This window comes from Pseudoalteromonas sp. GB56, from assembly GCF_054923835.1.
Map to the genome: position 1 here is coordinate 585,687 of NZ_JBPCHK010000001.1, position 57,671 is coordinate 643,357.

The following is a 57,671-nucleotide window of genomic DNA, read 5'->3' on the forward strand; positions in this document are numbered from 1 at the left end:
ACAGAACACAGAAAACCCTGACGAAATATGTGAGAGCTTATTTTATAACCTGAACAAAACAATAGAGCTTATACAAAATTTAACTGTTTCTCCTAACAAACTGATAAATGAGGCTCTACTTTGGGCAATATTCATACTTCTTGAAGAGGAAGTGGATATTTCCCCCCTATACACTTCTACAGGCATTAGCCAAATAAATGACTATTTGACAAATCACCAAGATGACTTCCTCTCAGAAAATAGTCACCACTATAAATCAATTATTGGGAGGCATAAGTCAATCAGTAAAATGATTTCGACACTGTTGCCTTTTGACTTTTCTATATTTATTAAGAATGATGATTTCAAAAACTCTGTCAAAAAAATGAGGCAGAGTGAAAAGGAAGCCAAACTAAAATTAGATGAGTTAGCGTCATTACGCGTGCAAAAACCAGAACCTTCCTTAATTCCAATAGAAGAAATTGTAGAGGAATTAAATGGAAACAAATACTTAATTAGACCTAGCTATCAAAGGCTTGAAAAGATTAATGTATTTAAAGCTTCAGCAATCATTGAAAGTATTCTTCTTGGGATTAACCTGCCCCCTTTATTCATCTATAAAAACCGAAATGGTGTTAAAGAGGTTATAGATGGCCAACAACGATTACTTTCAGTTTTGGGTTTTTTAGGAAAAAGTTATCAGGACGAAAATGGAACTACAACATATCCTAAGTGCTGCAACTTTAAATTATCAAGGCTTAAAATACTGCATGAGTTAAACGGTTCTAGGTTTGAAGATTTAGACTTTAACCTTCAAGATAAAATTTATGACTTCATGCTTAGTGTTATTGAGATAGATTCATATTTAAATAACAATTTTGATCCTGTTGACCTCTTTATAAGGCTTAATAATAAGCCTTATCCTATAAAAGAAAATTCCTTCGAAATGTGGAACTCATTCATGGATAGGGATGTTATTAGGTATATAAGAGAAATAACCGATAACAATATTGAGTGGTTTTATATAAAGCAAAGAAATGGGAATAATTCTTCAGATAGAATGTTGAATGAGGAGCTCATAACTCTACTAGCCTATAACTTGTACAACTCAAAGTATAGACCTGAATATACTAGTTTAGGTTTTTACTTAAGGGACAGTAAAATTAATTGCAGAATAACTGAAAAGAAAGATGTCTCAGCCCTTCTAGAGAAAATATTAACTGATATGGAACTTAAAAATAAATTTCTAGAATCAATCGAAAATATTGAAAAAATAATTTCGATTCTGAAGTCTAAATTATCACCTAGTAATCTTAAAAACTCGCTAAATGAAGTTTTCTATAAAGAAGGTGGAAAGCGGTATTTAGTCGATTTTTATCTTTTATTTCAGATAATGCAAAGGCTTGATGACAACCGAAAAGAGTCCATAACTTTTAATGAGTTACAAGATAAGATGGCGTTAGTTAAAAATAAGCTTAAAAACCCTGAGCAAGGTGTTCATCAGCAAGAATATTTCGAAGATCTCCTTGATGACATAAGCGTATAACAACCATTTAATGAATGGGTAAGAGTTCAGGCTTTACTTGCCCTCACAACAACCCCAAACAAGCAGTCGTGCGAAACGCTATAAGTGTGAGCATTCCCCGTTATGATTCGCGCTGTAGAAATCGGCTTTTGTTGTGGAGCGTGATTGAAACAACGGAGCATGGATGCGGAGTTAGGTTTATCGAGTCAGGATGACGAGTTAAACCGGGTTGAAAGCTAAGCGGAGCGTTTAACAAACACCTGAGTTCGGAGGCATTTGCGAATCACGGGCGCCTTAGGAGTTGTTAGAGGAAATGGGCGCGCATTTCCTCTGATCCGAAGTCGGCGGCCCGACAAAATCTATCAATTACCACCTTTGTCGGCGCAGAGCACCGACCTACAAACCGCCATAGTCGGCGGCCCGACGACTCACAAAGGCTTACGCGCCTTATCGCGTGGCCGCCACTGTATCACTAATCGACTGCCAAATACGTGCTGGCAGCAACTGATGCAAATCCTCATTAACAATATGCAGTGCCTCGCTGTGCACTAGCGAGTTGTCATCACATTTCTTTATCAGTTTCTCTTCGCGTAGGTTGGCGATAAACGCGGCGAGTACTTTTTTGTCGAAAAACTCTGGGCTCTTAATGCCATGCAAGGTGCCTAATCGCTGCGCCACGGCGGTACTTTCTTTTTCCAGCTCTGACGGGCTGAGCTTCTTGTCTTCACTCAGCAAGCCAATGACAAGTGCGTAACGTAGCAAGGTGTGGTGCACTACTTTACCCAACATTTCGAGGGTAGCTTGGTTGTCGCCTTCTTTGAGCACCTCAAGTTGTTCGCCGTCGGCGCGGATCAGGCCTTGAGCGGCAAAGCTAGCAAGAATATTGTCGATGTAGTCATCGCTTAATTCCAGCAAGAACCACTCTTTGGCAAACAGTGGGTAAAGGCGTTTGATCTGTGCCTTACACTCGCTGCGTGTGATGCGGTGGTTTTTGAACAGCTGCTGCGCAATGACGCTTGGCACCGCAAACAGGTGCAGCACGTTATTGCGATAATAGTTGAATAAGGTGCGCTCTTTTTCGGCGATGGCGATGATGTCGCCGAACTGGTCGTTCATCACATCGAACTTGTTCAGTGTTAGCGCATGCTCAAGCAGTTCTTCTGCACTTTGCTCTGGCAAAGTCACGTGTTCACTTAATGGCGCATCTTCTAGCATGCGCAAATAAAAGCGCATTTGTTCAAGCAGCTGCACTTTACTGAGCGCAAACTGATCATTGGTCAGTAAGATAGTCGCTAATAGGTTAACCGAGTTAACCGCGGCGGCGCTGTTAATATTGACCATGATTTCGTCAGCCAACTTGTTCACTTGTGAGCCTAGCCACGCTGGCTTTTGCGCGTCGGTTGGGTGAATGGCATCACGCCAATCAGGCTGATGCTCGTTGAGGAACTGGTTAACATTAATAGGCGTGCCGAAGTTGAGGTTACCACGGCCGTAGTTCTTCAAGTTCTTAATGGCCTTGAATACACCGAATACCGATTCGTTCTTTTTATTATTGCCCGCCAGTTCTTTAAGATAGGTGTTAATTTCCATCACATGCTCATACCCAATGTACACAGGGACGATGGAAATAGGGCGGTCGATACCACGGAGCATGGCTTGTAAAGTCATCGCCAGCATACCGGTTTTCGGTGGCAGCAAGTGTCCTGTACGGCTGCGGCCGCCTTCAGTGTAAAACTTCACTGAATAGCCTTTGATGAACAATTGGCTTAAGTACTCTTTGAATACGGCTGAATACAGTTTGTTGCCGCTGAAAGAACGGCGAATAAAGAAGGCGCCGCTGCGACGGAAAATCGGTCCAGCAGGGAAGAAGTCGAGGTTAATACCCGCAGCAATGTGGGGCGGCACTAATCCTTGATGGTAAATCACATAGGTGAGTAATAAGTAGTCCATGTGGCTGCGGTGACACGGCACATAAATGATCTCATGGCCTTTGTCGGTAAGCTCGCGTACTTGGTCGGCGTAGCGTACATCAATGCCGTTATACAACTTGTTCCACAGCCATGTAAGAATTCGGTCAGCAACGCGCACCATGGCATCGGAGTAGTTCGCGGCGATTTCATCCAGCAGGTCGAGCGCATTTTGGCGCGCCTCTTCGTGGCTTAATCCCTTCGACTTTGCTTCATCCGCAATGGCTTTTTTAATGGTTGGCGACGCCAATAGAGAATTGAACAACGCTTCGCGTGATGGCAATTTCGGGCCTGTTGCCGCAAGTTTTTGACGACGGAAGTGCACGCGGGCAACACGTACCAGCTTATGCGGGAGTTCTTCTTTATCTGTGCGTCCTTCAACCAGCTTGGCTAAATCCAACGGCTGGCTAAAGCGAATGAGGTTATCGCGCCCAGAAAACAGGACCACGAAAATCTTGCGGAACCAGCTTGGCGTGAGTGAATGAGAAATAAGCGTGCTCAAACCCGGCTTTTCTTTACCTGGATTACGCCCCCACAAGATGGTCACCGGCACCACTTGGATTTTTTGCTCCGGGGCGCGCTCTAGTGAGTCAAAGATCTCCTTACCTTGGCGCAGCGCACAACTTGGGCGGCTTTTGTTGCCAAAAGAGGAGGCGGATTTTGAATACCGATAAAGCGAGGTAGTTCAGCGCCATTTAGCTCTTGCTCCTGTGTTGGGTCTGGTAAGCCCAGTTTTCTGCACACTTTCGCCAGCGCTGCGATATCCGTGCGAGAATTTAAACGGCCAATATAAAAGGTAGGCACGGTGACATCGAGCTCGAAGTCAGCAACAGGATGTTGTGGAAGTACCTTGGTTTTGACACAAATGGCGTTTAAGCAGCGAGCTAAAAAGTCGATGCCGCGATTTACTATTCTCATTCAGAATCACTCACTTAAGCACATTACCTAGGTGCATAAACCACATTGGTAATGGATAAGAAAACACAAAAAGGGGTGCGAATGATACCAACTTATAACTGGACTGACCATTGGCTCGTTATTTACCAAGCCAACTCAACTTTAAAAAGTCTCATCTAGAACCCGTGCTTCGGGGGTTAAAATTTAAGCGCTCATAAAGTAACCTACCTTTAAGCCTCGTGTCAGTTGTGTGTCGGGATAATTACGAACATAGACTGTCACAACAGCACCGAGCTCGGTATTTAGTCGTATCCCTGGGACTAGGCACCCTGCTGCAGTGGACAAGGGTGGTGAGTAAATAGGACTTACACTGTTGATGCATCTCCCTTGTCCGTTGTACCTCGTTTACTAAACCCCTTAGGTTTCTAAGCCTTTCGTAAAAAACTGTTGCATTTATCACCAATCTCTCTATAATACGCAGACTTTCTTTGCCTTAGGTGTCTCACCAAGGACTCAGAAAGATAGATATAGCTTGGATTTCAAGCATAAACAGGAACTCCGATTTGGAGTTCAATGGTAGAAAATGAAAGGACAACCGACTTCTTAGTAGTAAGTAAGTTTCGGGTGTTTTTTTATGCTCTTTTTAAATGCTCTTTTTATTGAGGTTTTAGAATGTCAAATCAACGCATTCGCATTCGCCTAAAAGCTTTTGACCACCGTTTGATTGACCAATCAACGGCGGAAATTGTGGAAACAGCGAAACGCACAGGTGCTCAGGTTCGTGGTCCAATCCCACTACCTACACGCAAAGAACGTTTCACAGTATTGATTTCTCCGCACGTTAACAAAGACGCGCGTGATCAGTACGAGATCCGCACCCACAAACGTCTGATCGACATCGTAGAACCAACAGACAAGACTGTAGACGCTCTAATGCGCCTAGACCTTGCTGCTGGTGTTGATGTTCAAATCAGCCTGGGTTAATCGGAAGATTAGAGAGGTTTTAGGAAAATGGCATTAGGTCTAGTCGGTCGTAAAGTGGGTATGACTCGCATCTTCACTGAAGATGGCGTATCTATCCCTGTGACAGTTATCGAAGCGACTCCTAACCGTGTTACGCAGATCAAATCTGACGCAACAGACGGTTATAACGCGCTTCAAGTAACCGCAGGCGAGAAAAAAGCTAGCCGTGTAAACAAACCAGCAGCGGGTCACTTCGCTAAAGCTGGCGTTGAAGCGGGTCGCGGTCTGTGGGAATTCCGTCTAAATGGCGGTGAAGGCGACTTCGAAGTTGGTAACGAAATCACTGTTGAAGTTTTCAACGAAGTGAGCAAAGTTGACGTTACTGGTACTTCTAAAGGTAAAGGTTTCCAAGGTGGTGTTAAGCGCTGGAATTTCAGCATGCAAGACGCGACTCACGGTAACTCATTGTCTCACCGTGCTCCTGGTTCAATCGGTCAAAACCAATCACCTGGTAAGGTGTTTAAAGGTAAGAAAATGGCCGGTCACATGGGTGCTGAGCGTGTAACTACTCAGAACCTTGAACTAGTTCGTGTTGACGCTGAGCGTAACCTGCTTCTAGTTAAAGGTGCAGTACCTGGCGCTATCGGCGGTGACGTTATCGTTAAACCAGCTGTTAAAGCATAAGTCCTGGAGATTTAGTGATGGAATTAGCAATTAAAGACGCTTCAGGCGCTCTTGAAGTTTCCGAAGCTACTTTTGGACGTGAGTTTAACGAAGCATTAGTACACCAAGTAGTTGTTGCTTACGCAGCAGGTGCTCGTCAAGGTACTAAAGCTCAGAAGACACGTTCTGAAGTAAGCGGTGGCGGTAAGAAGCCATGGCGTCAAAAAGGTACTGGCCGTGCACGTGCTGGTACAATCCGTAGCCCAATCTGGCGCAGCGGTGGTGTGACTTTTGCAGCTAAGCCGCAAGATCACAGCCAAAAAGTTAACCGTAAGATGTATCGCGGTGCGATCAAGAGCATCTTATCTGAGCTTGTTCGTCAAGAGCGTTTAGTTGTAGTTGAGAACTTCGGTATCGAAGCTCCTAAGACTAAAGCACTTGTAGCTAAGCTTAAAGAGCTTGAGCTTAAAGACGTACTAATCGTGACAGAAGAAGTAGAAGAGAATCTATTCCTTGCTGCTCGCAACCTATACAAGGTTGACGTACGTGACGTAGCTGGCATCGACCCAGTAAGCCTAATCGCTTTCGATAAGGTTGTTATGACTAAGGGTGCTGTAAAGCAACTTGAGGAGGCGCTAGCATAATCCGTGAAGAACGTCTTTTAAAAGTAATCCTTGCTCCACACATCTCTGAGAAGAGCACTGTATCTGCTGAAGATAACAACACGATTGTTTTCAAAGTACTTAAAGATGCAACTAAAGCTGACGTTAAAGCAGCTGTAGAAAAGCTTTTCGAAGTAGAAGTAACTGGTGTTCGCACACTAAATGTTAAGGGTAAAACAAAGCGTACTGGTATGCGTTTCGGTCGTCGTAGCGACTGGAAGAAAGCCTACGTTACTCTTAAAGAAGGTAGCGAGCTAGACTTTGTCGGCGGCGCCGAGTAATAAGGGGAGTTAGAATTATGGCACTTCAAAAGTGTAAACCAACTTCTGCGGGTCGTCGTCACGTCGTTAAAGTGGTTAACCCTGATCTACACAAGGGTAAGCCATACGCTCCGCTTCTAGAGAAGAACTCTAAAACCGGTGGTCGTAACAACAAAGGTCGTATCACGGTTCGTCATATCGGTGGTGGTCACAAGCATCATTACCGTGTAATTGACTTTAAACGCACTAAAGATGGCATTCCAGCTAAAGTAGAGCGTCTAGAGTATGATCCAAACCGTAGCGCGAACATCGCGTTGGTTTGTTATGCAGACGGTGAGCGTCGTTACATCATCGCTCCAAAGGGTCTTAAAGCAGGTGATCAAATCCAGTCTGGTGTTGATGCACCAATCAAAGCTGGTAACACCTTACCTATGCGCAATATGCCTGTAGGTTCGACTGTACACAACGTAGAGCTTAAGCCTGGCAAAGGTGCACAGATTGCACGTTCTGCAGGCGCTTACGTACAAATCCTAGCACGTGATGGTCAATACGTGACTCTACGTCTTCGTTCAGGCGAAGTTCGTAAAGTACTAGCTGACTGCCGCGCAACACTAGGTGAAGTAGGTAATGCTGAGCACATGCTACGTTCACTAGGTAAAGCTGGTGCAAACCGCTGGCGTGGTATCCGTCCGACAGTTCGTGGTGTTGCCATGAACCCGGTAGATCACCCGCACGGTGGTGGTGAAGGTCGTACTTCTGGTGGTCGTCACCCTGTATCTCCATGGGGCGTACCTACCAAAGGTTACAAGACTCGTAAGAACAAGCGTACTGATAAGTTCATCGTACGTCGTCGTACTAAATAATAGTTGAGGAATAGCCATGCCACGTTCTCTCAAGAAAGGTCCTTTTATTGACCTGCACTTGCTGAAGAAGGTAGAGAAAGCGTTGGAAAGCGGTGACAAGAAGCCAATTAAAACTTGGAGCCGTCGTTCAATGATCATACCTAACATGATCGGATTGACCATCGCTGTCCATAATGGTCGTCAGCACGTTCCTGTGTTTGTCACAGACGAAATGATCGGTCACAAACTGGGTGAATTCGCACCTACACGTACTTATCGCGGCCACGCTGCTGATAAGAAAGCTAAGAAACGTTAATCGGAGGTTATGATGGAAGCATTAGCTAAACACAAATTCGCCTCTGGTTCGGCGCAAAAAGCACGTCTAGTTGCAGACCAAATCCGTGGACTACCGGTAGATCGCGCCCTAGAAATCCTGGCGTACAGCCCAAAGAAAGCGGCTGCATTAGTTAAGAAAGTACTTGAGTCTGCTATCGCTAACGCGGAGCACAACGAAGGTGCTGACATTGATGAGCTTGTAGTAGCGAAAGTATTTGTAGACGAAGGTCCTACAATGAAACGCATCATGCCTCGTGCTAAAGGACGCGCAGACCGCATCCTTAAGCGTACAAGCCACATCACTGTTGTGGTTTCGGATAACTAGGAGATATAAGTAATGGGACAAAAAGTTCATCCTACTGGTATTCGCCTAGGTATCTCTAAACCTTGGGTTTCTACCTGGTACGCGAATACAAAAGATTACTCTGAGCAGCTTTTTGGCGATCACAAAGTACGTTCTTACCTTACTAAGGAACTTAAGAACGCTTCTGTAGCTAAAATCGTTATCGAGCGCCCAGCTAAATCTATCCGTGTAACAATTCACACAGCTCGTCCTGGTGTTGTTATCGGTAAAAAAGGCGAAGACGTTGAAAAGCTACGTCAAGCTGTAACAAAAATCGCTGGTGTACCTGCGCAAATCAACATTGCGGAAGTACGTAAGCCAGAGCTTGATGCACAACTAGTAGCTGACGGTATTGCGTCACAGCTAGAGCGTCGTGTTATGTTCCGTCGCGCTATGAAGCGTTCGGTACAAAACGCTATGCGCATTGGTGCAAAGGGTATCAAAGTTGAAGTAAGCGGTCGTCTAGGCGGCGCAGAAATCGCACGTTCTGAGTGGTACCGTGAAGGTCGTGTACCTCTACACACTCTTCGTGCTGATATCGATTACGCAACTTCTGAAGCTGCAACCACTTACGGCATCATCGGTGTTAAAGTATGGATCTTCAAAGGCGAAGTTATTGGTGGTCTTCCACTAGTTCAAGAGCAAGAGAAGCCTGCTAAACGTGGCCCGAAGAAAGCCAAGAAAAGTGCTAAGTAGGAGTAGCGAGTAATGTTACAGCCAAAACGTACAAAATTCCGTAAGATGCACAAAGGCCGCAACCGTGGTCTTGCGCAAAACGGTAACAAAGTAAGCTTCGGTGCTTTCGGTCTTAAGGCTACTGGCCGTGGCCGTATGACAGCTCGTCAAATCGAAGCAGCTCGTCGTGCTATGACACGTCACATCAAGCGTCAAGGTAAAATCTGGATTCGTGTATTCCCAGACAAGCCAATCACTAACAAGCCGCTTGAAGTTCGTATGGGTAAAGGTAAAGGTTCTGTTGAATACTGGGTTGCTGAAATTCAGCCTGGTAAAGTACTTTACGAAATGGAAGGTGTTTCAGAAGAGCTTGCTCGTGAAGCATTCAACCTAGCGTCTCGTAAATTACCATTCAAAACCACTTTTGTAACTCGGACGGTGATGTAATGAAAGCTAGCGAACTTAAAGATAAAAGCGTAGAAGAGCTTAACGCTGAACTTATTGAGCTTCTTCGTGAGCAGTTTAACCTGCGCATGCAAGCAAGCACTGGTCAGCTAGCTCAATCTCATTTGCTACGTAAAGTACGTCGCGATATCGCGCGTGTTAAAACGGTTATTAACCAGAAGGCAGGTGCATAATGAGCGATAAGATCCGTACTCTACAAGGCCGTGTAATCAGCGACAAGATGGACAAGTCTTTCACTGTTGCTGTGGCACGTTACGTGAAGCACCCGGTATACGGTAAATTCATGAAGCGTACTACTAAGTTGCACGTACATGATGAAAACAACACTGCTTTAGAAGGCGACACAGTTACTATTCGTGAGTGTGCTCCTATCTCTAAGACTAAGTCTTGGACTTTAGTAGACGTTGTTGAGCGTCCAAAGAAAGCTTAATTTTTAATTAAGTCTATTCGGACCTAAAAAGCCCCGGCATTTGCTGGGGCTTTTTGTCATCTGCTTTTCATAAACACCACCTAACATTGGCACTATGTCCGTGTTCTCGTACCTTTCTACATGCACCATACTTCACCGAGTGTTTTGATCATTGGCAATGGGCCCATTGATGAAGAACTTGCTGACCAAGTCGACAAATTCGACCGTGTTGTGCGATTTAATAACTGCGCAGGCATGCCTTCACACCTTGGTACCAAGTGCACTGATTTGTGGTTAACTGGGCGAGGGAAGCAGGCGCAGCGCTTAGCGGCTTTACCTGCTATTGTCGCGCCACATCACTTAACTAAAGTAATGATCAGTGACCCAAAGCCAAATCGCTTTGGCCAATGGTTCTATCAAACAATTAAGCGAAAAGGCAACATCAATCACGGTGAGGCATTGTTGGCAAAGTATGCACAAGCGCAAGAACAGGGGCGCGTAACTCAGCGCTGTAGAATGCAGCTTCTCAATTATCTCTTAGGCTTAGGCAAGCCGGAGCATACACCACGCTGGCCTAGCTCGGGTGTGCTTGCAATTAACCACTTCGTATCCTTGGGTTATCACGTTTATATTGTCGGATTTGGCTTTCAAGGCTGGAAACGCCACCCTTGGGCTTTGGAGAGACGGTATGTTGAGCAACTATCGCAACAAGGTCGCTTAAGTTACCTGCAAGAACGAGAATTTTGACGTCATTGGCTATCCTTGTGTTTACTCTCTACACTTAGTGTTAATGAAGTAGCGACAAAACTGTCTATGAAGCTTGTTTTTTTATTCCTGTTCACTTTCAGCGCCTTTGCTTGTCAGGCACAAAGCGTGCGCTATGTTGCTCCCTTTTTTGGCAATGAAGACTCTGAAAATAGCTATTACCTTCAGGTCTTTAAACGCTCTTTGGCTTTGTCTGAATCTGAATTCGGGGCCATTGAATTAGAAGCGATTGATGTGCCCATGCTACAAGGAAGGCAATTTCGGTCGCTTGAGAGAATGATCAAATAGATGTGATGTGGTCGATGACTTCGCGAGAGCGAGAAAACCGAGCGCGAGCCGTGCGTGTTCCTTTGACTATGGGCTTAATCGGCTATCGGATTCTTGTGATCAAAGAATCGGATAAGGCCAAGTTTGCCAACATAAAGACAGCAGAAGAGCTAAAAAAGCAGACAGCCTTACTTGGTCATGACTGGCCAGATAGTGCAATTATGCAAGCCAATGGGTTTGCAGTTGAAGCGGTGAGCTGGCATGACAGTATGTATGCTCTTTTAGGTGGGAATCAGTTTGACTACTTTCCCCGAGGTATATTGGAAATTGGCCAAGAACTGTCGTTTTTTAATCAAGGTGCTCATTTTACAATCGAAGACAGGTGGTTACTTCACTATCCTGCAGCGATGTACTTTTTTGTCCACCGTGACAATGAAGAGCTTGCACAGCGTCTGGAATATGGCTTACAAAAAATGATTGATTCTGGAGAATTGAAAAGCTTATTTGATCAACCACCCTTTCCACAATCAGGGATTGCAAATTCTCAATCTCCAAAAGCGCAATATCATTAATCTTGATAACCCATTGTTACCTGATCAAACTCCTACCTTGAACCCGCAATTCTGGCTGTCACACGAACAATTATACCAATTGATTTATTAACGCTAAGAGCCTAGGACGTGACGGTTCGGGTCAATGAACATGAAGTGTCTTTGCTAAAGGCAGCTCGTAATTCGTTATTTTTATTAAACAAGTACCTTATTACATTGAGTGGTCGTACAGTCGTCGAATTGCACAATCCCTTATTGCCAGAGAAGACGCCACTTGAAACCTCTCAATATTGGCTCACTTACGAAGAGTTAATCCAGCGTGAAAAGTCGCGCGACGTGAAATAAAAAAAAGCCACCCGATAGGTGGCTTCTTTATGTTGTGGCTTCTTTAATTAATCATCTGACGAAGCACATATTGTAAAATGCCACCGTGCTTATAGTAGTCCCACTCTTTTGGAGTATCGATGCGAACATCGACTTTGAATGTAGTTTTAGCACCTTCTTCATTAGTGGCAACTACTTCAAGTTCCGATGCTTTATCGACTAACCCATTAATATCAAATGTTTCCTTACCGGAGAGTCCTAACTCTTCGTGACCTTCACCTTCTTTAAACTGCAATGGCAATACGCCCATACCAATGAGGTTTGAGCGGTGAATACGCTCATAGCTCTTGGCAACGACCGCCTTAATACCAAGCAGTAATGAGCCTTTAGCTGCCCAGTCTCGCGATGATCCTGTGCCGTATTCAGCGCCCGCCAACACAACCAGTGGCGTGCTGTTTTGCTGATATTGCATAGCCGCGTCGTAGATGCTGGCAAGTTCATCTTGTGGTTGTGTACGAGTTATTCCGCCCTCTGTACCAGGTGCGAGCTGATTGCGTAAGCGCACGTTGGCAAAGGTACCACGCATCATTACTTCATGGTTACCACGTCGAGAGCCGTAGGAGTTAAATTCGCCTTTGGGCACACCGTGTGACAATAAATATTCACCCGCTGGGGCATCGACTTTAATCGATCCTGCTGGGGAAATATGGTCAGTGGTTACTGAATCGCCTAGTTTCGCTAAACAACGAGCTCCAGAAATAGTTGGGATACCGGGCGGCTCCTTGTTCATATCGTCAAAGAATGGCGCTTTGCGAATATAGGTGGAGGCGTCGTTCCATTCATAGCGCTTGGCTTGCGGAATGGCGATACCACGCCAGCGTTCGTCACCCTTGTAAACATCCGCATAACTCTTGGCGAACATGTCCTTGGTTACAGTTGATTTCACGAGTTCCGCGACTTCACTTACGCTCGGCCATATGTCTTTTAGGAAAACATCTTGGCCATTTTTATCTTGAGTGAGTGGTTCATTGTATACGTCAATGTCAGTTCGACCTGCGAGTGCATAGGCTACCACCAGAGGCGGAGACGCTAGAAAGTTCATTTTCACATCTTGGTGAATTCGACCTTCGAAATTACGATTCCCTGAGAGAATTGAGCTGACAATCAGCTTATGATCGGTGATGGCTTTTTGAATCTCATCTGGCAGTGGGCCGGAGTTACCGATGCAAGTAGTACAGCCATACCCCACCAAATTAAAACCAAGGGCTTCCAGATCATCCATCAGCGCTGCTTTTTGCAAATAATCAGTAACCACTTGCGAGCCCGGTGCTAACGATGTTTTCACCCAAGGTTTAACATTGAGGCCCAGTTCGTTCGCTTTCTTCGCCACTAACCCCGCTGCGAGAATAACGCTCGGGTTTGACGTATTGGTACAGCTGGTGATTGCAGCAATAACGCAGGCACCATCATTGAGCTCAAAATCTTGGCCTTTAAAATTGACTTTAGCGACCCCGGTTACTTGAGGCTCATTGGTTGAAGGTTCGGCTTGACCGCCCTCTGAAACAATGCGTGACTCTTGTTGTGAAGCAGCTTCTTTTTGCTTGGCTCGCTCGTCTTGGAACTGCGCTAAATGGCCGCTGATCACCGTACCCGCTGTATCGAGCGCAATGCGATCTTGCGGTCGTTTAGGGCCAGCGAGACTCGGGACTACCTGACTTAAATCGAGCTCAAGGGTATCCGTGTACATCGGCTCGTCACCTTGCTCACGCCACATGCCTTGATGCTTCGCGTACATCTCGATTAATTTGATTTGTTCGTCACTGCGGTTTGTGAGCTTCAAATATTCAAGCGTTTCTTGATCAATTGGGAAGATGCCACAGGTCGCGCCATATTCCGGTGCCATATTGGCAATGGTGGCACGATCGGCTAGAGGAAGGTCGGCAAGACCATCGCCGTAGAATTCAGACGAACTTACCCACGACACCTTTTTCGCGCAGCATCTGGGTGACGGTTAACACTAGGTCCGTCGCAGTTGTACCTTCTGGCAATGCGCCTTTGAGTTTGAAGCCGATAACTTGTGGAATGAGCAGACTAATAGGCTGACCCAGCATCGCTGCTTCGGCTTCAATTCCTCCGACTCCCCATCCAAGTATGCCTAGACCGTTGATCATCGTGGTGTGTGAATCGGTGCCGACTAGGCTGTCTGGGTAGGCGAAAGTGTGACCATTGTCGTCCTTTTCAAAAATAACACGGGCGAGGTATTCCAAATTTACTTGGTGCACAATCCCCGTTGCAGGTGGCACTACTTTCAAATTATCAAACGCGGTTTGTCCCCAGCGTAAGAATTCGTAGCGTTCTTTATTGCGCTCATATTCGAGTTTGGCATTGAGGTCAAAAGCGCCGTCTTGACCATAGCTATCCACTTGCACTGAGTGGTCGATTACCAATTCAGCAGGTGACAATGGATTTATCTTGCTGGGATCGCCTCCGAGTTTCTCCATGGCATCGCGCATGGCTGCTAAATCGACGATGGCAGGCACGCCAGTGAAATCTTGCATCACCACACGCGCGGGCGTAAAAGCGACTTCTTGGCTTGGTTTGGCCTTTGGATCCCAGTCGAGCAAGGCCTGAATATCATCAACGGTGATGTTTTCCCCGTCTTCATGGCGAAGTAAGTTTTCTAATAAAATTTTCAGAGAGAAAGGCAGCCGTTTGGCTTTGTCGCCTAGGCTGGCTAATGAGTGAATGTGATATTGCTTGGCGTTGACTGTCAGTTGTTCTAGCGTATTAAAGCTGTTATTCATTCAAAACCCCTTTGTTTATCTGCGCCTACCAAAAATCATTAACAGTGACCTTAGCAAACACATAAATCCTAGGGCGTGTTGATCTTTGAGGTATGAATTTTGTTCAAATCAAAGGCGTCCAATGCTAGGAATGGGTTATGTTGCATAGCGAGCTATGCTAATAACCCATGACACCGCAGTGTGCGCCTATGGTTGAATCCTCTGGGCAGTGCCATTGGGGTATTTTTTCTGCGTTATCACCTGACTGACATCGAATGACTATGCGACGCAGGCACTGCCTTGCCAAAACACCTCAATGGCTGCTGCAAAAACACACAGCAAAGGTCAACACGCCCTAGTAGTTAACCTTTAACCACTAGTAAGAGCTTGGGGGGAACTGAGCTTTTTTCAACCTGTAGTGCGGATAAATTTTATTCAGTGTGTCTACTTATTTGCAAAAGTAACCATTAGAAATTTTAAGAATTACCCGAATGAGATGGGTTTTCGACCGGTGTTTTCATCACGTGTTGGCGTTTTCTTTTTCGGTTTTTTGACCGGGGCTGAAGAGGTTTTCTCAGGTCTGGTGTGTTGTTTACGCGCCGGCTTTGGTGCCATTGACTTGCCGCTGTGTGGTTTAGGTGCTTTGCGTTGTTCACGCTGCACCATGTTTTCAGCGGCACTGAGTAAGAACGTTTCACCATCAATATGTACTGTGTCACCAGCATAGAGCTTTTTGCGTTTTTGAGTACACAATTCACCATTTACACCGATATAGCCGTCAGCGATAAGCAGCTTCGCGTGCCCCCCCCCTTCAGCAAGGTCGAGCACTTTTAACAGCTTGCATAGCTCAATCGGCTCTTCTTCTAATTGAACTTCAATAAAATCGTCATGCATGGTGTGTATGCTCTCATCGGTAATGGCGCGCTATTATACACCCAAACTAAACAAACATGCATCGCGTGGATTGGGGTTGCACTAAAATGTGTCATTTTGCGCCAATGTAATGCAAACTTTTTTGTCTGTTGGTAGTCTAAAACAGACAATAACAAGTATAACAAGCAATACAGCGCCATAGGTTGTTTGGCGTGGAAATTGCTAATCAAAGCTAAATAAAGTAGTTCTAATCTTTAGCGAGGGGAATTGTATGGGTGCGAGACAAGCAGTATTCGAAGAGTTTCTAAGCCATAAATATGCAGACCACTGTAGTGCGGAGCAAGTGCGAGTGGCAATCGCTGAAGCGATTAAAAAATACCAAGAGAACACAGATGCCTACTTCGAGTTACTCTCTCGGTTTAACGACAATCATAGCCGTATCCTCTATCACAACCGCAGTGCAGAACCCGGGCTGAGTTACTGTCAGCATAAGTTATTCAAGGAAGTGACTTATGAAAAGCAAAGCGTTATGGACTGGGCAAAAAGCCGAGGCATCGCACTCACAATTTAAAACCTAAGTGATTAAAACAAAAAAGCAGCCCAGGCTGCTTTTTTGTTTGTGTGCGTTATGAACTTAGCGCACTGACGATAAAGAATGGATTGAGGTAGCTTTCTTTTTGGTTGTACTTTAACGGCTCACCATCAATGTTGGTGACCTTTGCGCCGGCAATTGCCGCAACAGCATGGCCAGCACCTGTATCCCATTCACTCGTAGGGCCCAAACGCGGATAAATATCTGCAGTACCTTCAGCGACCAAGCATAGCTTTAATGAGCTGCCCTTAGGCACCATGTCAACTTCTTCAAACTGCTCAAGGAAGCTAGCAAGTTGTTCAGAAGGGTGAGAGCGGCTGCCTACAACGCGGATAAGACCTTTGTTCTCTTTTTCTGTCACTTTGAGCTCAATACGCGCTTCGCCTTCTTGTTTGAAAGCGCCGATGTCTTTTGCAGCTAAATAGCTTACGCCCAATGCTGGCGCATCAACCACGCCTAAAACTGGTTCACCATTGTCAATGAGTGCAATGTTAATAGTGAACTCACCATTTTTCTTGATGAACTCTTTCGTGCCATCGATTGGATCCACTAACCAGTACTTTTGCCAGTTTTGACGCTCTTCCCAGCTAATGGATGCGCTCTCTTCACTCAGAATAGGTAGGTCTGGTGTTAACTCCTTTAAACCTGCAACGATGACTTTATGAGCAGCTAAGTCAGCGTCGGTAACAGGACTTTTATCGTCCTTGTACTCGATACCAAAGTCCTTGTTGTAGATGGTCATAGCTGCTTGCCCTGCATCGCGAGAGAGGGTCAACACGTGTTCTAATAATTCAATTGATGTCATGAGTTAGCCTATGATTTCTTTTTCTTTTAGGTAATCAAGTAGTTGAGCTACACATGCTTCGATACTCAATTCACCTGTATTAATGATGATTTCTGGGTTTACAGGTACTTCGTAGTCAGAATCGATACCTGTGAAGTGGGCAATTTCCCCGGCACGAGCTTTCTTATACAAGCCTTTTGGGTCTCGTTGCTCACACGTGGCCAGTGGGGTGTCTAGATACACTTCAACAAACTCACCGTCTTCCACCAGGTTGCGAACCATAGAACGCTCTGCTTGGAAAGGGGAAATAAAAGCGGTAAGTACCAATAATCCTGCATCGACCATTAGCTTTGAAGCCTCGCCCACTCGGCGAATATTTTCTTTACGATCTTCGTCTGAGAAACCCAAGTCACCACACAAGCCATGACGTACATTGTCACCGTCTAGCAAGTATGTTTTGTGTCCAAGTTCATGCAGCTTATTTTCGAGTGCGCCTGCGACAGTACTTTTGCCAGAGCCAGAAAACCCCGTGAACCATAAAATACAACTCTTGTGGCCATTTGCTGTTTGTCTTTTTTGCTTATTAACACCGTGTTGGTGCCAAACAATATTTTCGTCCATTACAGAAGCCCTGATTAAAATGGGAAAACATACGTGATTAAACCAATAACCACACATGCATATACGGCTGACATCAGCACACCTACGCGTGCGAAGTCGGAAAATCGATATTGACCAGCGTTCATTACGATCATGTTGGTTTGATAGCTAAAAGGGCTGATGAATGCAGCGCTTGCACCATATGCAACAGCCATTGCAAAAGGCATTAGATCAACATTGAGCGAGTTGGACAGGCCATACGCAAGCGGAAACATGAGTGCTGCCGCCGCGTTATTGGTAATTAATTCAGTCATGATCACAGTGAATATATACACTATGATGAGCGCGGTTAACGGGGTTAATGCACTTTGTCCCGCGAGCCAAGTTTGCAATTGCATTTCTGCACCAGACCCCGCAAAAGCATTTGCGAGACCCAAAGCTGAAGCGATGATAATAACGAGCTCAAATGGAAAGCGTCTTTTTAATTCCTGGCCATCAAGCAGGTTAGTCGCTAATAACAAGGCAATAAAAATCAAAAGGCCTTGTACCAAGGGGATAACATTAGCTGCAGCTAAAGCTATAACACTGGCGAAACCCGAAATTAGCGCAAGCTCATTGCGAAAGTTATATGCCTTGTCTACTTGATGCTCACTGACGAAATAAAAGTTTTTATCTAGATTGCTGCGGTTATTAAAGTCGTGACCGACAGCAAGCATAAAGCGATCGCCTGGACGAATGGTGACTTCTCCGAGCTTGCCCGAGAGGCGTTCACCATTGCGATGGATCGCAACGACCGCGGCATCAAATTTAGCACGAAAGCCGGTACTTTTCAGTGTTCGTCCAACAAGTGTCGACGTATGAGTCACGATAACTTCTTGTAAGTTGGAACTGAGAAGTCCATTGCTGTCAGCAAATAGTGTGAGCCCGGGAATCCGCTGCAGCGCAGTGACGCTTTGTACATTGCCGGTGAAAATAAGCTTGTCGCCTGCGCGAATTTTGTTTTCTGGGCGAACCGGTGTAATTAAGCGCTTATCACGAACGATTTCAACAAGAAACAAGTCATCCAGATCACGCAGGCCATTTTTCTCAATCGTTTTACCAATCAGTGGAGAATTGTCGTTTACTTTTGCTTCTAGTAGGTACTGTTTATGTTCACTCGCAGAGCGTGAGTAGTTTGGCAGTAGTTTATTGCTGAGAATTAACACAACAATACCAGCGAGTGTTACCGCAATGCCTATTGGCAAGAAGCTAAACATGGATAAGCTCAAGTCAGCAGCTTCTTGAGTAAAACTGTTTACGATTAAATTTGTTGATGTGCCTACGAGTGTCGTCGTACCGCCTAAAATCGCCGCATAAGACAGTGGAATAAGCAGCTTGGAAGGGGTGTGGTATTTATTGCGAGTGAGCGGGCCAACTAACGCCGCAACAACGGCGGTGTTGTTCAAAAAAGCAGAGGCCGCAGCAGTAACGGTACTTACTCTGATAATACTTTTTGTGAGTGAAGGACTGACTATACTTTTAGCCAACCTTTGCAATATCGATGTTCTTTCTAATGCGAGTGACACCAGCATTAGGAGCACTAGAGCAACGAGTCCAGTGTTTGTGAAATTGTGTAATAGCTCTGGAGTATCAAGATACCCCAGAACATAACACACTAATAATGCAGTAAAAAATAGCGTTGCTGGACGTATGTGTGTAAACACAAGACCAGCAAACAACGCTACTATGATTGCTGCATATAATGCGACATCCATGTACTTATTTTAACTTACTAATATCAATCGCCTGCCAGTGTGGGAAATGCTTACGCACGAGTGCATTAAACTCAACCTCGAAGTCACTGAACTGGCTATGTTGTTGATTTTCTCGTTGCGCCAATACTTCTTCAACCATACCCGCACCAACTGTCAGGTTGGATAGGCGGTCAATCAAAATAAATGCACCGGTTTCCTTGTTATCGCGATACACATCAGCGAGCATTGGCTCTGTGGAATCAACAGTAACAATAGCAATTTCGTTGAGCTGTAGATTGTCTGCTTGACCTTGCTCAAGTGTATTCACATCAATTGTGTGATCGATGCGTGATACGACTGCTGCTGTTTTCTTCGCGCCTAGTTTCAAATTATAGGTCTTACCTACAATTAATGGCTCTTCGTGCATCCAAACCAATTTTGCTTGTAATTGATTTGTTGATACTGACTTCGAGTTGCTTGGCACAATGACATCACCACGACTGATATCAATTTCATCGTTTAATGTCATGGTGATTGCTTGGCCCGCTTCAGCGGTATCTAGATTACCGTCAAAAGTAACCAACTCTTTGATACTCGAAGTCTTACCTGAAGGTAGGACTTTCACTGCATCACCCACTTTAAATTCACCTGAAGTGATGGTGCCCTGGAAACCACGGAAATCTAAGTTTGGACGCACCACATATTGCACCGGCAGACGAGGTTCAAAACCATTGTTCGTTGCCGCTGCTGGTGAGTCTTCAAGTAGCTCTAGAAGTGGTTTGTCAGTGTAATAGGGGGTGTGCTCTGAGCGAGACACTACGTTGTCGCCTTTAAGCGCAGACATAGGTACGAATTTGATATTTTGTACATTAAGTTGTTCAGCAAACTTCAGATAGTCAGCTTTGATCTTCTCGTACACAGATTCATCAAAATCGACGATGTCCATTTTGTTGATAGCAACAACAAATTGTTCAATACCTAACGAATCACAAATGAAACTGTGGCGTTTAGTTTGTGTTTGCACACCGTAACGAGCATCAACCAGTATGATAGCTAAATCGCTCGTTGAAGCACCGGTCACCATGTTACGAGTGTATTGCTCGTGTCCAGGGGTGTCTGCGATGATAAATTTACGTTTCGCTGTAGAGAAATAACGATAGGCTACATCAATAGTGATGCCTTGCTCTCGTTCAGCCTGTAAGCCATCAACGAGTAGGGCTAAGTCAAGCTCTTCGCCTGCATTACCTACTTTTTCGTTGTCTTTATGTAAAGCTGCAAGCTGATCTTCATAAATCTGATGACTGTCATGTAACAAACGACCGATTAGGGTCGACTTACCGTCATCAACACTACCGCAGGTTAATAAACGCAGAAGGCTCTTGTCTTGTTGGCGCGATAGATAGGCTTCAATACCTAACTCTTTAACTTCATTCGCTGTAGCTGACATTTAGAAATACCCCTCACGTTTTTTCTTTTCCATAGACCCTGATGAGTCATGGTCAATCACTCGACCTTCACGCTCTGATGATGTTGACAGCAGCATCTCTTCAATAATACCGGTTAGGGTATCAGCGGTAGATTCAACTGCGCCTGTTAGTGGGTAACAACCTAATGTACGGAAGCGCACTGACTTCATTTGTGGTTGCTCGCCTTCGTTCAAAGGCATACGCTCATCGTCTACCATGATTAAGGTACCATCACGCTCTACAACAGGACGCTTCTCTGCTAAATACAAAGGAACGATCTCAATATTCTCTTGATAGATGTATTGCCAAATATCAAGTTCCGTCCAGTTTGAAAGAGGGAACACACGGATGCTCTCACCCTGGTTTACTTCACTGTTGTAAGTATTCCAAAGTTCAGGGCGCTGGTTTTTTGGATCCCATCTGTGGTGCTTGTCGCGGAATGAGTAAACACGTTCTTTTGCGCGTGATTTCTCTTCATCACGACGAGCGCCACCGAACGCAGCATCAAAGCCATACTGGTTAAGCGCTTGTTTCAAGCCCTGTGTTTTCATGATATCAGTGTGCTTTGATGAACCGTGTACAAACGGACTGATATCCATTGCTAACCCCTCAGGGTTTTTGTGTACGATTAAGTCGAAACCATACTCTTTCGCTAAGCGATCACGAAATTCGATCATTTCGCGGAATTTCCAGTTGGTATCAACGTGCAGCAAAGGGAAAGGTATCTTTGCTGGGAAAAACGCTTTTCGCGCTAAATGAAGTAATACTGATGAATCTTTACCAATGGAGTAAAGCATCACGGGATTGTCAAACTCAGCCGCTACTTCGCGGATGATTTTGATGCTTTCAGCCTCAAGTTGCTGAAGATGGGTTAAAGCCATTGCTTTGTTCCTGCCTAAACTCTTAATTTATAAATTCCGTAGGGCACTACGCAACATCGGTGATTGGTTGTGCAAAACTACTAACTTGGCGTCGAGTACCGAACCAAGCCAATTCTTGATGCAGAGATGCCACTTCACCGACGATTAACAACGCAGGTGATTGCACTTTGTGTTGGTGGATCAAGTCATCAAGGTGTTGCAACGTTCCAGTAAATACACGTTGTTCCTTACGTGTACCATTTTCGATAATGGCTACTGGCGTCGATGTCGCGCGACCATGTTTTATTAGCTGCGCTTTTATATCAGGTGACTTTACCACACCCATATAAATAGCCAAAGTCTGATTAGGTTTTGCTAAAGATTGCCAATCAAGTTCTTGGCCATCTTTCTTACAGTGACCCGTTACAAACTGAATACTTTGTGCGTAATCTCTGTGTGTTAAAGGTATACCTGCGTATGCGCTGCATCCTGCAGCAGCCGTTATACCAGGCACAATCTGGTATTTTACGCCATGCTCTGCGAGCACCTGTACTTCCTCGCCACCACGTCCATAAATAAATGGATCGCCACCTTTGATACGGCACACTTTCTTACCTTGTTGGGCAAGTTCTACCAAAATTTCATTGGTGCGCTCTTGCGCCACGCTGTGATCCCCTGCGCGCTTGCCTACGCAAATGAGGTCAGCATCGCGGCGCACCAATTCCATAATTTCATCAGAGACCAGGTAGTCGTACACCACAACGTCTGCTTGTTGCATCAACTGCAATGCCTTTAACGTTAATAGTTCTGGGTCTCCTGGGCCTGCGCCCACCACGTACACTTCTCCTTGAGGTGCTGGTGTGTCAGAGAGCATCTGTTGCAATTGCTGGTAAGCCTCATCATCGTTACCTTTTTGCACTTCACTGACTACGTTGGAGTCAAACACGCGCTCCCAAAATTGGCGGCGGTCAGCAAAGTGCGCAAAACGAGATTTTACTTGGCTGCGAAAACGGCCAACTAGATTTGCGAGTGGACCAATGTGGTGGGGGATAAGGGTTTCCAATTTCTCGCGCAATCGGCGCGCAAGAACTGGCGCTGTTCCCGCGCTGGATATCGCAATGGTTACCGGGTTACGGTCAACAATTGACGGAAAGATGAAGCTGCACTTTGGCTGGTCATCGACCACATTCACAAAAATATTGCGTTGTTCTGCTGCGAGATGAACGTGCGCATTGACCTCATCGTTGTCGGTCGCAGCAATAACGAGCATAAAGCCCTCAACATGGTTGTCGATGAACAGTGCTTCAACTAAAGTCACTTTGCCCTCTTTTTGCAAATTCTTCAGTTGTTCACAAAATGAAGGGGCCACAAGTGTCAGGTTAGCGCGTGCTTTTAGCACTGCGGTTGCTTTACGAAACGCAATATCGCCGCCACCGACAATTAATACCGGTTTGTTATCGAGTTTTGTGAATATGGGTAAATATTGCACCTGTCACCACCTGTCGCGCCTTATTGAGGCAAAAAAACTATCACTACGTTATGAGCCTGTAAGAATAATGTGCAAAATAGCGGTTAAAAAATAATTTGTTCCAAGCTTATATAGCTAAAAGTTATATGCCGACCTTTGAAATGGCTTAAGCCAATAAAAATAAAGTCTTAAGCGCGAAATTTATAATTAACTATCAAACCAGAGGATAAAAAAAGCCTATAAAGGCTAACTTGATCCAAATCCTATTTAACGGGGCGATGACGATGTTAGTATAGTTTTACCACTGTAAAGGAGAGTGATTAATGAGTGTGTCACATGATGCCCAATTAGCGTTGGCTTGTTTAGATTTTACCCGTTTAAATGAGCAAGATAGTGAACAAGACATCCAAGCCTTTTTAGCACAGATCTCTGCCTCGCAACCGCGACCTGCTGCCGTTTGTGTGTATCCGCAGTGGCTGAAATACGTAAAATGTTACCTAGATGCACATTTTAACTGGCCCATTGCATTGGCAACAGTAACTAACTTCCCCGGCGGTGATCAGCCTTTATCAGAGGTCCTCAACCAAACACAAGATGCACTATTATCTGGTGCGAATGAAATTGATTTGGTATTGCCATACAAAGCGCTGCTTAATGGGAATGCGGCATTGGCACTGAGTTATGTGCAAGAAAGCAAAGCGCTGTGCGTAGGTAGAGCAAAGCTGAAAGTGATAATTGAAAGTGGTGAGTTACCGTTAGATATCGTCGCGAAAGCCGCACGCATCGCTATCGAAGGGGGGGCAGACTTTGTTAAAACAAGCACTGGGAAAGTGCCAATTAATGCGACGCTAGAAGCGGTTGATGTCATTCTGGAAGAAATAAAGAGCAGTGGTAAAGCGGTGGGGGTAAAAGTTTCGGGTGGGGTGAAGACCCTTGAACAGGCACAGCAATATTTACACCTTAGTGTTGATAAAATGGGCGGTTCTTGGGTGACCCCAATCAACTTCCGTTTTGGCGCCTCATCGTTACTTGATGAATTGTATGCTGCGATATGAGTGAAAGCGAACTCGAAAAGTTAAAGTTGGAACACGAAGCTGCGCGTTTGTTCTTGCGCGCTTACGAGCGTGAATACCATATCCCGATGTGGCACATCTGGCACAATCAACCGGCAAAACCCGATGTAAGTTGTTACATGAATGACGAACGCTTAGATATCGAAATAGCGCATCTTTATGCCAATGAACATGAAGCTATGGCGGTGTTAGGCAGACCTTTGAATTTGGATATCCAACGCCAATTAGCGCAATTAGCTCTCAATCCAAGTTGCGATCAACTGCATTATGCGCTGTCCCGTTTGCTCAGTGCCAAAGCAAAGAAAAAATACGACAGCAAACGTGTATGGTTGCTGATTCGAAATGCCAGCACTTTGTGGCAACACAACGATTTTGTGCATTTAGCTGCGCACTTGCAGGTGCCTAATGGACATGAATTCGAGCAAATTTGGTTGCTCAGTGATTGGCTTGGGCAAGAAGCGCCCATTCAGCTTTGGTCCTCACAAGGGTGAAATGGCCTAATTAATTTTGTTTGTGCCTAGCTTTTGCTCTTGTTTTAGCGCGTTTGGTCAGTATAATGGGCATCCACTTTGCAGGGGCGTAGTTCCAATTGGTAGAACAGCGGTCTCCAAAACCGACGGTTGGGAGTTCGAATCTCTCCGCCCCTGCCACTTTTCATTTAGTAAGTCTAAGTCTAAAAATCTGTTTTAAAAGCACGTTTTTAAGGTTAGATTTGGATAGATTTACCCTGTCGAGTGACGGGGTTGTTGTGTCTGTATTTAGGGTGTCAGGAATTATGAGTGCAAATGTAGAAAACTCGTCAAGCTCGATGGATATGGTTAAGTGGATCTTTGCCATTGCGTTACTAGCAGCAGCAGTTGTGGGTAACACCATGTACGGTGACCAGTCGGTATTAATCCGAGCAATCGGCGTAGTTGCGGCAGTCGCAATCGCTTTAGGTGTACTAGCGACAACGGAAAAAGGTCGTACTTTTATCACGTTTGCTAAAGAAGCACGTATCGAAGTTCGTAAAGTTGTTTGGCCAACGCGTCAAGAAACAACGCACACTACGTTCATCGTAATGATTGCTACAGTTATTATGGCGCTGATCCTTTGGGGATTAGACGGAATTTTATTCCGAGTAGTAGGCTTTTTAACTGGATTGGAGATCTAGTCCCATGACGGAAGAGAACAAAGAAAAGAAATTACGTTGGTATGTGATTCAAGCATTCTCAGGTTTTGAGAAGCGTGTAGCACAAACCATCAAAGAGCACATTCAAATCCAAGGTCTTGAAGACAGCTTTGGTGAAGTGCTGGTGCCTACAGAAGAAGTAGTGGAAATGCGCGCAGGTCAAAAGCGTAAATCAGAGCGTAAATTCTTCCCTGGTTACGTACTCGTGCAGATGGACATGAACGATGCGAGTTGGCACTTAGTAAACAGTACGCCTCGTGTAATGGGCTTCATCGGCGGTACATCTGACCGTCCAGCACCTATCAGCAAAAAAGAAGCTGACCGTATTCTTAACCGTCTTGAAGAAAATGCTGAAGCACCTAAGCCAGCGACCTTGTTTGAGCCAGGTGAAGTGGTGCGTGTTATTGATGGTCCATTTGCAGACTTCAACGGTGTTGTTGAAGAAGTGGATTACGAGAAAAGCCGCGTAAAAGTTTCTGTTCTTATCTTCGGTCGTTCAACGCCAGTTGAGCTAGAGTTTGGCCAAGTAGAACAAGATAAATAATTTGTCTATTTAAACGACAAACTATATTGAAAAAGGCCGCTGATTAACTTATAATCAGCGGCCTTTTTGCATTCGGCGTAGTGTCAACACTATGCATTGAGAGCGAAAAGAGTACTAAATTTTTAATTGGGAAGCCGCTTGAGTACGCGTCCTCGCGCGCACGAGGCTAAGACCCACCTAACGAGGTATAATCATGGCTAAAAAAGTTGAAGCTTTAATCAAGCTACAAGTTGCTGCTGGTATGGCTAACCCTAGTCCACCAGTAGGTCCTGCTCTAGGTCAACACGGTGTTAACATCATGGAATTCTGTAAAGCGTTCAACGCACGTACAGAATCTCTAGAGAAAGGTGCACCTGTTCCTGTAATCATCTCTGTTTATAGCGATCGTTCATTCACGTTTGAAATGAAGACTCCACCTGCTGCATATCTTCTTAAGAAAGCTGCAGGCATCAAGTCTGGTTCAGGCCGTCCAAACACTGAGAAAGTAGGTACTGTTACTCGTGCTCAACTAGAAGAAATCGTTGAGATGAAAAAACCAGACCTTACAGCAGCTGACATGGACGCTGCGGTACGCACAATCGCAGGTTCTGCGCGTGCAATGGGCTTGAACGTAGAGGACTAAGATAATGGCAAAATTAACTAAACGTATGCGTACTATCCGCGAGAAAGTGGATGTAACCAAAGATTACGAAATCAACGAAGCTGTTGCACTTCTTAAAGAGCTAGCAACTGCTAAGTTCGTTGAAAGTGTTGACGTTGCTGTTAACCTTGGTATCGATGCACGTAAATCAGACCAAAACGTACGTGGCGCAACTGTTCTTCCTCACGGTACTGGCCGTGACGTTCGCGTAGCTGTATTCACAGCTGGTGCAAATGCAGACGCAGCGAAAGAAGCGGGTGCTGACATCGTAGGTATGGAAGATCTTGCTGAGCTAGTTAAGAAAGGCGAAATGAACTTTGACGTTGTTGTTGCTTCTCCAGATGCAATGCGCGTTGTTGGTCAACTAGGTCAAATCCTAGGTCCACGTGGTCTTATGCCTAACCCTAAAACTGGTACTGTAACTCCTAACGTTGCAGAAGCAGTTAAAAATGCAAAAGCTGGCCAGGTTCGTTACCGTAACGACAAGAACGGCATCATCCACACTACTATCGGTAAAGTGGACTTCACAGCTGAGCAACTACAACAGAACCTTGAGTCTCTAATCGTAGCGCTTAAGAAAGCTAAGCCTTCTCAAGCAAAAGGTACTTACATCAAGAAAGTAAGCATCTCTACTACTATGGGCGCGGGTGTTGCTGTAGACCAAAACTCTCTAAGTACGCAAGTATCTTAATTTAAGAGTTTACGTGGCGCGATTTTTGTACTATAATTTCGCGCCATTTTGTTGAGAAATTATCTCAACAATACAACAAATTCGGGTTGAAGCTAAATTTTCGAATTTGGCTTCCGTCCAAGACCGTAGGTGCAGTGATTCACAGCTTAATTTCCTACGTAGACGGTGTGAATCCCAGCTAGATTTTCCTAATCTTCTGGCTCTCGCCGTAACAAGCAACTCCACTTAATGATGAGTGGGGTAGAGTAAAACTGAGGTTCGTAAGTTCCTCATAACCAGGAGTAACACCCATGGCTTTAAATCTTCAAGACAAAAAAGCAATTGTTGCTGAAGTCAACGAAGCTGCCAAAGGTGCTCTATCTGCAGTTGTTGCAGATTCTCGTGGTGTAACTGTAGACGCTATCACAGCCCTTCGTAAAGAAGCTCGTGAAGCTGGTGTATGGATGAAAGTTGTTCGTAACACCCTAGCTAAACGTGCTGTTGAAGGTACTGATTACGAGTGTCTTACTGAGTCACTAGTTGGCCCAAGCCTTATCGCTTTCTCTTCTGAGCACCCAGGTGCTGCAGCGCGTATCTTTAAAGATTTCGCGAAGAAGCACGAAGCATTTGAGCTTAAAACGGCTGCTTTTGATGGCTCGCTAGTTGATGTAGACATGCTTGCTAAGCTACCTACATACGACGAAGCAGTTGCACGTCTAATGAGCGCTATGAAAGAAGCTTCTGCGGGCAAGCTGGCAAAAACTCTTGCTGCAGTTCGCGACCAGAAACAAGAACAAGCTGCTTAATTTATATTTATAAGCTATTGTTCTTTATCGGTGTATTGAATTTAATGAACCTTAGGGTTCGAAATTATTAGGAAATTTACAATGTCTGTAACTAAAGACCAAATCCTTGACGCTATTGCTGAAATGTCAGTAATGGAAGTTGTTGAACTAGTTGAAGCAATGGAAGAAAAGTTCGGCGTAACTGCAGCTGCTGCTGTTGTTGCTGCTGGTCCAGCTGAAGCTGCTGAAGAAAAGACTGAGTTCGACGTAATCCTAGCTGCTGCTGGCGGTAACAAAGTTGCTGCAATCAAAGCTGTACGTGGCGCAACTGGTCTTGGCCTTAAAGAAGCTAAGGCTCTTGTTGAGTCAGCTCCTGCACCTATCAAAGAAGGTGTATCTAAGGAAGAAGCTGAAGCACTTAAGAAAAATCTTGAAGAAGCTGGTGCTGAAGTTGGAATCAAGTAATCTAGCATACGCTAGGTTCGCTGCCTGAGAAATCAGGCAAGGGCTGGTGATTATTTAATCACCGGCCCTTTTGCGCTATAGAGAGAAAATTCACTTTAGTGCACTCTATTTCTAAATTTCACTATTATTATCAATGAGTTATAGATTTATTATTGGCAATAGCAGTGACATTTAGGCACAACTCTAAATGTTGTATAAATTGGCATTAGTGTCAATCTAAGTCCTGTTCTCATTAGATCAGGTAGGGTCAAAATTAGCAAGCTGAGGAACCCCATGGCTTACTCTTATTCTGAAAAGAAACGTATCCGTAAGGATTTTGGTAAACGTCCACAGGTTTTGGATGTGCCTTTCTTACTGCAAATGCAGTTAGAATCGTTTAAAAAATTCTTAACGCCGGACGCTGACGGTGATTTCGGTTTGGAAGCTGCTTTCCGTTCCGTTTTCCCGATTAAAAGCTACTCGGGCAATTCTGAGCTTCAATACGTAAGTTATCGTATTGGTGAGCCAGTATTCGACGTTAAAGAATGTCAAATTCGCGGCGTGACATATTCTGCTCCACTTCGCGTGAAACTTCGTCTAGTGCTTATGGACAAAGAAGCACCTGGCACTGTTAAAGACATCAAAGAGCAAGAAGTTTACATGGGCGAAATTCCGCTCATGACAGACACCGGTACTTTTGTTATCAATGGTACTGAGCGTGTTATTGTTTCTCAGCTACACCGTTCACCTGGTGTATTCTTTGATAACGACCGTGGTAAAACCCACTCATCGGGTAAAGTGCTTTATAATGCACGTGTTATCCCTTACCGTGGTTCTTGGCTCGACTTTGAGTTCGACGCTAAAGATAACCTTTATGTACGTATCGACCGTCGTCGTAAACTTCCTGCGTCGATCATTCTACGTGCACTTGATTTCTCTACTGAAGAAATCCTAAACCTATTCTTTGAAACCACTACGTTTGAAGTGGCTGATGGTAAAGTTCTTATGGAGCTTGTACCTTCACGTCTACGTGGTGAAACAGCCGTTTTTGATATCAAAGGCGAAGACGGTGAAGTGATCGTTGAAAAAGGCCGCCGTGTTACTGCGCGTCACATCAAGACTATCGAAAAACAAGGTATCGACCAATTAGAAGTACCACACGAGTACATCATTGGCCGCGTACTAGCGAAGAACTATTTCGATGAGTCGACAGGTGAAGTGATCGCAAACGCGAATGATGAGCTTTCACTAGAGCTTATGGCTGAGCTTGTAAAAGCGGGTCACACACAAATTGCTACTTTGTACATCAATGATGTAGATAGCGGTGCGTACATGTCAGACACAGTACGTATCGACTCAACTTCTAACCGCTTAGAAGCGTTAGTTGAAATCTACCGCATGATGCGCCCTGGTGAGCCACCAACGAAAGAAGCTGCAGAAGCTTTATTCGATAACCTATTCTTCAGCGAAGAGCGTTATGACTTATCAACTGTAGGTCGTATGAAGTTCAACAGCCGTGTAGGTTACGACTCTGACGAAGGTCCAGGTACGCTTTCTAAAGAAGACATCGTGTCTGTAATGAAAGTCCTTATCGACATCCGTAACGGTAAAGGCGATGTAGATGACATCGACCACCTAGGTAACCGTCGTATTCGTTCTGTTGGTGAAATGGCTGAAAACCAATTCCGCGTTGGTCTAGTACGTGTTGAACGTGCTGTACGTGAGCGTTTAAGCTTAGGTGACCTTGACGCGATCATGCCGCAAGACCTTATCAACGCGAAGCCTATCTCGGCAGCGGTGAAAGAGTTCTTTGGCTCATCACAGCTTTCTCAGTTCATGGACCAAAACAACCCGCTTTCAGAAGTAACGCACAAGCGTCGTATTTCTGCATTAGGTCCGGGTGGTCTTACACGTGAGCGTGCAGGCTTCGAAGTACGTGACGTACACGTAACGCACTACGGTCGCGTATGTCCAATCGAAACGCCTGAAGGTCCAAACATCGGTCTAATCAACTCATTGTCTACGTACGCACGTACCAATGACTTCGGTTTCCTAGAAACACCTTACCGTAAAGTGGTAGATGGTTCTGTAACTGATGACGTTGATTACCTATCTGCTATCGAAGAAGGTCAATTCGTAATCGCTCAGGCAAACGTTGACTTGAACGATAACAACGAATTTATTGAAGAACTTGTTACGTGTCGTCACAGAGGTGAATCAACCTTGATGCCGCGCGAAGACATCCAATATATGGACGTATCGCCACAACAGGTAATTTCAGTTGCTGCTGCACTTATCCCATTCCTAGAGCACGATGATGCGAACCGTGCATTGATGGGATCGAACATGCAACGTCAGGCTGTTCCAACACTACGTGCTGATAAGCCGCTAGTAGGTACAGGTATCGAGCTTACACTTGCGAAAGACTCAGGTGTAACTATCGTTGCTAAGCGTGGTGGTGTGGTTGATTACGCTGATGCGAGCCGTATCGTTATCAACGTAAATGAAGATGAGCGTGTACCTGGTGAAGCGGGTATCGACATCTATAACCTGACTAAGTACACACGTTCTAACCAGAACACCTGTATTAACCAAAAGCCAACATGTATGGTTGGTGAGCCAATTGTGCGTGGTGACGTACTTGCTGACGGTCCTTCAACAGACCTTGGTGACTTGGCATTGGGTCAAAACTTACGCGTGGCATTCATGCCTTGGAACGGTTACAACTTCGAGGATTCAATCCTACTTTCAGAGAACGTTGTAAAAGAAGATCGTCTAACGACTATCCACATCCAAGAGCTTCAGTGTATTGCTCGTGATACTAAGCTTGGGCCTGAAGAAATCACAGCTGACATCCCGAACGTGGGTGAGTCTGCACTTGGCAAGCTAGATGAATCTGGCGTTGTGTACATCGGTGCAGAAGTAAAAGGCGGTGATATCCTTGTTGGTAAAGTAACGCCTAAAGGTGAAACGCAGCTTACACCAGAAGAAAAGCTACTACGTGCTATCTTCGGTGAGAAAGCGTCTGACGTTAAAGACAGCTCACTGCGTGTACCAAACTCAGTATCAGGTACTGTTATCGACGTACAAGTCTTCACTCGCGATGGCGTAGAGAAAGACAAGCGTGCACTTGAAATCGAAGAAATGCAGCTTCGTGAAGCGAAGAAAGACTTCAACGAAGAGTTCAAGATCCTTGAAGAAGGTGTATTGAGCCGTGCACGTAAGCTACTGACGGATTCAGGTGTAGATGCAGCAACATTAGTAGGTCTGTCTGCTGACAAGATCCTAACGCAAAGCCTAGCTGAAGAAGACAAGCAAGCTGAACTAGAGCAACTAGCTGCTCAGTACGACGAACTGAAGACTGAATACGATAAGAAGTTCGAAACGAAACGTCGCAAGATCACTCAAGGTGATGACTTAGCGCCAGGCGTATTGAAGATTGTGAAGGTTTACCTAGCGGTTAAACGTCGCATCCAGCCAGGTGATAAGATGGCGGGTCGTCACGGTAACAAGGGTGTTATCTCGACTATCGTTCCAGTAGAAGACATGCCTTACGATGACAAGGGCCGTACAGTAGACATCGTGTTGAACCCACTGGGTGTACCATCACGTATGAACATCGGTCAGATCCTTGAAACACACATGGGCCTTGCGGCACGTGGTATCGGTGAGCGTATCGAAGAAATGATGAAAGAGCAGCGTGAGCTTCACGAACTGCGTGAATTCATCAAGAAAGCATACGAGCTAGGCGAATGTCGTCAGAAAGTAGACATCGACAGCTTCTCAGATGACGAAATCCGTCGTCTTGCAGAAAACCTAAAAGGCGGTCTACCAATCGCAACTCCAGCATTCGATGGCGCGAAAGAAAGCGAAATCAAAGAAATGCTAGAGCTAGGTGGCTACCCGTCAAGCGGTCAGGTAACGCTGTATGATGGTCGTACTGGTGACCAGTTTGAGCGTCAAGTAACTGTTGGTTACATGTACATGCTGAAACTGAACCACCTTGTTGACGACAAGATGCACGCGCGTTCAACTGGTTCATACAGTCTTGTTACGCAACAGCCGCTGGGTGGTAAAGCTCAGTTCGGTGGTCAGCGCTTCGGTGAGATGGAAGTATGGGCACTTGAAGCGTACGGCGCAGCTTACACGCTACAAGAGATGTTGACAGTGAAGTCGGATGACGTGAACGGTCGTACCAAGATGTATAAGAACATCGTTGATGGCAACCACAAGATGGAGCCAGGTATGCCGGAATCATTCAACGTATTGTTGAAAGAAATCCGTTCACTCGGTATCAACATCGAGCTTGAAGAAGAATAAGCCGGTTGGGCGCACAGCGCCCACTACCTGCAAAAAGAATGAATGGGCGGATTTCCGCCCTCGAGATTAACCTCCGACAGGAGAGCTAAGGTGAAAGACTTACTTAAGTTTCTGAAGCAACAAAATAAGACCGAAGAATTCGATGCAATTCGCATTGGTCTTGCTTCGCCAGACATGGTGCGTTCATGGTCATTCGGTGAAGTAAAGAAACCTGAGACCATTAACTACCGTACTTTCAAGCCTGAGCGTGACGGCTTATTCTGTGCCCGTATTTTCGGCCCAGTGAAAGACTATGAGTGTTTGTGTGGTAAATACAAGCGCTTGAAACACCGTGGTGTTATTTGTGAAAAGTGTGGCGTTGAAGTAACACTGACTAAAGTGCGTCGTGACCGTATGGGTCACATCGAGCTAGCAAGCCCAGTTGCACACATCTGGTTCTTGAAATCACTACCGTCTCGTATCGGCCTAATGCTAGATATGACACTACGTGATATCGAACGCGTACTTTACTTTGAATCATTCGTTGTGACTGAGCCAGGCATGACTACGCTTGAGCGTGGCCAGCTTTTAGGTGAAGAAGAATACCTAGACGCGCTTGAAGAGCACGGCGATGAGTTCGAAGCGAAGATGGGTGCAGAGGCTGTACTTGATCTTCTACGTGAACTAGACCTAGGTCAGTTAATCGCAGAAATGCGTGAAGAACTACCGACTATCAACTCAGAAACTAAGCGTAAGAAAATTACTAAGCGTCTGAAATTGATGGAATCATTCCACCAATCTGGTAACAACCCAGAGTGGATGATCATGACAGTTCTTCCGGTTCTTCCACCAGATCTACGCCCACTAGTACCACTAGATGGCGGTCGTTTTGCGACGTCTGATCTGAACGACCTATACCGTCGTGTAATCAACCGTAACAACCGTTTGAAGCGTCTTCTTGACCTAGCTGCACCAGACATCATCGTACGTAACGAAAAGCGTATGCTTCAAGAAGCGGTCGATGCGCTACTTGATAATGGTCGTCGCGGTCGTGCGATCACTGGTTCTAACAAGCGTCCACTTAAGTCGCTTGCAGACATGATCAAAGGTAAGCAAGGTCGTTTCCGTCAAAACCTTCTTGGTAAGCGTGTTGACTACTCAGGCCGTTCTGTAATCACCGTAGGTCCTACACTGAAACTACACCAGTGTGGTCTTCCTAAGAAAATGGCACTTGAGCTATTCAAGCCATTCATCTACGGCAAACTAGAGCGCCGCGGTATGGCGACAACCATCAAAGCTGCGAAGAAGATGGTTGAGCGTGAAGTACCAGAGGTTTGGGACGTACTAGACGAAGTAATTCGTGAGCACCCAGTGCTACTTAACCGTGCACCTACACTTCACCGTTTGGGTATCCAGGCGTTTGAGCCGGTACTAATCGAAGGTAAAGCGATTCACCTACACCCACTTGTGTGTGCGGCGTATAACGCTGACTTCGACGGTGACCAAATGGCGGTTCACGTACCATTGACGCTAGAAGCGCAGCTAGAAGCGCGTGCGTTGATGATGTCAACAAACAACATTCTTTCGCCTGCGAACGGTGAGCCAATCATCGTACCTTCACAGGACGTTGTATTGGGTCTTTACTACATGACCCGTGATCGCATTAATGCTAAAGGTGAAGGCCTAGTATTTAAAGACGCGAAAGAAGCTGAAAAAGCATACCGTACTGGCGTTGCGCAACTACACGCACGCGTAAAAGTACGTATGACGCAAACAGTGATTGCAGAAGACGGTACTTCAAGTGAAGTAACGGGCATCGTTGAAACGACTGTAGGTCGTGCAATCTTCTCATTGATCATGCCACAAGGCTTACCGTTCGAGTTGGTTAACCGCCCACTTGGTAAGAAGCAAATTTCTGGCATGTTGAACGAGTGTTACCGTCTACTTGGTCTTAAAGACACTGTAATCTTTGCTGACCAAGTAATGTATACCGGTTTCCACTACGCGATGAAGTCGGGTGTGTCTATCGGTATCAATGACATGGAAATCCCACCGGTTAAAGCTGAGATCATCGAAGCAGCCGAGGAAGAAGTTGCTGAAATTAACCAGCAGTTCCAGTCAGGTCTTGTAACAGCGGGTGAGAAGTACAACAAAGTTATCGATATTTGGTCACGTGTGAACGAAAACCTTTCACGCGAAATGATGGCAAACTTATCGAAAGACACTGTTATCAATGCTGAAGGCCAAGAAGAAGAGCAAGACTCATTCAACTCAGTGTTTATGATGGCCGACTCGGGCGCTCGTGGTAGTGCCGCTCAGATTCGTCAGCTAGCAGGTATGCGTGGTCTAATGGCACGTCCAGATGGTTCAATCATCGAGACGCCAATCACAGCAAACTTCCGTGAAGGTCTAAACGTACTTCAGTACTTCATCTCGACGCACGGTGCGCGTAAAGGTCTTGCCGATACCGCATTGAAGACAGCGAACTCGGGTTACCTAACGCGTCGTCTAGTAGACGTTGCACAAGACTTGGTAATCAACGAAGTAGACTGTGGTACTGAAAACGGTCTTACAATGAAGCCACTAATCGAAGGTGGTGACGTAGTTGAGCCGCTACGCGAGCGTGTACTTGGTCGTGTGGTTGCAGAAGACGTATTAGTGCCTAACACGAACGAAGTGCTTGTAGAGCGCAACGTGATGCTTGACGAGAAACTGTGTGACCTTCTAGAAGAGCACTCAGTGGACGAAGTACGCGTACGTTCAGTAATCACGTGTGAAAACGACTTCGGCGTATGTTCTAACTGTTACGGTCGTGACCTTGCACGTGGCCACATCATCAATGCGGGTGAAGCGGTCGGTGTTATCGCGGCACAGTCAATCGGTGAGCCTGGTACACAGCTTACGATGCGTACGTTCCACATCGGTGGTGCGGCATCTCGAGCGTCAGCAGAGAACAGCGTACAAGTTAAGAACAACGGTCGCCTTAAGCTACACAATGCGAAATTCGTATTGAACACTGAAGGCAAGATTGTAATCACTTCACGTTCAACAGAAATCACTATCATCGATGAGCATGGTCGTGAGAAAGAGCGTTATAAAGTACCTTACGGTGCAGTACTAACTGTACAAGACGGCGCTGAAGTGAAAGGTAACGACATCGTAGCGATGTGGGACCCGCACAGTCACCCAATTATCATTGAGCACGAGTCAAAAGTGTCGTTCAGCGACATCGACGATTCGAACACGGAAACGCAAACAGACGACCTTACAGGTCTAACACGTGTTGTTGTTAAAGACCTTGCGAAAGTAAATGCGAAAGAGCCTAAGCTAATCATTGAAAATGAAGAGCGTGGCCTGCAGGAAATTCGTCTTCCATCATTCACAACAATTGAAGTGAGCGATGGCGCGACATCTAAACCAGGTGACGTACTTGCACGTATTCCTCAAGAAGGTTCGAAGACTCGTGACATCACCGGTGGTCTACCGCGCGTAGCGGACTTATTCGAAGCTCGTAAGCCGAAGATTCCAGCAATCCTTGCTGAAATCTCAGGTATGGTGAGCATGGGTAAAGAGACTAAAGGTAAGAAACGTCTTGTGATCACGCCTGAAGAGGGTGATGCATACGAAGAAATGATTCCTAAGTGGCGCCAGCTTAACGTGTTCGAAGGTGAGACAGTATCTAAAGGTGAAGTTATCGCCGATGGTCCTGAGTCTCCGCATGACATCCTTCGTCTACGTGGTGTAACGGATGTTGCTAACTACATCGTTAACGAAGTGCAAGACGTTTACCGTCTGCAAGGTGTAAAGATTAACGATAAGCACATCGAAACTGTTATCCGTCAGATGTTACGTAAGTGTCTTATCATCGACGGTGGTGACTCTGAGTTCCTAGCAGGTGAGCAGGTTGAAGTAGCACGCGTAAACATTGCGAACCGTGAGCTAGAAGAACAAGGTAAGATCCCAGCGAAATTCGAAATTCAGCTGATGGGTATTACTAAAGCATCACTTGCAACAGAATCATTCATTTCAGCAGCGTCGTTCCAGGAGACAACTCGTGTCCTAACCGAAGCAGCTGTAAATGGTAAGAGCGATGAACTTCGCGGTCTGAAAGAAAACGTAATTGTGGGTCGTTTGATCCCAGCCGGTACTGGCTTTGCGTATCACTTAGATCGTCAAAATCGTCGCAAGCAGTCTGCAGAAGATTTGCTAGAGCCTACAGTGAGTGCAGAAGAGGCAACTCAAGCACTGACTGATGCGCTTAACGCAGATTTATCTGGCGACCAAGAGTAAGCTTAATTTGTCATAATTAAGTCATGCCTGGGGTGGTATTATGCTGCTCCGGGCATTGTTTTAGTTGACAGGCTAAACTTTGCTCATTAAAATTCCGCCACCCTTTTACTCGCTGGTGTTATCGCAGCGGATAAATTGGGCGGAATTTTTAATTTCAGTAGTAATTTTAATTTTTCAGGAGCTATTTAATGGCAACTATTAACCAGCTAGTGCGCAAGCCACGTCGTAGCAAGGTTACTAAAAGTAACTCAGCCGCGCTAAAGGCATGTCCACAAAAGCGTGGTGTATGTACTCGTGTATATACTACTACTCCTAAGAAACCAAACTCGGCTCTACGTAAAGTAGCGCGTGTTCGTCTAACGAACGGTTTCGAAGTTACATCATACATCGGTGGTGAAGGTCACAACCTTCAAGAGCACAGTGTAATCCTTATCCGTGGTGGTCGTGTTAAAGACTTACCAGGTGTACGTTTCCACACTGTTCGCGGTGCACTTGACTGTGCAGGCGTAAATGACCGTAAACAAGGTCGTTCTAAGTACGGTGCAAAACGCCCTAAGGGCTAATGGTTCTCCGTTAGTAAGGCCAAGCACTTAATTTTTTAAAATATTAGTTTTGGGAATCTGTTCAAAAGACAGACCTGAAGACAACCGGAGATTCAAAATGCCAAGAAGACGCGTTATAGGTCAACGTAAAATTCTTCCAGATCCTAAGTTCGGATCAGAATTACTTGCAAAGTTCGTCAACGTAGTAATGCTTGACGGCAAAAAATCTACTGCTGAAAAAATCGTATATGGTGCGCTAGACGTGGCTGCTGAGAAATCAGGCAAGTCGCACCTAGAAATCTTTGAAGCTGCACTTGAAAACGTTCGCCCACAGGTAGAGGTTAAATCTCGCCGTGTAGGTGGTTCAACGTACCAAGTACCAGTTGAAGTACGTCCAGTTCGTCGCAACGCACTAGGTATGCGTTGGTTAGTTGACGCTGCACGTAAGCGTGGCGAGAAATCTATGGGCCTTCGTCTGGCTCAAGAAATCGTTGACGCAGCTGATAACAAAGGCTCTGCGGTTAAGAAACGTGAAGACGTTCACCGTATGGCTGAAGCGAACAAAGCGTTCGCACATTACCGTTGGTAATCTGTCCTTAACCTTTAAGAGGATAATATGGCACGTACAACTCCAATTGAGCGCTACCGCAACATCGGTATTTGTGCTCACGTAGATGCGGGTAAAACCACCACTACGGAACGTGTACTTTTCTACACGGGCCTATCTCACAAAATCGGTGAGGTACATGATGGTGCTGCAACTATGGACTGGATGGAGCAAGAGCAGGAGCGTGGTATCACTATCACGTCTGCTGCGACTACTTGTTTCTGGAAGGGGATGGACGCGCAATTTGAAGACCACCGCATCAATATCATTGACACCCCTGGACACGTAGACTTCACGATTGAAGTTGAGCGTTCATTGCGTGTACTTGATGGTGCAGTGGTTGTTCTATGTGCTTCATCAGGTGTACAGCCACAGACAGAAACGGTTTGGCGTCAGGCCAACAAGTACGAAGTTCCTCGTATGATCTTCGTAAACAAGATGGACCGCATTGGCGCCGACTTTCTGTCGGTTGTAGATCAGGTGAAAACCCGTCTGGGTGCAACTCCTGTTCCTATTCAGCTACCTATCGGTGCTGAAGAAGACTTTAAAGGTGTAATCGATCTCATCAAGATGAAAGCTATCAACTGGAACGAAGCGGACCAGGGGATGACGTTCACTTATGAAGAGATCCCGGCAGAACTTCAAGACCAAGCTGAAGAATACCGCAGCGAGCTAATCGAAGCGGCAGCTGAAGCGTCTGAAGAACTAATGGACAAATATTTAGAGGAAGGCGATCTCAGCGAAGCTGAGATCAAAGAAGGCCTACGTGCTCGCACTCTAGCTAACGACATCGTGCTAATGAGTTGCGGCAGTGCATTCAAAAACAAAGGCGTTCAAGCAGTGCTTGATGCAGTTATTGAATACATGCCTTCACCAACAGAAGTTAAAGCGATCCAAGGTGTGCTTGAAGACGGTGAAACCGAAGATACACGCCCTGCAGACGACAATGCCCCATTCTCGGCGTTGGCGTTTAAGATTGCTACTGACCCGTTTGTTGGTACGCTAACCTTCTTCCGTGTTTACTCAGGCACAGTAGGCCAAGGTGACACGGTTTATAACCCAGTTAAATCAAAGCGTGAGCGCTTCGGTCGTATCGTTCAGATGCACTCAAACTCACGTGAAGAGATCAAAGAAGTTCGCGCGGGCGATATCGCCGCTGCGATTGGTCTCAAAGACGTAACAACAGGTGATACCCTGTGTGATGCGAATTCTGTGATTACGCTAGAGCGTATGGAATTCCCAGAGCCGGTAATCTCTATTGCGGTAGAGCCAAAAACTAAGGCAGACCAGGAAAAAATGGGTATTGCGCTAGGTAAGCTAGCAGCAGAAGATCCATCTTTCCGCGTACAAACAGACGAAGAATCAGGCCAGACTATTATTTCTGGTATGGGTGAGCTTCACCTCGATATCATCGTTGACCGTATGAAGCGTGAGTTCAAAGTTGAATGTAACGTTGGTAAGCCTCAAGTTGCCTATCGTGAAGCGATTCGTTCAACCGTTGAGGTTGAGGGTAAGTTTGTTCGTCAATCAGGTGGTCGTGGTCAGTATGGTCACGTTTGGGTTAGACTTGAACCAATTGAGATCAGTGATGATGCACCTAACTTCATTTTCGGTAACGAAGTTGTAGGTGGTGCAGTACCGAAGGAATACATTCCTGCGGTAGAAAAAGGTCTACATGAGCAGATGGAGCAAGGTGTTCTTGCTGGTTATCCGCTACTTGGCGTGAAAGCGACACTATTCGATGGTTCATTCCACGATGTCGACTCGAACGAAATGGCCTTTAAGATTGCTGGTGCAATGGCAATGAGAAAGGGTGCGCTTGAAGCGAACCCAGCATTGCTTGAGCCTATCATGAAGGTTGAAGTTATCACTCCTGAAACCAACATGGGTGATGTTGTAGGCGACTTAAACCGTCGCCGCGGTATGATCGATGGAATGGAAGAGGCACCAGGCGGATTGAAACAAATCAACGCTGAAGTACCGCTTTCTGAAATGTTCGGTTATGCAACTGATTTACGTTCTGCGACGCAAGGTCGTGCTTCGTACTCGATGGAATTCCTCAAGTACGCAGAAGCGGCTAAGAATGTAGCAGAATCTATTATTGCAGCTCGCGCTGTTAAGTAATTTAAGTTCGGTCCGATCTTCGGGTCGGACTTTAATTTCTTTATAGGAATTTTTAAAATGGCAAAAGAAAAGTTTGAACGCGTAAAACCGCACGTAAACGTAGGTACAATCGGCCACGTTGACCACGGTAAAACAACTCTAACTGCAGCAATCACTAACGTACTTGCAAAAGTATACGGTGGTACAGCTAAAGACTTCGCATCAATCGATAACGCTCCAGAAGAGCGTGAGCGTGGTATCACAATCTCAACTTCACACGTTGAGTACGACACACCAACTCGTCACTACGCACACGTAGACTGTCCTGGACACGCTGACTATGTTAAAAACATGATCACTGGTGCTGCACAGATGGACGGCGCGATCCTAGTAGTAGCTGCGACTGATGGTCCTATGCCACAGACTCGTGAGCACATCCTTCTTTCACGTCAGGTTGGTGTACCTTACATCATCGTATTCATGAACAAATGTGACATGGTTGACGACGAAGAACTACTAGAGCTAGTAGAGATGGAAGTTCGTGAACTTCTTTCTGAGTATGACTTCCCAGGTGATGACCTACCACTAATCCAAGGTTCAGCTCTTAAAGCGCTTGAAGGCGAGAAAGAGTGGGAAGACAAGATTGTTGAACTAGCAGACGCGCTAGACACATACATCCCAGAGCCAGAGCGTGACATCGATAAGCCATTCATCATGCCTATCGAAGACGTATTCTCAATCCAGGGTCGTGGTACAGTAGTAACTGGCCGTGTTGAAGCTGGTATCATCAACGTGAACGACGAAGTTGAAATCGTAGGTATCAAAGATACAACGAAGACAACTTGTACAGGTGTTGAGATGTTCCGTAAGCTTCTAGACGAAGGTCGTGCGGGTGAGAACATCGGTGCCCTTCTACGTGGTACTAAGCGTGACGAAGTTGAGCGTGGTCAAGTACTAGCGAAGCCTGGTTCAATCACTCCTCACACGAAGTTTGAAGCAGAAGTATACGTACTATCAAAAGATGAAGGTGGTCGTCACACGCCATTCTTCAAAGGTTACCGTCCACAGTTCTACTTCCGTACAACTGACGTAACTGGTGACATCCAGTTACCAGAAGGCGTAGAAATGGTAATGCCTGGTGACAACATCAAGATGGTAGTAGAGCTAATCTGCCCAATCGCGATGGACGAAGGTCTACGTTTCGCAATCCGTGAAGGTGGCCGTACAGTTGGTGCTGGTGTTGTAGCATCAATCGTAGAATAAGCTTTTACGCTTAAGAAAGAGGCGCCTTAGGGCGCCTTTTTTTATGCGTGAAAAACCTTATCGGCTACCTTCACGGCCGTGAAGGGCGACGAGAGACCGAAGCACAGCTTCGCAGCGCTCGGAGGTGGAGGCATGGATGCCGACAGGAACCCAGCTTCATGGATGAATTCATTGCAGGGTAGTGATACAGGTCGTTCTACCCTTACTCTCCACCGCCAATATAAACACCAAAGGCCGCTATGCGGCCTTTTAAACACTCTTATTGTATTCTCTGTCTCTATTTCACTTCTGAGTTTAAAACGCCCCACAGTTCTCTGTAGTGCGATCTTGTCGGGTCACCGACGACGACCAAAAGGAAATGCTTGTCCATTTCCTCTTGGAACACCTAGGACACCCCAACATTGCATTTTTCCTCAACGCGCTACGAGAAATGAACGTAACCAACAGGCACAGAGCGTCCCTGCTCTGGGCCTGTTTTCGCCAGCATCCTGCTGGCGATTACTCTTCTCATATCTCGTTTCGGATGCAATGTAAGGGGAATTGGGCTGATACATCGGCGTCTAGGAGAAGCATTGGTTTTGATGTGAGTTTCTGTCGCGTTGGTGACGACAACCCGAGTTCAAATTCACTTCACATGCAAGGGATTCATCCTTGAAACTTGGTTCCTGTCGGCATCCATGCCTCCACTTTGTCATGCTGCGACGATTCTCAATCGTCGGTCATTCCTCACCCCTTTGGAATCCCCCCGTACCCCCAGCATTTGCTATTGCCAGCGCGTGCTGATGCTGTTAACGCACCCAGCGAAACTCGACGTCCAGTCTCGATTCGCTTAACTCGGCATCCATGCCTCGATGTGCTATCAGCACCATCATGCTCAGCGCAAATGCACGGGGAATTGATCTGATACATTGATGTACTTGAAGCGAGTTGGAATGTGTGGCTGTGGGAAAGGCTTTAGCGTTGCATTGGGTGTAACTAATCTATCCCTTAAGCTCTCTGCTACTCTTCGCTCAGCTCTATCGCTACCTGCATCTCTAATATTGAGGGAGACGGAACCTTTGTATCGTAGATTACTTTAGGGGTTGGTTCAGTAATAATGTGGCTGACAAATGCTGTTTTTGGCAGTGAAAGCACTGCATCGCGATTTTTAAACAGTATTAAAGCTTGGTCGGTGTTGCCAAGATAATAGACCTCGTCATTAGCTACTTTAACGCTGTTGGGAGCTACTCGAAGAGGCGTCGCTTTAAAGTCATAAAACACCGACTCTTCGCCATTATCTGCGATGCGCTTTAATTGTTTATTTGCTAGGTCACCATAATAGAAGCTGTTTGTTAATGGATCTTCTTGAGCGATTAAACCAGCACCGAGTTTAATGGTTTTCAGTTCTCCCGTAGCAATTGTGTATTTAGCTAAATCATACATATTCTCGCTGCGTACGCTGAGATAAAGCGCGTCTTCTTCATGAGACCAGCCTAATAAAAAGCTTCCATTGGATATTTTAGCGAGCGCTGATACTTCAGCCATTTCGCTATCGTAGAGATGCAGCTGCGACAGGTTATTTCTGCGTATAATGAATGCTAGCTTGTCCTGCGCGGGCGATAAAATCGGCTGAGCAATGCTATCTGCAGCCAGCGCTGTTAGTTTTTCATTGCTGTTGTTGTGATGTTGCCAAAGCTCATAACTACCTGTTCTATTAGAGACAAAATAGATGCTGTTAGTGGTGTTTGCCCAAACACCTTTCATATCGTGGGCATCACTATTTAGTTTGGAAAATGTGGTGGCAAAGCCAGCAAATTTTATGTTTAAGTCAGAACTGTTCTTACTATAGAGTAATTTATCTCCATGTTCGCTTAGGTGTAAATTCAAGATGCTGGTGCCCGCTTCAATATTGGCGTAGCGAGTCACAAAGTTGGATTCAAGATCAATTTGCCACAGAGCATACTCTCCATTCACTTTTGCCGCTGCAATGAGTGTGTTATCTGCCAACGTTGCTAAAGTGGTGATGCGGTCTAATTGAGTACTTATTTCGTTACTTTTATGCGCTATGACATCGTAGCGCATGATACTGGTGGCTCTTGAGGCATGCCAATTTACGTAATAGATGCTGTGCTTTTCAGGACTAAATACAGGTAAGGTATTGAAGCCTGATTGATTAATGTAGGTGAGTTCGAGTTTGTCTCCATCAAGATCTAGAATTGCGACTCGCTCCATCGAGCCTTCTTTAATAGTCAGTGCTAGCGTCTCTTCTGTGTGAGAAATAGACATTGATTTAATATCGCTGTGAGAAGTAAAAATGGTTTCTTTGACTTCATTGTCGATATTGTATTTTACAATATCGCAGTTCTCTAAAGCGCAATCTACGTAGTACCAAGAATTTGAAACTTGTCCATACACAGGTGATCTGTAATCTGACATTAACGAGGTTATTGGAATCAGTTTGTGAGTGTGTAGATTTTTAACGCTTAGATGTTTTTGATTCTTTTTTACCGCTAACCAACAAGGCTGACTGCCAGCTAGAATCTGGAGCGGCAGAAACAACCTCCTGATTGCTGCTGGACATGGGGAATACTTTAAATTGTTTACTTTTATTGCTTGAATTTAGCTTCAAAAAAGCAAAAAGGAACGCAGAGATCAGGCACATAAATAATAGGGAAGCAGACCCGACGAACCAAAGTTTATTTCTATTTGAGGACTTAGCCGGTGTTACCGGATGGATAAATGAATATCCCTTCTTCGTGATTGTTTCAATGAAACGAGGATTTTTAGAGTCGTCACAAAAGACCTTTCTCAGTTCGAAAATAGCGCGTGTTGCAACTTCAGGTTCGGTAACTTGATTAGGCCAAAGGGTCGATAAAATTTCTTCTCGACTGAGTACTTCTCCATGGTGTTTCACCAATAGGCATAACACTGCCATCACTTTAGGTTCTAGGGTGAATGTTCGCTTGGGTAAAGTTAATTTATTGTGCTTGGGCGATACAAGGTATTCGCCTATCCAAAAATCCCTTTGCAAAATACCCACCTTAACTTTATGAAAATATTGAAGATAAAAAAATAATAGCTACATAATTTTTACATGATTGTAAGTAATAAGCACAGGCTATACAACATCCTCAGTTTATAAATCACTTAGTTAGTAAATAGGAATAAGCATGTATAAATTACTGTATTGGACGCTGATGGGGTGTTCACTAGCGGCTCAGGCGGGAGAGATCAACCTGACCATAGAAGGAAAGGGTGTCATCAGTTCTGTAGATGGAGAAGCCAACTGCAGTGAATCTTGCATTATTGATACCGTAGACACTAGCCGTATGTTGCAAGCGCAGGCTGAACAAGGTTGGAACTTTGAGAGCTGGCAAGGACAAAATTGTGATGGTGGTAATTATTTGCAACTTGAAGAGAATCATAAAGATATAGGTTCCGTTAGTGGAGGTGCTAAGACCTTACAGGCAATCAATATCAATAATGATGAGTATGTGGATTTAGTCGGCATCAGTTTATTTAATGGTGTTGTTTATCAACTAATTAATCAAGCGGGGGACGGCTTTGAACGTCAACAGTTGGTTGGTGGCTTGAGCTATCCTGCAGCTTTGGACGCCTATGATTGGAATAACGATGGCTATGAAGATTTACTAGTGAGCGATTTTACTACTCGTAGTATTAAACTTTACCTAAATGATGGGCTAGGCCAGTTTGAATTTGAAGAAAATATAGTCATTGAAGGGGTTAGACCTTATTCCTTTACTGTAAATGACTTTAATAAGGACGGCCAACCTGATCTATTTATATCGAGCTTCCGTGCAGATACGTCAGGTGATCTTTATGTGTTGGTGAACAGCATCAGTGACGCAAAAACGGCGTTATATTTGAACAACAACGGTGTATTTAGTGAAGCAAAGAAAATCTCTGACTATGCGGCTATCACACTTGATAGTTACACAGGGTCGGCATCAGGTCAGGTGAGCATTGTTGCGGCCGAAATCGCAGCTAAGGCGGTAAGTGTGTATGCCGAAGATAGCGGTTTTGTGCGTAATGTTGTAGATAATAGCGACGCTCCTTACGGGGCAGCATTCATGGATTTAGATAAAAATGGCAGTATGGATATAGTCTCAGCACATTACTTAGAACCGCGTCTAAGCCTCCATTATGATGGTGGTAATAAGAAAGAAGATGTTGCAGGAGCAGCTGAAGGGCTTACCGCAACCGCAGTCGCTGACTTTAATAATGATGGTTATTTAGACGTAGCAACCGGTGAGTTTAATAAAAAGCAGTTTTACTACTTTATGGGTACAGGTTATTTAGATTGCCTAGTCAACAAAGGCACTAATATTGAATTAACGGCGCTGTTTACTCAGGGAGAGTCATCAACAACGCCACCCATACAAACTCAACCAGTAGATAATGCAACAAGTACTAAAGGTTCTAGCGGAGGTTCTACTAACTTGACCTTGCTCTTATTAGTTATAGGCATCGGTGTACGCCGATTCTACAAGTTTTAATATCCCCTACGATGCCAAGGCTCTAAAGAGCCTTTTTACTTATCTGTGCAGTTATTTTATGGCAACGTCAGATCCCACGGCCTTTACTTCGCTTCTCAACCACCGCTGCTGTCATCCTTGAAATACAACACAAATCGCCGGCGCTGTTATAAATCTTAATCTCCCACACGGAAGAGCGGCCGCCTAGGTGCACGGGTTTGGTCACAGCTTTGAGTGTGCCGGTGCGTGAGGCTTTGAGGTGGTTGGCGTTGATCTCTTGGCCGACGCAGTAGTATTTGCTGGTATCAACAACAAAGTTGGCGGCGTAGCTGGCGACGGTTTCAGCCAACACTACATATGCGCCACCGTGGACGATGCCGATGGGGTTATATAATTCGTTGGTTACTGGCATGGTGGCAACAAGGTAATCGTCGCCGATTTCGCTTATTTCAATGCCGAGCTTGGTCATTAAGGTGCCTTTTTCACCCACGCCAAGGTCGAGCTTTTTACACAGGTCAAAATCGATATCTTGGGCCCAAATACGTTTGCTCATGCTTACTACTCCTTATACAGCAACGTCTGTGAATGTTCTGATGTTGCTCATGGTGGCAACTTGGTGCACATAGTGCTGGATATGTTCGGGAGTGCGCAAGCCTTTTACGACGGTTAAGTTGCGCAAGAAGGGGAAGATAGCAACATCGGCCCATGAGATTTCATCCGGCGCATCGAGCCAAGATAGCTCATCCAAAGCCCTATCCATGGTCGTTATATCTTCATTACTGTGGGCAAGAATATCAGCGAAGGTAGCCCCCAAGAACGCCTCCTTTCTATCGATGTAATGGGCGATGGCGTTTAGTGTGCCAAATTCTGGTAGGGCGAGTTGCGGCCAGCGCGGTAAGGTTAACCGTAAAAAAGTGGGTAAGTAGGTCTCTACCCATTTGCTTGCGGGCGTGAGGTAGTCACCATGATCCAATGGCATTTTTGCTCGTTTGCAGAAGTAGGAAGCAATATCGAGGCTTTGCGCCATGGCAATGTTTTGATTTTTAGCTAATATGGGAACGGTTGATTTGCCGACTAACTCGATGGCGGTGGTTGTGTCGTCGGCTTGTAAGTAGAGTATCTGCACGTCTATATTGCGTGCATAGGCAACCATTCTGGCTTTAACTGAATAAGGGCAATGCTCATAAATGTAGAGTTTCTTCACGGTTACTGTTGCCTTGTTTGCATCGGGCTTCACACCCTTTTTACTTTGAAGGAGAGAATATGGATTTTCAATCTGTGTATGATTTTTGGTTTAAGCAATGCCAACCCGAGGACTGGTTTAAAAAGAATGCAGCGTTTGACGACAAGGTTATTAAGCAATTTTCGCAACTGCATCATGCGGCAGCTCAGGGCGAGTTGGTACATTGGCGCAACACAGCTCAAGGGGCGCTGTGTGAAATCATCGTGCTCGACCAATTCTCGCGCAACATGTTTCGCGACACGCCAAAAGCCTTCACCTTTGATGGGCTGGCTTTGTGCTTGGCTCAGCACGCGGTGGATAAGGGCTTCGATATGCAATTGAATGAGCAAGAGCGCCCGTTTATGTACATGCCCTATATGCACAGTGAGAGTAAGATTATCCATCAGGAGGCTGATAGGTTGTTCAAGCCATTGGATAATTATGATTTTGAAGTGGCGCATAAGAAGATTATCGATCGTTTTGGTCGATACCCGCATCGCAATGAAATACTAGGGCGTAAATCCACGGATGATGAAATTGTGTTTTTAACTCAACCCAACAGCAGCTTTTAGCATTTACGCGCTGACGTAAACACAAAAACCCAAACCTAAGTAGGGCGCTTTGTTACGAGCTGAGCAAATTGCCTGATTTTATTTGCGATTTTCTGACAACTGTATATACTCACAGCTAAATGTACTGTATGGAAACCCAGTTGTATGCGTCCTTTAACTAATCGCCAATCGCAAATTTTAGAGCTGATCAAAGTATTTATTAAAGACACGGGCATGCCGCCTACGCGTGCTGAGATTGCACAAACACTGGGGTTTCGCAGTGCGAATGCCGCAGAAGAGCACCTTAAAGCCCTTGCCAAAAAGGGTGTGATCAAAATGAAGCCCGGTGCCAGCCGAGGTATTCAACTGGTTGAAGAGGAAGAGCCTGAGCAATTAGGCTTGCCTCTGATAGGTCGCGTCGCTGCCGGTGAACCCATCTTGGCGCAAGAGCACATTGAAAGTCACTGCCAAATCGATCCATTACTGTTTAAGCCTGCCGCTGATTACCTACTACGTGTTGATGGTATGAGTATGAAAGATATCGGTATTATGGACGGCGACTTACTGGCTGTGCATCGTGCTCAGGTTGCGGAGAACGGCCAAGTGGTGGTTGCCCGTGTTGGTGATGACGTCACTGTGAAGCGTTTAGAGAAAGCCGGTCGTAAAATATTGCTGCATGCAGAGAATGAAGAATTTGCGCCAATCGAAGTTGACCTAGAGCATGAATCTTTCAATATTGAAGGTTTAGCGGTAGGTGTAATCCGAAATGCTGATTGGATGTAGTTGTACCCGTTAAATATTCGCCCCCAATGCGCCGTTTATTGGGGGTTTCCAGCCCTTTTCTAATTCCTTTTTCTGTACGCTAACAGATTGAATCTCCCCAAAATATTTATTGAAAAAAGCAAAACAAAAACGTCTATTTTCTTGCTATATGCTCAATTCTTGACTAATTGGTTAGATTACAGGCTTTGCTGGTTGCTTTTTAATCGCTTTGTGTAAAGTAAATGTAATCGGCCAGTTCTAAGCATAATAATAATGAAGATTGGCTAGCAGTTATTGCCTCTTCTCTTTTTGCGTTGCGCGTTTTAAGGAGATGGTACATGAAGAAGCTTTGCTCCCTCATGTTGCTGTGTTTGTTCGCCCCGCACTTGGCTTTTGCAAATAGTGATTATAATTTGCGCCCAGGGGTGACCGACATCAGTGAAAATGTTTACCAGTTGCACATGACGATATTCATCATCTGCTGTGTCATTGGTGTAATAGTGTTCGGTGCAATGTTCTGGGCTTTGCTCAGACACCGTAAATCTAAAGGGGCTCAACCCGCATCCTTCCATGAGAGCACCAAGGTAGAAATACTTTGGACCGCGATCCCATTTTTAATTCTCATCGGTATGGCCGTACCTGCGACCAAAACCCTGATAGCGATGGAAGATACCTCAAAAGCAGATGTCACCATCAAAATCACGGGGTCGCAGTGGAAGTGGCATTATGAGTACATGGGCCATGATGTGGGCTTTTACTCGTTGCTCTCTACCCCGCAAGAGCAAATTCAAAACGCTCAGGAAAAAGGCGAACATTACTTACTGGAAGTGGATAAGCCGTTAGTGATCCCAACAGATAAAAAAGTCCGCTTTTTGATGACTTCAGACGACGTTATCCACTCTTGGTGGGTGCCTGATTTTGCAGTTAAAAAAGATGCTAATCCAGGCTTTATCAACGAAGCATGGACCAAGGTAAACGAAGCGGGTATCTACCGCGGCCAATGTGCTGAGCTATGTGGTAAAGACCATGGCTTTATGCCTGTGGTGGTTGAAGCCAAAGCGCCCGAAGAATTCGAAGCCTGGTTAGCTGAGCAAAAACAAGCGGTGCAAGCACAAGCCGATGCCGATGCAGCGCTGCTTGATCAGACACTTTCTCAAGAAGAACTGATGGCATCAGGTGAGCAAGTCTACATGGCGCGCTGTGCTGCGTGTCACCAACCCACAGGTCTGGGTTTACCGGGGGTATTTCCTGCGATTAAGGGAAGTCCCATCGCAACAGGTAATATCAAGGATCACATAGACATCGTGGTTCACGGTAAGCCAGGTACAGCGATGCAGGCGTTCGTGAGTCAGCTAACTCTCAAAGAACTCGCATCGGTAATCACCTACCAGCGTAATGCATTTGGCAACGACACTGGCGACACAGTGCAACCAAGTGCGATTCAGGCCGCAATTGATGGGGAAGGACAATGAGTACAGCTGCTGCAACACATGAACATCACGGGCCTGCAACAGGTATTAAACGCTGGCTCTTTACCACTAACCATAAAGACATAGGTACACTTTACCTACTGTTTTCACTGCTTATGTTTTTAACGGGCGGTGCAATGGCCATGGTCATTCGCGCCGAGCTATTCCAGCCGGGACTGCAGCTCGTTGACCCACACTTTTTTAACCAGATGACCACAGTGCATGGCTTAATCATGGTGTTCGGTGCGGTTATGCCAGCCTTTACGGGGCTAGCCAACTGGATGATCCCGATGATGATTGGCGCGCCAGATATGGCGCTTCCGCGTATGAACAACTGGAGCTTCTGGATCTACCATTCGCGTTTGCGATTTTATTGTTGTCGCTGTTTATGGAAGGCGGCGGTCCGGCATTTGGTTGGACTTTCTACGCGCCACTGTCCACGACTTACAGTAACGACAACACAGCGTTGTTTGTGTTTGCGGTGCATATCATGGGTATCAGCTCCATCATGGGGGCTATTAACGTGATTGTTACCATAGTGAACTTACGCGCACCAGGTATGACGTGGATGAAACTGCCGCTGTTTGTGTGGACATGGTTGATCACCGCCTTCTTGCTGATTGCGGTTATGCCTGTGCTTGCGGGTGCGGTCACCATGGTACTCACGGATAAATACTTTGGTACCGACTTCTTCAATGCCGCCGGGGGTGATCCAGTCATGTTCCAGCATATTTTCTGGTTCTTTGGTCACCCTGAGGTATACATCATGATTTTACCGGCATTCGGTATTATCTCGACGATTGTACCTACCTTCTCGCGCAAAAAGCTGTTTGGGTATGCGTCGATGGTGTACGCCACCGCGTCTATCGCCTTGTTGTCATTTGTGGTGTGGGCGCACCATATGTTCACCACAGGCATGCCGCTCGCTGGGGAGTTGTTCTTTATGTACTCCACCATGCTGATATCCGTGCCGACTGGGGTGAAGGTATTCAACTGGGTGGCCACCATGTGGCGAGGTTCTATCAGCTTTGAAATACCGATGATGTTCTCCATCGCCTTTATAGTGCTCTTTACCCTTGGTGGTTTCTCCGGCTTGATGTTGGCGATTACGCCGGTGGACTTCCAATACCACGACACGTATTTCGTGGTGGCGCATTTCCACTACGTATTGGTAACGGGAGCGGTGTTCTCAATTATGGCGGCAGCTTATTACTGGCTACCTAAATGGACAGGACACATGTACAGCACCACCTTGGCAAAGTGGCACTTCTGGATGTCGCTTATCAGCGTAAACGTATTGTTCTTCCCAATGCACTTTGTTGGCTTGGCGGGGATGCCACGTCGAATCCCAGACTATGCACTGCAGTTTGCTGACTTCAACGCCATTATCAGTATCGGTGGCTTTGCCTTTGGCTTATCACAATTACTGTTTGTTGCTGTGGTCTTTAAGTGCATTAAAGCGGGTGAAAAAGCGCCTGCGAAAGTATGGGACGGTGCCGAAGGACTTGAGTGGGAAGTCGCATCACCTGCGCCTTATCACACTTTCGAAACACCGCCTAAGGTGCAGTAATGAACCACGCGCCGTTATTGAAGAAACTCGTGATCAGTGTAATAGCAATGTTCGCATTTGCTTTCGCACTGGTACCGCTGTACGACGTGTTCTGTGATGTCACTGGCCTCAATGGCAAGCCATCCATGGAGCAAGCACAGCAAAGCGAAGTGGTGGATGAAAGCAGAGAGGTGACTGTGAGCTTCACCACGCATGCGCAAAGCGGCGCCCCCTTTATTGTTGATGCACAAACCCAAGCCGTCGTGGTGAAGCCCGGAGAAATGAGCGTGGTGACTTTCTCTGCAGCTAATACAGCTGATGAAGCGCGAGTAATGCAGGCAATTCCGTCTGTGTCTCCGGGTTTGGCGGCGAAATACTTACACAAACTGGCATGCTTTTGCTTTGACCAACAAACAATGCAAGCCAATGAAAAACAAGAATATCAATTAAGGTTTTATGTCGATCCAGCGCTACCTCCTGAATATGAGGAGCTAACGTTGTCATACACGCTTTTTGATATCAGCGCTAAGCATCCAGAAGCTTTGGTTGCCTCGGCGCGATAAACCAAATGAGGCATAAATATGAGTGAACAGTATGAAAAGTACTACGTACCGGCCGAGAGCCCCTGGCCGATTGTCGGTGCAGTAGCCATGTTCTTCATCGCTGCAGGCGCGGGTTTAACCGTGATGCAGATGGGTCAAGAAAGCAGCCACGGTCACTACCTGCTATTTGCAGGTATTGCGGTGTTGCTGTACATGTTGGTTAACTGGTTCCGCAATGTGATCAGTGAGTCACATGGGGGTCTGTATTCTGCGCAAATGGACCGTTCGTTTAGACAAGGAATGAGTTGGTTTATCTTCTCAGAAGTGATGTTCTTTGCGGCTTTCTTCGGTGCACTATTTTATGCCCGTATGCTGGCGGTGCCTTGGTTAGGCGGAGACGGCAATAATGTGATGACAGGTGAAGTGCTGTGGCCTGAATTTACATCGGCTTGGCCACTTGAGACTACTCCGGGAGGCACTACGACTCAAGCTATGGGCTGGCAAGGCCTCCCGCTGATCAACACCATTATCTTATTGGTTTCCTCCGTCACTTTGCAGTTTGCCCACACAGCAATCGAAAAAGACAATCGCAAACCATTGGCTATCTTTTTATTGCTCACCATTTTGCTTGGCGCGTTGTTCTTGGGTTTACAAGTACAAGAATACATTCACGCTTATAAAGACTTAGGCTTGAAGCTCGATTCAGGCATTTACGGCAATACCTTCTTCCTTCTCACAGGTTTCCACGGCATGCACGTGACTCTTGGGGCCATCATGCTAACCGTGGTGTTCATTCGAGTATTAAAAGGGCACTTTAGCAGCGAGAAGCATTTCGCATTTCAAGCTGCAGCGTGGTACTGGCACTTTGTAGATGTGGTGTGGCTGTGCCTGTTTGTGTTTGTGTATGTGTTGTAATGGGTGATTGATTAAAGCGCAGCAGCCCGAGTTGCTGCGCAACAAGAATAATAATGAGGACAAGTACGCACAACGCGACTCGCTTGCCCAAAAAATGAGACATAGGCACTTTGTTATCGGATTTTATCATCGCTAACAGCGCCCTAAAGAGGGTGTAAATGACGATTAGCAGTAGCGCAATAATAATAATTTTTATAAGCACGATACGGATGCTCCGAGGTTGGTGGTTGAGTGTTTACAGGTAAGCTTAGCGCAATTTTATGGACAGGGCTGGTTATCCTAACGATAACTGTTTGTACTCGCTTGGGTTTTTGGCAGCTGGAGCGTGCTGAACAAAAGCAGCAAAGGCAACAAATGCTGGATTCATGGTCTGAGCGTGGTGTGCTAGATTTTGCCAATGCCTTGCGTTTTATCGAACAAGGCGATGCCACAGGAATGCAAGTTGCGATTACAGGAGAGGTTTCTACTCAATATTGGTTGCTCGACAATCAGGTTTATCAAGGAAAAGTAGGCTACGACGTATTAGTGTTGGTGTTACCTGATGCGTCTAATCGTTGGTTGCTCGTCAACCTTGGGTTTGTGCCAGCACCTATGACCCGAAATGAACTGCCGATTATAAACCTTCCTAGCGAAATGACGATGCCCCAAGCGCTAATTAAAGACGGCGAGTTGGGCGGTATTACCCTCAAAGATGATATTCAACAAGACGCTTGGCCCAAGCGTATTCAACAAATAGATTTACACAGTATGGCGCAGCAAACTCGTAAGCCAATTCATCCCTTTATGGCTTATGCAGGGCTGGCCAATCGCAGCGTTAACGCTCAGCCACATTATCAGCCAGTAACTATGTCGGCGCAGAAGCACAATGCTTATGCGTTACAGTGGTTTTTGATTGCGCTAGCCGCTTTGGTCATTGCGCTCAGTGCATATTGGCGAGCAAGGAGAACACATGAAAAATAATAAACCGCTCTACTTATTTATTGGTTGCTTTTTAGTGCCAGTGGTAGCCGCCGTATTAGTGCTCAAAAGTGGCTGGTTGCCGGGCGAGCAAAGCAATCATGGTCGATTTTTAGATAAACAGGTGGCACTGGAACAATGGCAAGAGTATCCATTGTCACCATGGACGATTGCAATGGTGAATACGCCGCAATGTGACAACTGTGCCACCCAATGGCAGGACGTACAGGCATTGTATGTGGCATTGGGCAAAAACCAAGGCAAGGTACGTTTGGCCTTGATGGGTCCTGACCTCGATGTTGAAGGTGAGGCACATCCTACATTGCACGTGCAGGATGCTCCCACACAACTGACGCCAGGAAATTTATATTTAATTGATCACCACGGTTTGGTGGTCTTGGAGTACGACTATGTACAGCAACCACAAGAAAATAGGTTGATGCACAAAGGACTATTAAAAGATTTGAAAAAACTTTTGAATTATTCGCGCAGCAGCTAAGAGGCCAGTATGACTAAAAATTATAAACGTCTGGTGTTAATGACGGCATTATTAGCCGTGATGGTGGTGGGGTTAGGTGCGTATACACGCTTGAGCGACGCGGGGTTAGGGTGCCCGGATTGGCCAGGATGTTATGGCTTTTTAACGGTGCCAGACAAAGCCCATGAAATCGCCGCGGCCGAGCAAAGCTTCCCTGGTTTAGAAGTACACCAAGGCAAGGCGCTCAAAGAAATGGTGCATCGCTATTTCGCTGGCACGTTAGGGCTGTTTGATCCTTGCAATAGCGATATATGCATTACGTAATGCCAAGCTTGCGCACATGCCATTGCGGTTACCTGTTGTTTTGTTACTGCTGGTGGTGTTTCAAGCCATGCTGGGAATGTGGACGGTGACCATGAATTTGCAGCCGCTGATTGTAATGGGGCATTTGCTCGGCGGCTTCTCCATCGCAAGTTTGCTTTGGTTACTTTATCTACGTGCTTACAGCAAGCCTGTGTTTGGTGGTGATGCCGGAGCGAAAGCGCTACAAGGGTGGAGCATGGCGGCGCTCTGTATGGTCATTATTCAAATCGCACTGGGAGGGTGGTTAGCAGCGAATTATGCAGCCGCTCATTGCGTTGGCTTCCCGATGTGTGAAGGCAGTGAAGCCTTTTCATTGTCTAAAGTTTTTCACTTACCCATGGAGCATGCTAATTATGAATATGGCGTGCTGTCGTATGACTCTCGAATGTCTATTCATCTACTGCATCGCTTTGGCGCACTGATGACGCTTTTGGTAGTGTTCAGTGCCATGTGGCAGGTGTTTAAAGGCGCATATTCAAGAACAATAAAAAATGCAGTGGTTGCAGTTGTGGCTGCACTCGTAGCGCAGGTCTGTATTGGCATTGCCTTGGTGTTTATGCAAATTCCACTTCTGGTGGCATTAGCGCATAACTTAATGGCTTTATTGCTGTTACTGACGTTGGTGCGCTTGTGTTACCTACAAAAAGCCAAGTGTTAGGGAGAGCTAGTAATGAGTAAAGTTTTATCCGTTAATGCAGTTACCGCAGAGCATACAAGTTGGCGAGATTATCTCGCGATGTGCAAAGCGAAAGTCGTGTTAATGCTGGTACTGACCGGTTGGGTTGGGGTGGCGCTGGCACCTGACATGGATCGTTCTTGGCTGCTGCAATTGGTGAGTTTAACCGCAATTGGTTTGCTCTCAGCAGCCGCTGCAGTGATCAATCATATTGTTGACCGCGAAATTGATACCAAGATGGCACGTACTCGCCATCGCCCTGTTGCAGTTGGCAAAGTGAGTGAAGCCCGTGGTTTTGTTTTTGCCGCTGTTCTTGGTGTCACTGGTTTTGTGGCCTTGGTGGCAGCATCAAATTGGTTGTGTGCCATTTTAACGCTGTTCGCCTTAGTTGGTTATGCGGTGATTTACACCATGTTTCTAAAAAGAGCGACGCCCCAAAATATCGTCATCGGTGGCCTTGCTGGGGCGATGCCTCCCTTGCTTGGTTGGGTCAGTGAAACGGGGCAACTCGCGGCTGCACCTTGGTTGTTAGTCATGATTATATTCACGTGGACGCCACCGCATTTTTGGGCTCTTGCCATTGCGCGTGAAGCCGATTATCGTCGCGCCAATGTACCCATGTTGCCAGTCACCCATGGAATCGATTTTTGTAAAACATGTGTTTTGGGCTACACAGTGATTCTAGCGCTGGTCTGTGTGTTACCTTATTTGATTGGTATGTCAGGGCTATTCTATTTGGCGGCCAGCACGATTCTAAATGCGATGTTTATTGTTTATGCATGGCGATTAAAGCGTAATCCAGAGCATCGAAGTGCCATGGCGGTTTTTAAGTTCTCAATTCTTCATTTAATGTTACTCTTTGTCGCATTATTTATTGATAAATGGGTATTTTATGTCGTTTAGGTGGTTGTGGGCAGGTTGTATGACACTTGCTTTGGTGGGGTGCTCAAAGCCTGAATTAGACGTAGAAGCACTGGTGTATGAGCCCGCAAAGACAATCAATGCGTTTACCTTGGAAGACCAAAATGGTGCTGAGGTGGGTGTGTCCCAATTGCAAGGGCAGTGGGATTTGGTATTCCTTGGGTACACCAGTTGTCCCGATGTATGCCCTATGACTTTGGCTAAATTAAGTCAGGTGGTCAGTAGCTTAGGACGCAAAGACGTGAATGTGTGGTTTGTCTCAGTGGACCCGAATCGAGACACCGCCGCTAAGCGACGCCAGTACATCACCTATTTCAATCCCGATTTCAAAGCGGTCTCAGGACCGCATCCACAGCTTTACCCATTTGTCCAAAATTTAGGGTTAATTTATGCAATTTCAGAAGAGCAAACGGGTAATTACCTCGTTGACCACAGTGCTTCGGTTGTTTTGGTCGATCCCGAAGGGTTAATTCGGGCCATCTTTAAACCTGAATATGCTGTTGGCTCTGTACCTACAATAAATACTGATACAATGACTGCCGAGTTGCACGCAATCATCAATTACTATTCACACTGATAAAATTCCCTTCTACCTCTGTATCTCTTAGATTTGGGGCTTGATCACCTAAGCCCCTCTTTAGCTGAAAGAAATTTTTACATCATCGACTGGCAATCTAGTTAACTGTGTCTAAGCTTTTGAATAGACGCTAGTAAATTACAAGCATAATTTATGTTGAAACTGCCCAATGAGATGACGATTTCTCAGGTTGAAGCATTACATACAGAACTACAAGCACAGCTGCAAAGCGACAGTAATGTGTGCCTTGATATCAGTGAAGTGACCAAAGCAGATACCGCATGCGTGCAACTTTTATGTGCCTTACAAAAAAGTCTGCAATTGGGGGATCACGCCATTGTGTGGGAAGGCGCAAGCGAAGCACTTGAAAATGCGTGTGAAACATTGGGTGTCGCGAACTACCTAGCACTGAATGGAAATAGATAATATTTTAGAGGGTGTCTATGAAAAAGATTTTAGCTGTTGATGACTCTGCATCAATGCGCCAAATGGTGAGTTTTACTCTCAAAAAAGCGGGCTTTGATGTAACCGAGGCGAAAGATGGTAGTGAAGCGCTGGCGATAGCTAAACAAAACAAATTTGACGCGGTCATCTCGGACGTCAATATGCCCATCATGGATGGCATCACCCTAATCCGTGAGTTGAGAGGACTACCTGACTATAAATTCACACCCTTGTTGATGCTAACCACTGAGTCTGGTTTGGACAAAAAGTCAGAAGGTAAAGCGGCG

At 45.7% G+C, this 57,671-nt stretch carries 56 protein-coding genes, 1 tRNA gene and 4 pseudogenes (2 of these 61 cut by a window edge); 47 read left to right on the plus strand and 14 right to left on the minus strand.

What is annotated here, in order from left to right:
* Positions 1-53, plus strand: the 3' portion of a protein-coding gene (locus ACH19P_RS02715; protein WP_462156985.1) for a DUF262 domain-containing protein. 769 nt of this gene lie to the left of the window's left edge; the window shows 53 of its 822 coding nt (coding positions 770-822); the start codon falls outside the window, past its left edge; it ends in the stop codon at positions 51-53.
* Between the two features lie 98 nt (positions 54-151).
* Positions 152-1,525: a DUF262 domain-containing protein gene (locus tag ACH19P_RS02720; RefSeq protein WP_462156986.1), complete on the plus strand. Its 1,374-nt coding sequence runs from the start codon at positions 152-154 to the stop codon at positions 1,523-1,525.
* A 426-nt stretch (positions 1,526-1,951) separates the two neighbouring features.
* Here the strand turns inward: ACH19P_RS02720 and plsB are convergent.
* A pseudogene (gene plsB, locus ACH19P_RS02725) lies at positions 1,952-4,389 on the minus strand (glycerol-3-phosphate 1-O-acyltransferase PlsB).
* Between the two features lie 651 nt (positions 4,390-5,040).
* Between plsB and rpsJ the strand changes: the two are divergent.
* The 15 genes from rpsJ to ACH19P_RS02800 all read left to right on the plus strand — a co-directional run bounded on the left by rpsJ (position 5,041) and on the right by ACH19P_RS02800 (position 11,914).
* Entirely contained in the window at positions 5,041-5,352 is a 312-nt protein-coding gene (gene rpsJ / locus ACH19P_RS02730; protein ID WP_010376390.1) for a 30S ribosomal protein S10, read from the plus strand.
* Positions 5,353-5,379: 27 nt separating this feature from the next.
* A complete protein-coding gene (rplC, locus tag ACH19P_RS02735; RefSeq protein WP_105189382.1) occupies positions 5,380-6,015 on the plus strand; it encodes a 50S ribosomal protein L3 in 636 nt (211 codons plus the stop codon).
* Positions 6,016-6,032: 17 nt separating this feature from the next.
* Entirely contained in the window at positions 6,033-6,638 is a 606-nt protein-coding gene (gene rplD / locus ACH19P_RS02740; protein ID WP_105189381.1) for a 50S ribosomal protein L4, read from the plus strand.
* A complete protein-coding gene (rplW, locus tag ACH19P_RS02745; RefSeq protein ID WP_105199951.1) occupies positions 6,635-6,937 on the plus strand; it encodes a 50S ribosomal protein L23 in 303 nt (100 codons plus the stop codon). The genes rplD and rplW overlap by 4 nt, the downstream gene beginning before the upstream one ends.
* Before the next feature lie 17 nt (positions 6,938-6,954).
* Positions 6,955-7,779 (plus strand): 50S ribosomal protein L2, encoded by an 825-nt coding sequence (rplB, locus tag ACH19P_RS02750; protein WP_462156987.1) that lies wholly within the window; start codon positions 6,955-6,957, stop codon positions 7,777-7,779.
* Positions 7,780-7,795: 16 nt separating this feature from the next.
* A complete protein-coding gene (gene rpsS, locus ACH19P_RS02755; protein ID WP_010367084.1) occupies positions 7,796-8,074 on the plus strand; it encodes a 30S ribosomal protein S19 in 279 nt (92 codons plus the stop codon).
* Between the two features lie 12 nt (positions 8,075-8,086).
* Entirely contained in the window at positions 8,087-8,419 is a 333-nt protein-coding gene (gene rplV, locus ACH19P_RS02760; RefSeq protein WP_105189398.1) for a 50S ribosomal protein L22, read from the plus strand.
* Positions 8,420-8,431: 12 nt separating this feature from the next.
* Positions 8,432-9,133 (plus strand): 30S ribosomal protein S3, encoded by a 702-nt coding sequence (rpsC, locus tag ACH19P_RS02765; protein WP_462156988.1) that lies wholly within the window; start codon positions 8,432-8,434, stop codon positions 9,131-9,133.
* Positions 9,134-9,145: 12 nt separating this feature from the next.
* Positions 9,146-9,559: a 50S ribosomal protein L16 gene (gene rplP, locus ACH19P_RS02770; protein WP_347391355.1), complete on the plus strand. Its 414-nt coding sequence runs from the start codon at positions 9,146-9,148 to the stop codon at positions 9,557-9,559.
* Positions 9,559-9,750 (plus strand): 50S ribosomal protein L29, encoded by a 192-nt coding sequence (gene rpmC, locus ACH19P_RS02775; protein WP_105189377.1) that lies wholly within the window; start codon positions 9,559-9,561, stop codon positions 9,748-9,750. Before rplP ends, rpmC begins: the two co-directional genes overlap by 1 nt.
* Positions 9,750-10,007 carry a 30S ribosomal protein S17 gene (gene rpsQ, locus ACH19P_RS02780; RefSeq protein WP_347391354.1) on the plus strand — a complete coding sequence of 86 codons (258 nt, stop codon included), beginning with the start codon at positions 9,750-9,752 and terminating at the stop codon, positions 10,005-10,007. Before rpmC ends, rpsQ begins: the two co-directional genes overlap by 1 nt.
* A 120-nt stretch (positions 10,008-10,127) precedes the next feature.
* Positions 10,128-10,733, plus strand: a complete 606-nt coding sequence (locus ACH19P_RS02785) for a hypothetical protein (protein WP_462156989.1) — start codon at positions 10,128-10,130, stop codon at positions 10,731-10,733.
* Between the two features lie 66 nt (positions 10,734-10,799).
* Positions 10,800-11,039 (plus strand): hypothetical protein, encoded by a 240-nt coding sequence (locus ACH19P_RS02790; protein WP_462156990.1) that lies wholly within the window; start codon positions 10,800-10,802, stop codon positions 11,037-11,039.
* Positions 11,040-11,041: 2 nt separating this feature from the next.
* Positions 11,042-11,590 carry a hypothetical protein gene (locus ACH19P_RS02795; RefSeq protein WP_462156991.1) on the plus strand — a complete coding sequence of 183 codons (549 nt, stop codon included), beginning with the start codon at positions 11,042-11,044 and terminating at the stop codon, positions 11,588-11,590.
* Positions 11,591-11,698: 108 nt separating this feature from the next.
* On the plus strand, positions 11,699-11,914 hold the full coding sequence (locus ACH19P_RS02800) for a hypothetical protein (protein WP_462156992.1): 216 nt from the start codon (positions 11,699-11,701) through the stop codon (positions 11,912-11,914).
* A 43-nt stretch (positions 11,915-11,957) separates the two neighbouring features.
* Here the strand turns inward: ACH19P_RS02800 and acnA are convergent.
* Positions 11,958-14,697 (minus strand): annotated as a pseudogene (acnA, locus tag ACH19P_RS02805) (aconitate hydratase AcnA).
* 462 nt (positions 14,698-15,159) lie between these two features.
* A complete protein-coding gene (locus ACH19P_RS02810) occupies positions 15,160-15,570 on the minus strand; it encodes an RNA-binding S4 domain-containing protein (protein ID WP_462156993.1) in 411 nt (136 codons plus the stop codon).
* A 250-nt stretch (positions 15,571-15,820) separates the two neighbouring features.
* On the opposite strand from ACH19P_RS02810, the gene ACH19P_RS02815 reads away from it, so the two are divergent.
* Positions 15,821-16,120 (plus strand): hypothetical protein, encoded by a 300-nt coding sequence (locus ACH19P_RS02815; protein ID WP_462156994.1) that lies wholly within the window; start codon positions 15,821-15,823, stop codon positions 16,118-16,120.
* Positions 16,121-16,175: 55 nt separating this feature from the next.
* Here ACH19P_RS02815 and cysQ read toward each other — a convergent pair whose 3' ends face one another.
* From cysQ to cysG, 6 genes are read right to left on the minus strand one after another with little or no spacing between them, the layout of a single operon-like run.
* Positions 16,176-16,946, minus strand: a complete 771-nt coding sequence (cysQ, locus tag ACH19P_RS02820) for a 3'(2'),5'-bisphosphate nucleotidase CysQ (protein ID WP_462156995.1) — start codon at positions 16,944-16,946, stop codon at positions 16,176-16,178.
* A gap of 3 nt (positions 16,947-16,949) precedes the next feature.
* Complete coding sequence (cysC, locus tag ACH19P_RS02825; RefSeq protein ID WP_462156996.1) at positions 16,950-17,546, minus strand: adenylyl-sulfate kinase; 597 nt, start codon at positions 17,544-17,546, stop codon at positions 16,950-16,952.
* Between the two features lie 14 nt (positions 17,547-17,560).
* Positions 17,561-19,279: an SLC13 family permease gene (locus tag ACH19P_RS02830; protein WP_462156997.1), complete on the minus strand. Its 1,719-nt coding sequence runs from the start codon at positions 19,277-19,279 to the stop codon at positions 17,561-17,563.
* Between the two features lie 4 nt (positions 19,280-19,283).
* On the minus strand, positions 19,284-20,705 hold the full coding sequence (cysN, locus tag ACH19P_RS02835; RefSeq protein WP_462156998.1) for a sulfate adenylyltransferase subunit CysN: 1,422 nt from the start codon (positions 20,703-20,705) through the stop codon (positions 19,284-19,286).
* The gene (gene cysD, locus ACH19P_RS02840) at positions 20,706-21,605 is read right to left on the minus strand and encodes a sulfate adenylyltransferase subunit CysD (protein WP_462156999.1); all 900 of its coding nucleotides are present in this window, start codon (positions 21,603-21,605) and stop codon (positions 20,706-20,708) included.
* Between the two features lie 46 nt (positions 21,606-21,651).
* Positions 21,652-23,073, minus strand: coding sequence for a siroheme synthase CysG (gene cysG / locus ACH19P_RS02845; RefSeq protein ID WP_462157000.1), 1,422 nt, complete (start codon positions 23,071-23,073; stop codon positions 21,652-21,654).
* Positions 23,074-23,375: 302 nt separating this feature from the next.
* On the opposite strand from cysG, the gene deoC reads away from it, so the two are divergent.
* From deoC to tuf, 15 genes are all read left to right on the plus strand, one after another.
* Positions 23,376-24,107 (plus strand): deoxyribose-phosphate aldolase, encoded by a 732-nt coding sequence (deoC, locus tag ACH19P_RS02850; protein WP_462157001.1) that lies wholly within the window; start codon positions 23,376-23,378, stop codon positions 24,105-24,107.
* Positions 24,104-24,616 (plus strand): hypothetical protein, encoded by a 513-nt coding sequence (locus tag ACH19P_RS02855; RefSeq protein ID WP_462157002.1) that lies wholly within the window; start codon positions 24,104-24,106, stop codon positions 24,614-24,616. Before deoC ends, ACH19P_RS02855 begins: the two co-directional genes overlap by 4 nt.
* 82 nt (positions 24,617-24,698) lie before the next feature.
* Positions 24,699-24,775 (plus strand) — tRNA-Trp (locus ACH19P_RS02860).
* 125 nt (positions 24,776-24,900) lie between these two features.
* Complete coding sequence (secE, locus tag ACH19P_RS02865; protein WP_462157003.1) at positions 24,901-25,278, plus strand: preprotein translocase subunit SecE; 378 nt, start codon at positions 24,901-24,903, stop codon at positions 25,276-25,278.
* A 4-nt stretch (positions 25,279-25,282) separates the two neighbouring features.
* Entirely contained in the window at positions 25,283-25,840 is a 558-nt protein-coding gene (gene nusG / locus ACH19P_RS02870; protein WP_462157004.1) for a transcription termination/antitermination protein NusG, read from the plus strand.
* A 193-nt stretch (positions 25,841-26,033) separates the two neighbouring features.
* A complete protein-coding gene (rplK, locus tag ACH19P_RS02875; RefSeq protein WP_105189357.1) occupies positions 26,034-26,462 on the plus strand; it encodes a 50S ribosomal protein L11 in 429 nt (142 codons plus the stop codon).
* A 4-nt stretch (positions 26,463-26,466) separates the two neighbouring features.
* Positions 26,467-27,171, plus strand: a complete 705-nt coding sequence (rplA, locus tag ACH19P_RS02880; protein WP_462157005.1) for a 50S ribosomal protein L1 — start codon at positions 26,467-26,469, stop codon at positions 27,169-27,171.
* Positions 27,172-27,461: 290 nt separating this feature from the next.
* The gene (gene rplJ / locus ACH19P_RS02885) at positions 27,462-27,956 is read left to right on the plus strand and encodes a 50S ribosomal protein L10 (RefSeq protein ID WP_462157006.1); all 495 of its coding nucleotides are present in this window, start codon (positions 27,462-27,464) and stop codon (positions 27,954-27,956) included.
* A gap of 81 nt (positions 27,957-28,037) precedes the next feature.
* Positions 28,038-28,400, plus strand: coding sequence for a 50S ribosomal protein L7/L12 (gene rplL, locus ACH19P_RS02890; protein ID WP_462157007.1), 363 nt, complete (start codon positions 28,038-28,040; stop codon positions 28,398-28,400).
* 273 nt (positions 28,401-28,673) lie between these two features.
* Positions 28,674-32,699 (plus strand): DNA-directed RNA polymerase subunit beta, encoded by a 4,026-nt coding sequence (rpoB, locus tag ACH19P_RS02895; RefSeq protein ID WP_462157008.1) that lies wholly within the window; start codon positions 28,674-28,676, stop codon positions 32,697-32,699.
* A 90-nt stretch (positions 32,700-32,789) separates the two neighbouring features.
* Positions 32,790-36,968: a DNA-directed RNA polymerase subunit beta' gene (gene rpoC, locus ACH19P_RS02900; RefSeq protein WP_462157009.1), complete on the plus strand. Its 4,179-nt coding sequence runs from the start codon at positions 32,790-32,792 to the stop codon at positions 36,966-36,968.
* Positions 36,969-37,156: 188 nt separating this feature from the next.
* Positions 37,157-37,531 (plus strand): 30S ribosomal protein S12, encoded by a 375-nt coding sequence (gene rpsL / locus ACH19P_RS02905; RefSeq protein ID WP_010387308.1) that lies wholly within the window; start codon positions 37,157-37,159, stop codon positions 37,529-37,531.
* A gap of 97 nt (positions 37,532-37,628) precedes the next feature.
* The gene (rpsG, locus tag ACH19P_RS02910; RefSeq protein ID WP_421970363.1) at positions 37,629-38,099 is read left to right on the plus strand and encodes a 30S ribosomal protein S7; all 471 of its coding nucleotides are present in this window, start codon (positions 37,629-37,631) and stop codon (positions 38,097-38,099) included.
* 27 nt (positions 38,100-38,126) lie between these two features.
* Positions 38,127-40,241 carry an elongation factor G gene (fusA, locus tag ACH19P_RS02915; protein ID WP_462157010.1) on the plus strand — a complete coding sequence of 705 codons (2,115 nt, stop codon included), beginning with the start codon at positions 38,127-38,129 and terminating at the stop codon, positions 40,239-40,241.
* 57 nt (positions 40,242-40,298) lie between these two features.
* Complete coding sequence (gene tuf / locus ACH19P_RS02920) at positions 40,299-41,483, plus strand: elongation factor Tu (RefSeq protein ID WP_347391331.1); 1,185 nt, start codon at positions 40,299-40,301, stop codon at positions 41,481-41,483.
* A 999-nt stretch (positions 41,484-42,482) separates the two neighbouring features.
* On the opposite strand, the gene ACH19P_RS02925 is transcribed toward tuf, so the two are convergent.
* Positions 42,483-43,898 (minus strand): TolB-like translocation protein, encoded by a 1,416-nt coding sequence (locus tag ACH19P_RS02925; protein ID WP_462157011.1) that lies wholly within the window; start codon positions 43,896-43,898, stop codon positions 42,483-42,485.
* Positions 43,899-43,938: 40 nt separating this feature from the next.
* On the minus strand, positions 43,939-44,493 hold the full coding sequence (locus ACH19P_RS02930) for a winged helix-turn-helix domain-containing protein (RefSeq protein WP_462157012.1): 555 nt from the start codon (positions 44,491-44,493) through the stop codon (positions 43,939-43,941).
* 139 nt (positions 44,494-44,632) lie between these two features.
* On the opposite strand from ACH19P_RS02930, the gene ACH19P_RS02935 reads away from it, so the two are divergent.
* Entirely contained in the window at positions 44,633-45,979 is a 1,347-nt protein-coding gene (locus ACH19P_RS02935; protein ID WP_462157013.1) for an FG-GAP repeat domain-containing protein, read from the plus strand.
* A 67-nt stretch (positions 45,980-46,046) separates the two neighbouring features.
* Here the strand turns inward: ACH19P_RS02935 and ACH19P_RS02940 are convergent, their stop codons facing one another.
* The gene (locus tag ACH19P_RS02940; RefSeq protein WP_462157014.1) at positions 46,047-46,511 is read right to left on the minus strand and encodes a PaaI family thioesterase; all 465 of its coding nucleotides are present in this window, start codon (positions 46,509-46,511) and stop codon (positions 46,047-46,049) included.
* Positions 46,512-46,523: 12 nt separating this feature from the next.
* The gene (grxB, locus tag ACH19P_RS02945) at positions 46,524-47,162 is read right to left on the minus strand and encodes a glutaredoxin 2 (RefSeq protein ID WP_462157015.1); all 639 of its coding nucleotides are present in this window, start codon (positions 47,160-47,162) and stop codon (positions 46,524-46,526) included.
* A 59-nt stretch (positions 47,163-47,221) separates the two neighbouring features.
* On the opposite strand from grxB, the gene ACH19P_RS02950 reads away from it, so the two are divergent.
* From ACH19P_RS02950 to ACH19P_RS02975, 6 genes and pseudogenes are all read left to right on the plus strand, one after another.
* Complete coding sequence (locus ACH19P_RS02950) at positions 47,222-47,752, plus strand: DUF924 family protein (protein WP_462157016.1); 531 nt, start codon at positions 47,222-47,224, stop codon at positions 47,750-47,752.
* Between the two features lie 144 nt (positions 47,753-47,896).
* A complete protein-coding gene (gene lexA, locus ACH19P_RS02955; protein ID WP_462157017.1) occupies positions 47,897-48,514 on the plus strand; it encodes a transcriptional repressor LexA in 618 nt (205 codons plus the stop codon).
* Positions 48,515-48,831: 317 nt separating this feature from the next.
* Complete coding sequence (coxB, locus tag ACH19P_RS02960; RefSeq protein ID WP_462157018.1) at positions 48,832-49,965, plus strand: cytochrome c oxidase subunit II; 1,134 nt, start codon at positions 48,832-48,834, stop codon at positions 49,963-49,965.
* Positions 49,962-51,532: pseudogene (gene ctaD / locus ACH19P_RS02965) on the plus strand (cytochrome c oxidase subunit I). The gene coxB and the pseudogene ctaD overlap by 4 nt, the downstream one beginning before the upstream one ends.
* Positions 51,532-52,074, plus strand: a complete 543-nt coding sequence (locus tag ACH19P_RS02970) for a cytochrome c oxidase assembly protein (protein WP_462157019.1) — start codon at positions 51,532-51,534, stop codon at positions 52,072-52,074. The pseudogene ctaD and the gene ACH19P_RS02970 overlap by 1 nt, the downstream one beginning before the upstream one ends.
* An 18-nt stretch (positions 52,075-52,092) precedes the next feature.
* On the plus strand, positions 52,093-52,968 hold the full coding sequence (locus ACH19P_RS02975; RefSeq protein ID WP_462157020.1) for a cytochrome c oxidase subunit 3: 876 nt from the start codon (positions 52,093-52,095) through the stop codon (positions 52,966-52,968).
* Here ACH19P_RS02975 and ACH19P_RS02980 read toward each other — a convergent pair.
* A complete protein-coding gene (locus tag ACH19P_RS02980; RefSeq protein ID WP_462157021.1) occupies positions 52,868-53,170 on the minus strand; it encodes a DUF2909 family protein in 303 nt (100 codons plus the stop codon). The genes ACH19P_RS02975 and ACH19P_RS02980 overlap by 101 nt on opposite strands.
* Positions 53,171-53,199: 29 nt before the next feature.
* On the opposite strand from ACH19P_RS02980, the gene ACH19P_RS02985 reads away from it, so the two are divergent.
* The 7 genes and pseudogenes from ACH19P_RS02985 to ACH19P_RS03015 all read left to right on the plus strand — a co-directional run.
* Entirely contained in the window at positions 53,200-53,928 is a 729-nt protein-coding gene (locus tag ACH19P_RS02985) for an SURF1 family protein (RefSeq protein ID WP_462157022.1), read from the plus strand.
* A complete protein-coding gene (locus ACH19P_RS02990; protein WP_462157023.1) occupies positions 53,918-54,424 on the plus strand; it encodes a transmembrane cytochrome oxidase associated protein in 507 nt (168 codons plus the stop codon). The genes ACH19P_RS02985 and ACH19P_RS02990 overlap by 11 nt, the downstream gene beginning before the upstream one ends.
* A 9-nt stretch (positions 54,425-54,433) precedes the next feature.
* Positions 54,434-55,424: pseudogene (locus ACH19P_RS02995) on the plus strand (COX15/CtaA family protein).
* 12 nt (positions 55,425-55,436) lie between these two features.
* Entirely contained in the window at positions 55,437-56,345 is a 909-nt protein-coding gene (cyoE, locus tag ACH19P_RS03000; protein ID WP_462157024.1) for a heme o synthase, read from the plus strand.
* Positions 56,335-56,940: an SCO family protein gene (locus ACH19P_RS03005; RefSeq protein WP_462157025.1), complete on the plus strand. Its 606-nt coding sequence runs from the start codon at positions 56,335-56,337 to the stop codon at positions 56,938-56,940. The genes cyoE and ACH19P_RS03005 overlap by 11 nt, the downstream gene beginning before the upstream one ends.
* A gap of 153 nt (positions 56,941-57,093) precedes the next feature.
* Positions 57,094-57,366 carry an STAS domain-containing protein gene (locus ACH19P_RS03010; RefSeq protein WP_462157026.1) on the plus strand — a complete coding sequence of 91 codons (273 nt, stop codon included), beginning with the start codon at positions 57,094-57,096 and terminating at the stop codon, positions 57,364-57,366.
* A 17-nt stretch (positions 57,367-57,383) separates the two neighbouring features.
* Positions 57,384-57,671 carry the 5' portion of a response regulator gene (locus tag ACH19P_RS03015; RefSeq protein WP_462157027.1) on the plus strand. Its footprint extends 75 nt past the window's final position, so the window shows 288 of its 363 coding nt (coding positions 1-288); it begins with the start codon at positions 57,384-57,386; its stop codon lies beyond the right edge, outside the window.

Bases quoted from the DNA above. Each gene is read 5' to 3' on its own strand.
- ACH19P_RS02855 (WP_462157002.1), top strand. From the start codon at position 24,104: ATGAGTGAAAGCGAACTCGAAAAGTTAAAGTTGGAACACGAAGCTGCG.
- rplJ (WP_462157006.1), top strand. From the start codon at position 27,462: ATGGCTTTAAATCTTCAAGACAAAAAAGCAATTGTTGCTGAAGTCAAC.
- ACH19P_RS02830 (WP_462156997.1), bottom strand. From the start codon at position 19,279: ATGGATGTCGCATTATATGCAGCAATCATAGTAGCGTTGTTTGCTGGT.
- rplP (WP_347391355.1), top strand. From the start codon at position 9,146: ATGTTACAGCCAAAACGTACAAAATTCCGTAAGATGCACAAAGGCCGC.
- cysN (WP_462156998.1), bottom strand. From the start codon at position 20,705: ATGTCAGCTACAGCGAATGAAGTTAAAGAGTTAGGTATTGAAGCCTAT.
- ACH19P_RS03005 (WP_462157025.1), top strand. From the start codon at position 56,335: ATGTCGTTTAGGTGGTTGTGGGCAGGTTGTATGACACTTGCTTTGGTG.
- rpmC (WP_105189377.1), top strand. From the start codon at position 9,559: ATGAAAGCTAGCGAACTTAAAGATAAAAGCGTAGAAGAGCTTAACGCT.
- rplL (WP_462157007.1), top strand. From the start codon at position 28,038: ATGTCTGTAACTAAAGACCAAATCCTTGACGCTATTGCTGAAATGTCA.
- cysD (WP_462156999.1), bottom strand. From the start codon at position 21,605: ATGGCTTTAACCCATCTTCAGCAACTTGAGGCTGAAAGCATCAAAATC.
- fusA (WP_462157010.1), top strand. From the start codon at position 38,127: ATGGCACGTACAACTCCAATTGAGCGCTACCGCAACATCGGTATTTGT.
- ACH19P_RS02790 (WP_462156990.1), top strand. From the start codon at position 10,800: ATGAAGCTTGTTTTTTTATTCCTGTTCACTTTCAGCGCCTTTGCTTGT.
- ACH19P_RS02950 (WP_462157016.1), top strand. From the start codon at position 47,222: ATGGATTTTCAATCTGTGTATGATTTTTGGTTTAAGCAATGCCAACCC.
- ACH19P_RS02940 (WP_462157014.1), bottom strand. From the start codon at position 46,511: ATGAGCAAACGTATTTGGGCCCAAGATATCGATTTTGACCTGTGTAAA.
- rplK (WP_105189357.1), top strand. From the start codon at position 26,034: ATGGCTAAAAAAGTTGAAGCTTTAATCAAGCTACAAGTTGCTGCTGGT.
- rpsQ (WP_347391354.1), top strand. From the start codon at position 9,750: ATGAGCGATAAGATCCGTACTCTACAAGGCCGTGTAATCAGCGACAAG.
- rplV (WP_105189398.1), top strand. From the start codon at position 8,087: ATGGAAGCATTAGCTAAACACAAATTCGCCTCTGGTTCGGCGCAAAAA.
- deoC (WP_462157001.1), top strand. From the start codon at position 23,376: ATGAGTGTGTCACATGATGCCCAATTAGCGTTGGCTTGTTTAGATTTT.
- ACH19P_RS02975 (WP_462157020.1), top strand. From the start codon at position 52,093: ATGAGTGAACAGTATGAAAAGTACTACGTACCGGCCGAGAGCCCCTGG.
- ACH19P_RS02935 (WP_462157013.1), top strand. From the start codon at position 44,633: ATGTATAAATTACTGTATTGGACGCTGATGGGGTGTTCACTAGCGGCT.
- rpsS (WP_010367084.1), top strand. From the start codon at position 7,796: ATGCCACGTTCTCTCAAGAAAGGTCCTTTTATTGACCTGCACTTGCTG.
- coxB (WP_462157018.1), top strand. From the start codon at position 48,832: ATGAAGAAGCTTTGCTCCCTCATGTTGCTGTGTTTGTTCGCCCCGCAC.
- ACH19P_RS02990 (WP_462157023.1), top strand. From the start codon at position 53,918: ATGAAAAATAATAAACCGCTCTACTTATTTATTGGTTGCTTTTTAGTG.
- tuf (WP_347391331.1), top strand. From the start codon at position 40,299: ATGGCAAAAGAAAAGTTTGAACGCGTAAAACCGCACGTAAACGTAGGT.
- ACH19P_RS02925 (WP_462157011.1), bottom strand. From the start codon at position 43,898: ATGTCAGATTACAGATCACCTGTGTATGGACAAGTTTCAAATTCTTGG.
- secE (WP_462157003.1), top strand. From the start codon at position 24,901: ATGAGTGCAAATGTAGAAAACTCGTCAAGCTCGATGGATATGGTTAAG.
- ACH19P_RS02970 (WP_462157019.1), top strand. From the start codon at position 51,532: ATGAACCACGCGCCGTTATTGAAGAAACTCGTGATCAGTGTAATAGCA.
- rplC (WP_105189382.1), top strand. From the start codon at position 5,380: ATGGCATTAGGTCTAGTCGGTCGTAAAGTGGGTATGACTCGCATCTTC.
- rpsG (WP_421970363.1), top strand. From the start codon at position 37,629: ATGCCAAGAAGACGCGTTATAGGTCAACGTAAAATTCTTCCAGATCCT.
- cysC (WP_462156996.1), bottom strand. From the start codon at position 17,546: ATGGACGAAAATATTGTTTGGCACCAACACGGTGTTAATAAGCAAAAA.
- cysQ (WP_462156995.1), bottom strand. From the start codon at position 16,946: ATGACATCAATTGAATTATTAGAACACGTGTTGACCCTCTCTCGCGAT.
- ACH19P_RS02810 (WP_462156993.1), bottom strand. From the start codon at position 15,570: ATGCATGACGATTTTATTGAAGTTCAATTAGAAGAAGAGCCGATTGAG.
- ACH19P_RS03010 (WP_462157026.1), top strand. From the start codon at position 57,094: ATGTTGAAACTGCCCAATGAGATGACGATTTCTCAGGTTGAAGCATTA.
- ACH19P_RS02815 (WP_462156994.1), top strand. From the start codon at position 15,821: ATGGGTGCGAGACAAGCAGTATTCGAAGAGTTTCTAAGCCATAAATAT.
- cyoE (WP_462157024.1), top strand. From the start codon at position 55,437: ATGAGTAAAGTTTTATCCGTTAATGCAGTTACCGCAGAGCATACAAGT.
- rplD (WP_105189381.1), top strand. From the start codon at position 6,033: ATGGAATTAGCAATTAAAGACGCTTCAGGCGCTCTTGAAGTTTCCGAA.
- rplA (WP_462157005.1), top strand. From the start codon at position 26,467: ATGGCAAAATTAACTAAACGTATGCGTACTATCCGCGAGAAAGTGGAT.
- rplB (WP_462156987.1), top strand. From the start codon at position 6,955: ATGGCACTTCAAAAGTGTAAACCAACTTCTGCGGGTCGTCGTCACGTC.
- rpsL (WP_010387308.1), top strand. From the start codon at position 37,157: ATGGCAACTATTAACCAGCTAGTGCGCAAGCCACGTCGTAGCAAGGTT.
- rpsJ (WP_010376390.1), top strand. From the start codon at position 5,041: ATGTCAAATCAACGCATTCGCATTCGCCTAAAAGCTTTTGACCACCGT.
- lexA (WP_462157017.1), top strand. From the start codon at position 47,897: ATGCGTCCTTTAACTAATCGCCAATCGCAAATTTTAGAGCTGATCAAA.
- nusG (WP_462157004.1), top strand. From the start codon at position 25,283: ATGACGGAAGAGAACAAAGAAAAGAAATTACGTTGGTATGTGATTCAA.
- rpsC (WP_462156988.1), top strand. From the start codon at position 8,432: ATGGGACAAAAAGTTCATCCTACTGGTATTCGCCTAGGTATCTCTAAA.
- rpoB (WP_462157008.1), top strand. From the start codon at position 28,674: ATGGCTTACTCTTATTCTGAAAAGAAACGTATCCGTAAGGATTTTGGT.
- ACH19P_RS02785 (WP_462156989.1), top strand. From the start codon at position 10,128: ATGCACCATACTTCACCGAGTGTTTTGATCATTGGCAATGGGCCCATT.